41 protein-coding genes and 1 other RNA gene are annotated in these 50683 nt (G+C 40.4%); 15 read left to right on the forward strand and 27 right to left on the reverse strand.

Features of this window, described 5'->3' with window-relative positions:
• Positions 1-697 precede the first annotated feature (697 nt).
• From GQR54_RS16670 to GQR54_RS16690, 5 genes are all read left to right on the forward strand, one after another.
• A complete protein-coding gene (locus tag GQR54_RS16670; protein ID WP_166379107.1) occupies positions 698-2122 on the forward strand; it encodes a sugar porter family MFS transporter in 1425 nt (474 codons plus the stop codon).
• A 241-nt stretch (positions 2123-2363) separates the two neighbouring features.
• On the forward strand, positions 2364-3623 hold the full coding sequence (locus tag GQR54_RS16675) for an outer membrane protein transport protein (protein ID WP_166379109.1): 1260 nt from the start codon (positions 2364-2366) through the stop codon (positions 3621-3623).
• A 3-nt stretch (positions 3624-3626) separates the two neighbouring features.
• A complete protein-coding gene (locus tag GQR54_RS16680) occupies positions 3627-4040 on the forward strand; it encodes a YeeE/YedE thiosulfate transporter family protein (protein ID WP_166379111.1) in 414 nt (137 codons plus the stop codon).
• Between the two features lie 3 nt (positions 4041-4043).
• Complete coding sequence (locus tag GQR54_RS16685; RefSeq protein WP_165740904.1) at positions 4044-4445, forward strand: DUF6691 family protein; 402 nt, start codon at positions 4044-4046, stop codon at positions 4443-4445.
• 96 nt (positions 4446-4541) lie between these two features.
• Positions 4542-5636, forward strand: a complete 1095-nt coding sequence (locus GQR54_RS16690; RefSeq protein WP_165740905.1) for a mechanosensitive ion channel family protein — start codon at positions 4542-4544, stop codon at positions 5634-5636.
• A 33-nt stretch (positions 5637-5669) separates the two neighbouring features.
• Here GQR54_RS16690 and GQR54_RS16695 read toward each other — a convergent pair whose 3' ends face one another.
• The 5 genes from GQR54_RS16695 to GQR54_RS16715 form a co-directional block, all read right to left on the reverse strand.
• Positions 5670-7805, reverse strand: coding sequence for a TonB-dependent receptor (locus GQR54_RS16695; protein WP_166379113.1), 2136 nt, complete (start codon positions 7803-7805; stop codon positions 5670-5672).
• A 219-nt stretch (positions 7806-8024) separates the two neighbouring features.
• Positions 8025-8336, reverse strand: coding sequence for an EthD family reductase (locus GQR54_RS16700; RefSeq protein WP_007584064.1), 312 nt, complete (start codon positions 8334-8336; stop codon positions 8025-8027).
• Positions 8337-8929: 593 nt separating this feature from the next.
• Positions 8930-10456, reverse strand: coding sequence for an acetyl-CoA hydrolase/transferase family protein (locus GQR54_RS16705; protein ID WP_166379115.1), 1527 nt, complete (start codon positions 10454-10456; stop codon positions 8930-8932).
• Positions 10457-10755: 299 nt separating this feature from the next.
• Positions 10756-10852, reverse strand: an RNA gene (gene ffs / locus GQR54_RS16710) — signal recognition particle sRNA small type.
• 139 nt (positions 10853-10991) lie between these two features.
• Positions 10992-11867 carry a DUF3014 domain-containing protein gene (locus tag GQR54_RS16715; RefSeq protein ID WP_166379117.1) on the reverse strand — a complete coding sequence of 292 codons (876 nt, stop codon included), beginning with the start codon at positions 11865-11867 and terminating at the stop codon, positions 10992-10994.
• A gap of 239 nt (positions 11868-12106) precedes the next feature.
• Here GQR54_RS16715 and GQR54_RS16720 point away from each other — a divergent pair, with 239 nt between their 5' ends.
• Positions 12107-13252, forward strand: coding sequence for a patatin-like phospholipase family protein (locus GQR54_RS16720; protein WP_166379119.1), 1146 nt, complete (start codon positions 12107-12109; stop codon positions 13250-13252).
• Between the two features lie 28 nt (positions 13253-13280).
• On the opposite strand, the gene GQR54_RS16725 is transcribed toward GQR54_RS16720, so the two are convergent.
• Positions 13281-15254: a monovalent cation:proton antiporter-2 (CPA2) family protein gene (locus tag GQR54_RS16725; RefSeq protein ID WP_166379121.1), complete on the reverse strand. Its 1974-nt coding sequence runs from the start codon at positions 15252-15254 to the stop codon at positions 13281-13283.
• A 132-nt stretch (positions 15255-15386) separates the two neighbouring features.
• Between GQR54_RS16725 and GQR54_RS16730 the strand changes: the two genes are divergently transcribed.
• On the forward strand, positions 15387-16283 hold the full coding sequence (locus GQR54_RS16730; protein WP_166379123.1) for a GGDEF domain-containing protein: 897 nt from the start codon (positions 15387-15389) through the stop codon (positions 16281-16283).
• Between the two features lie 233 nt (positions 16284-16516).
• Here the strand turns inward: GQR54_RS16730 and GQR54_RS16735 are convergent, their stop codons facing one another.
• From GQR54_RS16735 to lpxB, 6 genes are all read right to left on the reverse strand, one after another.
• Positions 16517-16858, reverse strand: coding sequence for a hypothetical protein (locus GQR54_RS16735; RefSeq protein WP_166379125.1), 342 nt, complete (start codon positions 16856-16858; stop codon positions 16517-16519).
• Positions 16859-18163: a tRNA lysidine(34) synthetase TilS gene (gene tilS, locus GQR54_RS16740; RefSeq protein WP_166379127.1), complete on the reverse strand. Its 1305-nt coding sequence runs from the start codon at positions 18161-18163 to the stop codon at positions 16859-16861. It abuts the gene before it with no gap.
• Between the two features lie 83 nt (positions 18164-18246).
• Entirely contained in the window at positions 18247-19203 is a 957-nt protein-coding gene (accA, locus tag GQR54_RS16745) for an acetyl-CoA carboxylase carboxyl transferase subunit alpha (protein WP_166379129.1), read from the reverse strand.
• A 16-nt stretch (positions 19204-19219) separates the two neighbouring features.
• The gene (gene dnaE, locus GQR54_RS16750) at positions 19220-22711 is read right to left on the reverse strand and encodes a DNA polymerase III subunit alpha (RefSeq protein ID WP_166379131.1); all 3492 of its coding nucleotides are present in this window, start codon (positions 22709-22711) and stop codon (positions 19220-19222) included.
• A 2-nt stretch (positions 22712-22713) separates the two neighbouring features.
• Positions 22714-23316, reverse strand: a complete 603-nt coding sequence (rnhB, locus tag GQR54_RS16755; RefSeq protein ID WP_166379133.1) for a ribonuclease HII — start codon at positions 23314-23316, stop codon at positions 22714-22716.
• Positions 23306-24463, reverse strand: a complete 1158-nt coding sequence (lpxB, locus tag GQR54_RS16760; protein ID WP_166379135.1) for a lipid-A-disaccharide synthase — start codon at positions 24461-24463, stop codon at positions 23306-23308. The genes rnhB and lpxB overlap by 11 nt, the downstream gene beginning before the upstream one ends.
• A gap of 301 nt (positions 24464-24764) precedes the next feature.
• Between lpxB and GQR54_RS16765 the strand changes: the two genes are divergently transcribed.
• The 5 genes from GQR54_RS16765 to cydC are packed head-to-tail and all read left to right on the forward strand — an operon-like array spanning position 24765 to position 31182.
• Positions 24765-26348 (forward strand): cytochrome ubiquinol oxidase subunit I, encoded by a 1584-nt coding sequence (locus GQR54_RS16765; RefSeq protein WP_010553739.1) that lies wholly within the window; start codon positions 24765-24767, stop codon positions 26346-26348.
• Positions 26345-27484, forward strand: coding sequence for a cytochrome d ubiquinol oxidase subunit II (gene cydB / locus GQR54_RS16770; protein WP_166379137.1), 1140 nt, complete (start codon positions 26345-26347; stop codon positions 27482-27484). Before GQR54_RS16765 ends, cydB begins: the two co-directional genes overlap by 4 nt.
• Positions 27485-27496: 12 nt before the next feature.
• Entirely contained in the window at positions 27497-27661 is a 165-nt protein-coding gene (cydX, locus tag GQR54_RS16775) for a cytochrome bd-I oxidase subunit CydX (RefSeq protein WP_002958303.1), read from the forward strand.
• Positions 27651-29444, forward strand: a complete 1794-nt coding sequence (gene cydD / locus GQR54_RS16780; protein ID WP_166379139.1) for a thiol reductant ABC exporter subunit CydD — start codon at positions 27651-27653, stop codon at positions 29442-29444. The genes cydX and cydD overlap by 11 nt, the downstream gene beginning before the upstream one ends.
• Positions 29437-31182: a thiol reductant ABC exporter subunit CydC gene (cydC, locus tag GQR54_RS16785; protein WP_166379141.1), complete on the forward strand. Its 1746-nt coding sequence runs from the start codon at positions 29437-29439 to the stop codon at positions 31180-31182. The genes cydD and cydC overlap by 8 nt, the downstream gene beginning before the upstream one ends.
• Here the strand turns inward: cydC and GQR54_RS16790 are convergent.
• From GQR54_RS16790 to rpsB, 14 genes are all read right to left on the reverse strand, one after another.
• Positions 31165-31557, reverse strand: a complete 393-nt coding sequence (locus GQR54_RS16790; protein WP_010553743.1) for a septal ring lytic transglycosylase RlpA family protein — start codon at positions 31555-31557, stop codon at positions 31165-31167. The genes cydC and GQR54_RS16790 overlap by 18 nt on opposite strands.
• A gap of 146 nt (positions 31558-31703) precedes the next feature.
• Positions 31704-32474 carry an acyl-ACP--UDP-N-acetylglucosamine O-acyltransferase gene (gene lpxA / locus GQR54_RS16795; RefSeq protein WP_166379143.1) on the reverse strand — a complete coding sequence of 257 codons (771 nt, stop codon included), beginning with the start codon at positions 32472-32474 and terminating at the stop codon, positions 31704-31706.
• A 2-nt stretch (positions 32475-32476) separates the two neighbouring features.
• Positions 32477-32929: a 3-hydroxyacyl-ACP dehydratase FabZ gene (gene fabZ, locus GQR54_RS16800; RefSeq protein ID WP_007580997.1), complete on the reverse strand. Its 453-nt coding sequence runs from the start codon at positions 32927-32929 to the stop codon at positions 32477-32479.
• A 26-nt stretch (positions 32930-32955) separates the two neighbouring features.
• The gene (gene lpxD, locus GQR54_RS16805; protein WP_007580995.1) at positions 32956-33978 is read right to left on the reverse strand and encodes a UDP-3-O-(3-hydroxymyristoyl)glucosamine N-acyltransferase; all 1023 of its coding nucleotides are present in this window, start codon (positions 33976-33978) and stop codon (positions 32956-32958) included.
• Positions 33979-33985: 7 nt separating this feature from the next.
• On the reverse strand, positions 33986-34504 hold the full coding sequence (locus GQR54_RS16810) for an OmpH family outer membrane protein (protein ID WP_007580993.1): 519 nt from the start codon (positions 34502-34504) through the stop codon (positions 33986-33988).
• A gap of 11 nt (positions 34505-34515) precedes the next feature.
• The gene (bamA, locus tag GQR54_RS16815) at positions 34516-36987 is read right to left on the reverse strand and encodes an outer membrane protein assembly factor BamA (protein WP_166379145.1); all 2472 of its coding nucleotides are present in this window, start codon (positions 36985-36987) and stop codon (positions 34516-34518) included.
• A gap of 96 nt (positions 36988-37083) precedes the next feature.
• A complete protein-coding gene (rseP, locus tag GQR54_RS16820; RefSeq protein ID WP_166379147.1) occupies positions 37084-38436 on the reverse strand; it encodes a sigma E protease regulator RseP in 1353 nt (450 codons plus the stop codon).
• 1 nt (position 38437) lies between these two features.
• Complete coding sequence (ispC, locus tag GQR54_RS16825) at positions 38438-39643, reverse strand: 1-deoxy-D-xylulose-5-phosphate reductoisomerase (RefSeq protein ID WP_166379149.1); 1206 nt, start codon at positions 39641-39643, stop codon at positions 38438-38440.
• Entirely contained in the window at positions 39640-40506 is an 867-nt protein-coding gene (locus tag GQR54_RS16830; protein WP_101217235.1) for a phosphatidate cytidylyltransferase, read from the reverse strand. The genes ispC and GQR54_RS16830 overlap by 4 nt, the downstream gene beginning before the upstream one ends.
• A gap of 19 nt (positions 40507-40525) precedes the next feature.
• Positions 40526-41305 carry an isoprenyl transferase gene (locus GQR54_RS16835; protein ID WP_007580985.1) on the reverse strand — a complete coding sequence of 260 codons (780 nt, stop codon included), beginning with the start codon at positions 41303-41305 and terminating at the stop codon, positions 40526-40528.
• 324 nt (positions 41306-41629) lie between these two features.
• Positions 41630-42187, reverse strand: a complete 558-nt coding sequence (frr, locus tag GQR54_RS16840; RefSeq protein WP_024599058.1) for a ribosome recycling factor — start codon at positions 42185-42187, stop codon at positions 41630-41632.
• Positions 42188-42200: 13 nt separating this feature from the next.
• A complete protein-coding gene (gene pyrH / locus GQR54_RS16845) occupies positions 42201-42950 on the reverse strand; it encodes a UMP kinase (protein WP_007580982.1) in 750 nt (249 codons plus the stop codon).
• A gap of 157 nt (positions 42951-43107) precedes the next feature.
• Positions 43108-43959: a translation elongation factor Ts gene (tsf, locus tag GQR54_RS16850; RefSeq protein ID WP_166379151.1), complete on the reverse strand. Its 852-nt coding sequence runs from the start codon at positions 43957-43959 to the stop codon at positions 43108-43110.
• 103 nt (positions 43960-44062) lie between these two features.
• On the reverse strand, positions 44063-44791 hold the full coding sequence (gene rpsB, locus GQR54_RS16855; protein ID WP_007580978.1) for a 30S ribosomal protein S2: 729 nt from the start codon (positions 44789-44791) through the stop codon (positions 44063-44065).
• A gap of 271 nt (positions 44792-45062) precedes the next feature.
• Between rpsB and map the strand changes: the two genes are divergently transcribed.
• The 3 genes from map to dapD all read left to right on the forward strand — a co-directional run bounded on the left by map (position 45063) and on the right by dapD (position 49370).
• On the forward strand, positions 45063-45848 hold the full coding sequence (gene map, locus GQR54_RS16860) for a type I methionyl aminopeptidase (protein ID WP_007580976.1): 786 nt from the start codon (positions 45063-45065) through the stop codon (positions 45846-45848).
• Between the two features lie 66 nt (positions 45849-45914).
• Complete coding sequence (glnD, locus tag GQR54_RS16865; RefSeq protein ID WP_007580974.1) at positions 45915-48533, forward strand: [protein-PII] uridylyltransferase; 2619 nt, start codon at positions 45915-45917, stop codon at positions 48531-48533.
• Between the two features lie 9 nt (positions 48534-48542).
• Positions 48543-49370 carry a 2,3,4,5-tetrahydropyridine-2,6-dicarboxylate N-succinyltransferase gene (gene dapD, locus GQR54_RS16870; RefSeq protein ID WP_002958324.1) on the forward strand — a complete coding sequence of 276 codons (828 nt, stop codon included), beginning with the start codon at positions 48543-48545 and terminating at the stop codon, positions 49368-49370.
• A 110-nt stretch (positions 49371-49480) separates the two neighbouring features.
• On the opposite strand, the gene GQR54_RS16875 is transcribed toward dapD, so the two are convergent.
• Positions 49481-50506: a DUF2971 domain-containing protein gene (locus GQR54_RS16875; protein WP_166379153.1), complete on the reverse strand. Its 1026-nt coding sequence runs from the start codon at positions 50504-50506 to the stop codon at positions 49481-49483.
• Positions 50507-50683: the final 177 nt, after the last annotated feature.

Here is a 50683-nt window from a genome sequence, read left to right on the forward strand (position 1 = left end):
ATCATTATAATGCCGGTTTAGCGCCAAATGAATCTGAGGTTAGATATCAAGATTCCAAAACTGTGGCCAAATTTTATTGACCACTACATTCCTTACGCGCGTTCGAGACGGTGTTCTAAACTCGACTCTCGAATCAAAAAGATCATTGAAGTTATTTCTCCGTGAAAATGTTACTTGATCATTAAACAAGTTAATCAGGGAGTATTCTTTATCTAATTCATCATGAGAATTGATTGGGCAATACTTAAAATAATTGTTCAAATTCCACACACCCTGAATAGAATTGGCATAACAACTTAATCGACGACATTTTCGCTTTATAAACCGACAATGTTCCTATATTCAATGCATTTACCTTATCCACCAAATAGCCAACTGTAAACAATTACTTAATTTCGAACAGATTATGTAATTGCAGAAACACACCAAAATGGGTGAGAACAGTGATATTGATCTAACAGATACTTCCCATACAAAGCACATTGTTTATTAAAATTCAGCATGTGTTATTTAAAAGGCGCTACTTAATTTCAAAGTATTGAATCTAACGCCTTTAAGCTAATACCTTTAAATTAAACCTTCAAAACACTGCTCAATTTATACCGGCCAAACCCTTTGTACCTGCACAAATGTATTCAACCATAACGCTTTACGATATTATGCTCTTTTATATTTAATTTAACTTTCAGGGCATATAATGACAACGCACACATCGCCTACTCACTCAGCCAACACAGCTGAAAACACCTCCCTTTTTTACGTAATTTTTATATCGGCCGTGGCTGCTATTGGTGGCTTTTTATTTGGTTTTGACTCGGGCGTTATTAACGGCACGGTGTCGGCACTCGGTAATGCATTTAATTCAAGCAGTGTGGCTACCGGCTTTAACGTAGCGTCTGTGTTACTTGGTTGTGCCTTAGGTGCGCTTGCTGCGGGGCCGCTGGCTGATAAGTTTGGCCGCCGTGCAATTATGATCATCACTGCGATTATTTTTGCCATTAGTGCGTTTGGGTCGGGCATTAGCGAAAGCTCTGCGGAGTTTATTTTTTATCGTTTATTTGGTGGTTTAGGGATTGGTGCAGCATCGGTATTAGCGCCAGCTTACATTGCTGAAGTTGCGCCACCCGCACTACGTGGTCGATTAGCTACATTGCAACAACTCGCTATTGTACTGGGTTTGTTTGCTGCTTTTTTAAGTAACTATTTAATTGCTGATGCAGCAGGCAGCGCGCAAAATATTTTAATGCTTGATATAGCCGCTTGGCGCTGGATGTTTTGGGCTGAGCTTGTACCTGCTGTACTGTTTTTAGTCGGTGTGTTGTTTATTCCGGAGTCGCCTCGTTATTTAGTGGCGCAAGGTAAAGTAAACGCTGCAAAAGCGGTATTTAGCAAAATTTCAAACGACAATGCAGATAAGCAAATAAGCGATGTTAAACGCTCCTTGCATAGCGATACAAAACCAAGTATTCGCGATTTATTTATTGATGGCAGTAAAAAAGTACACCCAATTGTTTGGGTAGGTGTGGCGCTGAGTGTATTTCAGCAATTTGTAGGTATTAACGTGGTGTTTTATTACGGCTCTGAGCTTTGGCAAGCCGCTGGGTTTGATGAGTCACAATCGTTATTTATAAATGTATTAGCGGGCACTACTAATATTGTATCGACCTTTATTGCCATTGCGTTAGTTGACAAAGTTGGCCGTAAACCACTGCTGCTTGTAGGCAGTATTGGTATGTTTATTAGCTTAAGCGCGCTTACTTATATATTTGGCAGCGCAGGCCTTGATGAAGCAGGCAAACTTGCGCTTAGCGATAACATGGGTACGTTTGCACTTATTATGGCAAATTTATTTGTGGTATTTTTTGGTTTAAGTTGGGGCCCTATTGTATGGGTATTATTAGGCGAAATGTTTAATAACCGTATTCGTGGTGCAGCGCTTGCTGTTGCTGCCAGTGCGCAGTGGATTGCTAACTTTGCAATCACCATGACCTTCCCTATTATGCTTGCCAATATAGGCCTTGCCGGTGCATACGGCTTTTATGCGTTATCAGCACTTATAAGCATCTTTTTTGTTGTTAAATACATTAAAGAAACGCGCGGTAAAACGCTCGAATCTATGTGATTTTTTAAAAGCGGTGATATTAGTCGCCGCTTTGCCTTTTTATAAAGCAGCGTTATCTAGGGTCTTATATGGACTCCCTGTATAAATAACCTAAAAGTTAAATAGCAATCTTTGCTCATTTATTTTAACTTTATAGCCATTGCTCTATTACCTTTTATTATAACTAATCTATTTAAATTCCTTTTTAGAATATCAATAATTAGCTATTGTCCGCCCATTCCAACTTTATGTGTCTACTAAAATGAAAAAACAGTTAATATCAGGCTTAGCTTTAACGTGTGCGTTAGGTTCGTTCAGTGCATTTGCTACTAATGGGTATTTTACACACGGCTACGGCATGACCCACAAAGGCATGGCTGGCGCAGGTGTAGCGCTGTCAGAAGAGTTAATGTCTGGCGCTAATAATCCTGCTACTTTTTTGCCAAACGGAACACAGCTATCTCTGGGCTTAGAGCTTTTTTCACCTGAGCGAAAATACACTGCATCGAAAGTAGATACTTTTTACCCTGACGCTTTTTATCTTGAAGCAAAAACACAAAAAAGCGATAACTCCGTATTCGCAATTCCAGAATTTGCTATTGGCCACCAATTAAATGAAAAAGTAAATATTGGCTTATTAGTGTATGGCAATGGCGGTATGAATTCTGAGTACGGCGCAGAGTCCGCTCCTGAAGGAACCTTTTATGGTGGTACGGCAGGCGTTGATTTAAAGCAGCTCTTTATTAGCCCAACAGTAAGCTATAAGTTGAATGAACAAACACGCCTTGGTGTATCCCCTATTTACGTGGTGCAGCAGTTTGAAGCACAAGGGCTTGAAAACTTTGCTCCTTTTTCGCAATCACCAGAAGCGCTTACAAATAATGGCACCGATACAAGCACAGGCCTAGGCATTCAACTAGGTATTAGCCAAGATATAAATTCGTCATTAAGCTGGGGGGCAAGTTACCGCTCATCAGTGTCTATGCAAGAGTTTGATAGCTATAAAGGTTTGTTTGCAGAGCAAGGCGGATTTGATCTGCCAAGTTCGTTTCAAATTGGTGCAGCTTATAAACTTACACCTAGTAATCAGGTGGTATTTGATTGGCAAAAAATAAATTACAGCGAAGTAAAAAGTATTTCAAACCCAGTCGATAACTTGATGTCAGCGCCTTTAGGAGCTAACGCCGGCGCTGGATTTGGCTGGAACGATATGACTATTTATAAGCTTGGCTATCAGTGGCAGCGTACATCGCAACAAAAAATTCGTTTTGGGGTGTCTTACACCGAGCAGCCTATTCCTTCTTCTCAAGTTATATTAAATATTTTAGCGCCGGGTGTTCAAGAGTGGCATTTTACTACTGGCTTTAGCCATTCTTTTACCAACAAGGTACAATTAAACGCTATGACTTTTTATTCGCCAGCAAAAAAAGTAACGGGTGCTAACTACTTAGCGCCTAATCAACAATTATCAATCGAAATGAAACAAACCGGTTTAGGCGTTTCTATTGTTTGGGAAATTTAAAAAATGATAACAGAATTCACCCCAGTATCGGCTGCAATAGGCGGGGCATTAATAGGTATAGCGTGTACGTTATTACTGGTTTTATACGGAAAAATTGCGGGCATATCAGGCATTGTTAAATCTGTATTTGCTAAAGCAAATTCGGGCTCGCGTTGGCAGTTATACTTTATTTTAGGATTGTTGTTGGCAGGTGTAGCTGTAAGAGTATTTGCTCCTTCTTTATTAGAAGGCGAATTACAGTTGCCGCCTTGGCTTATTATTGTTGCGGGGCTTTTAGTTGGCGCTGGTACAACTTTAGCTAATGGGTGCACAAGTGGCCATGGTGTGTGCGGCATGTCGCGCTTTTCTACTCGCTCTTGGGTTGCAACATGCACATTTATGCTTGTCGCCTTCATTACAGCAAACCTTGTAGGATAAATAATGAAAGCAATTATGATGGTTGTTATAGGCTTTATATTTGGCTTAGGACTTATTATTAGCGGGATGACAAACCCCGCTAAAGTGATTAACTTTCTTACCTACGGGAACCAATGGGACGCAAGCTTAATTATAGTGATGGCTGTTGCCATGCTAATAATGATGCTTACATGGTTATGGGTTGCAAAAAAAGAGAAGCCACTTATTTCAGGCACATTTAATTTAAGTGATTTAAAAAAAGTTGATTCGCGCTTAATTATTGGCTCAGTACTTTTTGGTTTAGGATGGGGTTTAAGTGGCATATGCCCAGGCCCGGGCTTGGTTCAATTGGTATCTCTTAAAATGGAGTTTTTATTGTTTTTTGCAGCCGTGCTAGGCGGTATGTGGTTAGCCAAAAAAGTATAATATTTGCTGCCGACTAAACTCGGCAGCTACTTTACCCAAACAAAGGTACATAACTTGCTGCAATATATATAAAACTATATTGAACAGGTTTAAGTTATGCTAAATAAAGCGCTGGAATTTTCTAACAGCGCACCTTGGTTAAGCGCAGCGTCCTCCCTTTTACTTATAGCTATACTACTGTTTTTAATTCGTTTTTTTGTAATGTACTGGCTAAAAAAATGGACTTCAAAAACCAAATTTATATTCGATACTTTACTAATAGAGTCAATATCTAAGCCGCTAACACTGTGCACAATTATTGTGCTACTCACCATTTTAGAGCACGACACCTTCATTATTAGTACTTCTATTTCTCAACAGATCCCTTTTAATAGCATTAATATTGTATTAGCGCTGCTTGCACTTATTATGTTTTTAGACCGCTTTATTATTGGCACTATTAATTACTATGGCGAACAATCTGCCGTGGTTTTTAATTCCAAAAGCATAATTAAAGGCGTGATACGCGTTACATTATCGTCAGTAGGATTACTGGTGTTAATGGGCACGTTAGGTATTTCTATTACGCCTATTATTGCCTCGTTAGGAATTACATCACTGGCTGTTGCCCTTGCTTTGCAACCTACCCTCGAAAACTTTTTTTCTGGCGTGCAGCTAGTAATAGATAAACCTATAAGGGTGGGTGATTTTATTGAGCTTGAATCTAAGGAGCAAGGCTTTGTTGATCATATAGGCTGGCGATCTACATGGGTTAAAATGCTACCCAACAATATGATTATTATACCTAATAGCCAATTATCTAAGTCGCGTATTATTAATTACTTTTACCCTGAAAAAGAGCTAAGCGTGCCTGTTGATATAAGCGTGCATTACGATTCAGATTTAGAATTTGTTGAGCAAGTAACACTTGAAGTGGCTCGTGAAATACTTATTTCACACGAATGGGGTGTTGATGATTACAATACCTTTGTGGTTTTTCATACCTTTGACAGATCAAGTATTAACTTTACGGTTATGCTGCGCGCAAAAGAATACTTTAATCGCTTTTGGGTTAAATCTGCTTTTATAAAAGCCCTGCATAAACGCTATAAAAAAGAAGGTATTGTAATCCCCTTCCCTATTACGGCTATTAACACGACTCAAGAAGCAGCTAAATTTAATAGTGATAAAAAGGTGCAAGGCAACACTTAAAAAAAGCGCGAGTAACTCTCGCGCTAATAAGTATTAAAACTTGTAAGTTATTTGCCCAATAATTTCACGAGGGCTGCCAGGAAAGTGGCCGTTCCGCTCACTAAACCCACTTACAGCATATTCTTTATCAAACAGATTATTAATATTTACACTCAATAACACGTTATCAAAGCGACTCGTCCAGCTCATATCAAATACGGTAAATGGTTTTACTTTTTGACCACTTGTACTAAGTTGCTCACTTACGTAATTTGCACCAAAGGCAATTGATGAATCAATCGAATCCAGTGCGTAGCGAGTCCATAAACCTGCCTGGTGGCGTGGTGCATTAGCAAAGCGCGAACCATCTCCAAATGTATTTGAAAGCGTATCACCCGTTACGCCGTCTACCACTTGCGTATCGTTGTACGCGTAGTTAGCCGTTACGGTCCAGTGCTGCGACAAATCGCCAACTAAAGTTGTTTCAAATCCTCGGCTTTCTACTTCACCTATATTTAAAAGTGCAGCAATGCCATCCCCCGCGCCAGTATCGTCAGGGTTGCTCATTACCACGTTTTCTTTATTAATTTGGTAAATTGCAAAGGTGCTCATTATTTTGCCGTCAAGCCATTGGTTTTTCATACCCAGTTCGGTTTGCTTGCCGGTTTCTGGTTCTAAATTACCTTCGCCCTCTACATCTTCTTGGTCGGCTGACGATGTAGGGTTAAAGCTCTCTGAGTAGTTAATATATACCGATGTGTTTTCTACTGGCTGATAAGTAACAGCAACGCGCGGCGTTATGTCGTTATCTGAGTAACTAAAACCAGTTTCTTGATTAAACTCTTTAAAATGGTCATAGCGCAAACCTGCAATAATTGTCCACTGCTCGCCTACGCTAATTACGTCTTGTGCATACACACCAAATCGGTCGGTATCAACGCCATCGCGGTTCATGTCGGTAAGGTTATAAGTGCTTGGGTCGGTTTCACCGTAGTTTAAATTAAAAATATTTAAATTAGCGACGCCATCGGCCTCATATCGGGCACGTAAGTAGTCATATTCGGTATCAACGGTGTGGTAATCACCACCAAATAAAAACTGATGGGTTAATTGTCCTTGTCCAAAGTTATAAACAAAGTCGGTGGTTAAGCTTGCTTCTTTATTGGCACGAAATTGCTTACGGTATTCTCGTTTGATGGTTTCGTCATCAATGTTTGCTTCGCCATCACCATTTACATCTACCCAGCTTTGCGACTCATGGTAGGCTTGGTCTCGCTCGTTATCCATGTAGCGAAACGTAGTACTTAAAGAAAAATCATCATTAAAATAATGGCTAAGTTCTGCTTGAAGCACCAACGCTTCCATATCTTGATAATCAACCGCTTCATTAGCGTTATAACTTGGGTCAACTAAAAAATTGCCGTTGTCATCTACCGGTACGCCACGTAGGCGGTTTCCGCCTAGGTCTTGTTTAATGTAGTCAACACTTGTGGTTAGGGTTGTTGAATCACTTAAATCAAATAACAATCCACCCGTCAGCTCGGTGTTTTTTGAGTCAGCATTGTTACGAAAGCTATCTTGCTCTTCATAATAACCACCCAATCTATAAGCCATTGTATCGCTTAAACCACCCGTCATATCGAGTGATGCACCACGGGTGTTGTAGTTACCTAGAGTGAGTTTTAATTCACGTTTTTGTGTGTAGCTTGGCTTTTTAGTTACGTAATTAATCATCCCACCAGGTTCGCCACCGCCATACAAAGCAGAGGCAGGCCCCTTTAATACTTCAACACGTTCTACATTAAATAACTGCGGTACACCAAAGCCCGAATATGGGTCGCCACGCACACCATCGTAAAATACATTTGCGTCATCTCTAAAACCACGAAAAGTTACGCCTGAGTAGCTATATTCGCTCACTCCCGCAATAGATCGGTACAAATCGGTAATGTCACGAGCTGCTTGGTCAATTATAAGTTGCTCTGTTAAAACCTGAGCCGATTGCGGAAGCTTAATAAGATCTAAATTAGTTTTAGTCCCAATTTTACTTTCGGTCTCTAAGTAAAATTGCTGGGCACGGCCAATTACTTCAATAGTTTCAATGTCGTCGTTTTGTTGTGAAAAAGCTATATTAGAAAAAACAGATAAAGACGCAGCAATACTTAATGCCAAATAATTAGGGTTAAACATGATAATTCCTGGAAGAAGTGTAGATAGCCAACAAGCTAAATGATAACTCTTATCATTTTCATAATCAACACAAGGGCGGGTTTAATACATCTAAATATTAGAACTAATATTACTTAAAACAGAGCGCTAGCCCTTTTATTGCAGTTAAAATAAAACCCCTACTGCACTAAATGCGGTAGGGGTTATTAAGTAGTTCTTAAATTAGTTTTAGCGTGTAATTTACCCAGCAATATTGCTAATTTGAATTACTGGAGACACGTTAGTAAAGTTAACTAAATCAGCCGCTATTGCCTCTTGATGAGGTGCAAAGGCTTGCTGAAAAGATTCTACCGATTCAAACACTAAATGCCCCATAGCAATATAAGTTGGCGCTTCGCCCGGTGCGCCACCTGCTAAACCTGCATCTGCACTACTTGATATAAGCGCTTTACCAACTAACTCTGCAACTAGGGGTAAATGTGTTTTACAGTAGTAGTCCATATCGAAAGTAGCACTTTCATTATTTGGGTATAATACGCTTACTTTAATCATTACATTCTCTCTTTTATTTACTAAAAAATTTAAAGCGTCTTTTGAAACAGTATGAATCATACATAAGTAAAAAGCGCATAAGTGAGCAGTCGCTCAATTATGTAGTATTCATGCTCATAGCGCCAGTAATTTGATTGCAGTGCTTATTTTAATTAAGGTGATACTTCGCTAATTTACTTAAGTGCGGGTCGTTTTTTTAAAAGGTTTGGGCGGCAAAGACTCTACAAAGTTAACGCACGTATTTACCCAATATGCTAAATCAGAATCAGACTCAAAACCTTCAGGCAAAATATAAACCAAGCCCTTAACTGGTTTTACTGTAAGGTCGCTCTTCTAATCCTCTGTCAAACGCCATTTTAGTATCTCTTTTTTTAATAAACACATTACACACTTAATAACGGTAATAGCACTTAAACCTAAGTGAATAAAATAATAAAAGGTGGTTGGGAAAGGTATGCAAAGAGTAGGTATAAAATTATTTTGGGCTTAAAGTTTTTATTAAACCGCACTAATCAAAGCTGATTGAGCTGACACTAGTGCGGTTCAAAAGTAAGTATAAAACTAACTAATTCAATTTTAATAAACCAAAATGCTTATGCAGACAGTTGCACTGGAGCATCTGTTGCGGATACTTTTTTCATGCTGCCTTGTTGTTCAAGGCGAATATGCCAGCTAAACGCTTCTTCAAGTAAATGAGGCGTATGCCCACCACGCTCACAAGCGCGCTCATAATAGTCTAACATCGCTTCGCGATATTCTGGGTGCACACAATGCTTAATAACTTGTACAGCACGCTCACGCGGTGCTAAACCGCGTAAATCAGCTAAGCCTTGCTCGGTTACTAATATATCAACATCATGCTCGTTGTGATCAACATGGCTCGCCATAGGCACTACGCTTGATATTGCGCCATCTTTAGCAATCGACTTAGTCACAAATATAGCTAAATGAGCATTACGAGCAAAATCACCAGAGCCGCCAATACCATTCATCATTCGTGTGCCACAAACATGCGTTGAATTTACGTTGCCATACATATCAAACTCAAGCGCGGTGTTTATTGCAATAATACCTAAACGGCGCACTATTTCAGGATGGTTCGAAATTTCTTGAGGGCGTAACACTAGTTTATCTTTGTATTGTTCTAAATTATTAAATACCTGCGCATTACAACGCTCAGACAAAACAATTGAGCTGCCCGATGCAAAACTAAGCTTACCTGCGTCAATTAGGTCAAACGTCGAATCTTGTAGTACTTCAGAGTACATTGTTAGGTCTTTAAAGTCAGAGTCGAGTAATCCCATCATTACAGCATTTGCAATGTTACCAATGCCTGCTTGTAGCGGTCCTAAATTAGCTGGCAATTTATTTTGAGCCACTTCGTCTTTAAAAAAGTTAACTAAATGGCGCGCAATAGCGGCGGTGTCTTCATCAGGGTCGGTAACGGTAGAAAACGAGTCGCTTTGGTTAGTAAAAACAATACCAACAATTTTTGCAGGATCGATAGGAATAGCAGTACTACCAATTCTATCATCTACTTTAACTAACGGCATTGGTTGGCGAGTAGGACGATAAGATGGAATGTATATATCATGCAAACCTTCAAGATTCGGGTTATGCAGCATATTAATTTCAACGATGACTTCTTTGGCAAAAATAGCAAAACTCGCTGAATTACCAACCGATGTAGTTGGCACAATATGCCCTTCTTCGGTAATGGCAACGGCTTCAATAACAGCCACATCAGGCATGGTTAATTGATGGTTACGTAAATGCTCAACCGTTTCAGATAAATGCTGATCAATAAACATAACTTCGCCGTTATTAATCGCTTTACGTAAAGTGCTATCTACTTGAAAAGGCATACGACGCGCTAAAATGCCCGCTTCTGTTAATAGCTTGTCTAGATCATTACCTAATGACGCACCCGTCATTAAATTTATTTTGATTGGATTTTTTTTGACTTGCTCAATTAATGCTCTGGGTACTGCTTTAGCTTCTCCGGCGCGAGTGAAACCACTCATCCCTACAGTCATTCCATCTTTAATAAATTGGCTTGCTTGTTCTGCCGGCATTACCTTGTCATGCAGGTTACTATTGCGAATACGTTCCAAGTGCATACTGAGCTCCTCTCTAAATTTGACATTATTCTAATCCTAACTTCGTACTACACAATATAGACTTAAGTCGTATTTACGAATCGAGGATGAGCAATATATTAAAAAGGGAGTTAATATTACTATTTGCTAATATCACCACATACCTTTTGGCAACTACTTTAACAAAAATGACACATATTTCTATAAAGTAATCTGTAAATTAATCTATAAAACAAATGGGATTTATTAAAAGGATGTAATATTTTTTGAAGAATAATATTTATTAATTTAAACACCCAAATGAGGAATTTGGGTGGCAGTCTTACCAGCCACATCTCGGCACACACGTCACAAACTGTGGCTGCTCCCTTCCGGGCCTGACCAGGTTCGCCTGCTAGTGTTGCGAGAGGACCAATAAGACTACCATTGAGGGCCTTGGTTGGCGCGGGAGGGATTATCTCTACTTTTGCTCTGTTATTCAAGGGATAATCTAAAAAGAAAGTGCGATTGCATACTTCATATACAATCGCGGCGTATTTAGCTATTTTAGTGCGTATTAATTGTTCTCTAACTGCGCTTTTATATTACGTAATGCTGCTTTTACTTTTTTCATGTTTTCTGGACCCATACGTAAAAGCTGTTTTTGTGCATCTGGTAATTGCTCCCACTCCGAAAACGCATACTGGTACGTTACTGAATCACGAAGTAACGGCAAGTCCCCTTCAGGCTCAGGCGTATCAAGTAATAAATCGATTGCATCCGTTAGCGTTTGATTAAATTCGTCATCGCCGTAACCAATTTCACTATATGCATTATTAATAAGTGGCTTGTACTCTTCGTACATGCGAACGGCTTGCGCTGCACTCATACTGGTAAATATTTTTACATACGGTGTATAACGCTCGTAGCTGTTAGGGTTAATAGTTAAGATATCACCTTCATTCACGCTAAATTTTTCTTCTGGCTGTACAACAGGCATGTGTTTTTTAGCTATTTTTCCTTTTGCTAGGTTATCTACATATACCACACCACGACGAATAACATCGTCAGTCACCATTAAGCTCATTACTGAGTCGCTTAGGTACTCGTCCATTTTAGCAACAACAACTGCATCACTTTCGTTAAGCGTTGGTAATGGTTTTACCTCAGGCAGAGGCTCACTTGAGCTTTGTACTGGCACTTCAAGCTCTGCTGGCTTTTCTGGCATAACTGATGGTGCGTCAACTACGGGATCGTTTTCAGGTTTAAGCTCCATCATAGGTTGCTCTTTAACTGCGGGCTCTACCTCTGTACGTGTTTGTGGCTCATCACTTGGCTTTAATAGTACAAACGCGGCTGCGCACACAACTATTATTAAAACAATAACGGCGAAAAGAAAATTATTATTAGGCGGACGTTTTTGAACATCTGACGCTTCTGGTTTATCTGACATACAAACTCCATAAAAATTAAAATGCGATATCACTTAGAGTACGCTAAGTGGATTAAATTCATTCTTACACAAATACTATGACATTTTATAATACGGCAATTATAGCAAAGTAAGTTACGTACTAAATTGGGTGATTAAACAATGTAATAAGTATTAGGGCAGTTATCCTTTGATTCTTCTAGCTTAAAGACTTACAGTTAATAAATAAAGTAAAGACGTAGAACAGTTTAACCACCAATATGAAAATCAAGCAAGTTGATCCACAAAAACCTAAAATTGCCTTATTACTCACAGGTGGTGGCGCACGAGCTGCTTATCAAGTGGGTGTCCTTAAAGCGCTAGCTCATAGTATGCCTCGTACTGCTCCATTGCCATTTAGAGTAATAAATGGCACCTCTGCTGGGGCTATTAACTCAGCTGCCTTAGCATGTTACGCCTCCTGTGCGCATCTAGCTGTACGAAAGCTTGAATCAGTTTGGAAAAACTTTTCAACCTCTATGGTCTATAAAAGTGATTTTTTAAGCGTATTTGGTCATATTGCGCGTAATATTTTAACGAGCTTTCAGTCAGAACATATTAACCATCCACCAGCGAGCTTGCTAAACAACCGCCCTCTGCGTGGTTTATTAAACGAAATTTTAGATTTACACCGCATTGAGCGCAATTTACATCGTAATTATTTAGATGCGCTGTCTATTACGGCCTCAAGTTATACAACGGGCGACTCTGTTGCATTTTTTCAATCTAATACGCAAACATCATGGCAGCGTGCTAAACGCGAAGGCCAAGCTACGCGCATTAATGTTGAGCACTTAATGGCATCGAGTGCCATCCCTATGGTGTTTCCAAGTGTAAATATTTATAACCATTACTTTGGGGATGGCTCTATACATCAACTTTCTCCGCTGAGTCCGTCGATTCATTTAGGTGCTGAAAAAATATTTATTATTGGGGTCGACCAACCTAAAGAATTACATCCACCGGGTTACTCGCCACATTATCCGGGTCTATCTGCTGTTGCAGGGCATTTACTCGACAGTGTATTTACCGACACCATGCAATCGGATTTGGAGCGTTTAGCTCGTATTAACCGGACATTAGGGCTGTTACCCGCTCGTGATAAACATCAAGAACTTAAACAAATCGATACCTTTGTCATTAACCCTTCGCAAAACTTTAACGCAATTGCAGCGCAGTATTACGACGATATGCCATGGGCCATTAAAGTATTGCTACGTACCATAGGTGTAAAAAAGCATTCGCAATCGAGCTTAACCAGTTACCTATTGTTTGAAAAACGCTACACCCAACATTTAATGCAAATTGGCTATGAAGACGGTATGGCGCAGTTGCCTAAGATGCGTGAATTTTTAGAGCTAGATTAATCTTTCAGAGTTAGATTAATCTAAGTCACTATTCGATTCCGTCGAGCAGGTAGTGCTCTACCCGCTCAACACGCCTTGGTTTACCTTGTAATACTAAAACGTCATTAGCCAATAATGTTGTTTGCGCTGATGGCGTATCTATTTCGGCTCCTTCTCTGCGTAGTGCTTTTACCAGTACTCGCCGCTTTTCTAAATTAAGATCTTCAATTGTTTTACCCACGGCATAAGCTTGCTGAGGTAGCGCTACAACATGTAAGTACTCTAGCCTATCACTTGAGGCATCTTCGCTATCTTTAAAATACCCTGCGTAAAAGCTTTGCATTAATGGATAACGATTACGACGTTCTTTACTTACTCTACGCACAATACGCGTCATCGGTACGCCCGACATAGACAACACATGCGACACGAGCATTAAGCTCGCCTCTAACGACTCTGGCACTACTTCGGTTACGCCTAGCCCTTTTAAATAATCTAACTGGCTATCGTCACGAGTACGAATAAGTATTTTAACATTGGGTGCTATTTGCTTTATGGCATCAATAACAACTTGTGCGTGATCAAGCTCTGTAAAAGTAATAATAACCAAGCGAGCTCGCTCTACTCCTGCGCACTTTAAAATATCTTTTTGTTTAACATAGCCAAATATAACAGGCTCACCTGCCGCTTTGCCTTCTTGTACTAAAATTGGGTTACTTTCAATGGCAACGTAGTCTATTGCTTCGGGCTTTAAAAAACGCGCTATAGTTTGCCCAACACGCGAAAAACCACAAATAACAACATGATCACTATAAAGTGTACTACTTTGTGGCTCACTCTCCAGCGCTAAACTAGGGCGATCGAGTATACCCAAACGCTTTAAAATAAATGGCGTTTTATCAATCAAAAATGGTGTAAATGCCATTGATAACACACCAAGGGCAATTAAAAATGATGCCTGCTCTGAATTTAATAACTCATGCTGCCCAGCAAGTGCGATAAGTACGAAGCCAAACTCCCCCATTTGCCATAGCATGATGCCACAGGCAAGCGAGTCTTGATTTCGCTCATGCATCAGCCGTGCACTTATTGTAACCACGGCTATTTTTAATATGAGTAAACCAAGTAATGCACCAATAATAATTAAGCCATGATCCAACACAAATAAAATATCGAGCTGCATGCCTACAGTTACAAAAAACAGCCCCATTAAAATATCGCGAAATGGACGTATATCGGCCTCTAACTGATGCCTGTAATTGCTCTCACCTAACATCATTCCCGCTAAAAAAGCGCCCAATGCCATAGACAAGCCAAACATATACGTTAAAAAGCCCGCAAATAAGGCTACTAATATAGTGGTAAGCACAAACAACTCATCGGTTCGTACTTGCGCTATTTCTTTAAACACAATGGGCAATACCCATTTACCAATTGCCCAAAGAAGCACGCATACAAATGCGCCCTTACTTAGGGCAAACGCTAAAGCCCAGCCAATACTTTGAGAGTCGCTTGATGCAAATAAAGGAAGTATTATTAATAGAGGAACAACAGCAATATCTTGAAAAAGCAGTACACCAACGGCCAATTGCCCACGGCGCTGATTAAGCTCACCCGTTTCTTTTAATAGCTTAACCACTACAGCCGTAGAAGAAAGCGCCATAATTGTGCCAATGGTAAAACTAGTAAGTAAAGAAAAGTCTAAACAATATAAAATAATAATGAAGAATAAACTGGTTATACCCACCTGTAACGAGCCCAGCCCAAATACTAGGCTTCGCATTGCCATTAGCCGCGAAATAGAAAATTCTAACCCCAAACTAAATAACAAAAAAACGATACCAAGCTCTGCTACAAACTCTATTTCGTGAGATTGCGCTAACCAACCAATACCATGGCTACCGGCTAAAACCCCGGTTACTAGGTACGCTAAAATAGGCGGCAAGCCAATACGTTTAAAAAACCACACAAAAAGAACGGCTGCCACTAGCAAGCCAAAAATTTGAACATTAATACTCTGCAAATTCGGCCTCACGCGTCAATTAAACCAAGGGACTTATTTTAAATATAACAACCATCTTTTTTTCATGCAATTTTAAATGTGGCACAAAAATCGCTTAGGTATTGCAAAGTAATACCCACGGGGGAGAATTTAATGGAAAACGTCCATATTTTGACGCAGCGTGTGTCTGGTCGCGGTGATTTTTTGCCGTTTTCGGCTGAACACTCACCAACCAATGAGATAACAGAAGCGCATAAACTCGTCGCAGAGCTACAAACTAGCTTAGTAATTGAGGATGTTTTAGCTATATATGCAAAATTTACAAAACAATTGTTAAATTTCTCTGGTTTACAGTTTCAGTCAACACTGGGAACTATACAAACATCACAGAGCGAAACAAGCAGTACACCCTATATTTTTGACTTGGCGATTGGTAAAGAACATTTAGGGCAGCTAATTTATTTTAGTAAATTTCCGCTTGGTCAAGCAATTGAGAAAAAGCTACATACTTTACATACTGCGCTGGTTTATCCACTTCGTAATGCGATGATGTATAGCCGAGTATTAAAGCTTGCCACAAAGGATGCATTAACTGGCTTAAATAATCGCAGTCAATTTAATGACTTTTTACTTCAAAAGCTTGAAAACTGTCGTCGTTACCAACGTCCATTCAGTTTAATGCTGCTTGATTTAGATAACTTTAAACAAGTTAACGACAACTTCGGCCATAAAATTGGTGACGATACACTTAAAGAGTTTTCAAAAGTACTGTGTAGCAGCATACGCGGCACTGATTCTGTATTTAGATTTGGTGGTGATGAGTTTGCTTTACTTATTGAAGACCCTGAGTTTACAACGAATAAAGTGATTGCTGAGCGGATAATGTGCCTAGTAAGAAAGTCACCCCTAATGTCTAAATACAAAGTAACAACCAGCATTGGCTTTACTTTAGCTAGCAGCAAAGATTGCGAAACAGAAATATTTGCTCGCGCCGATAAAGGTTTATACAAAGCAAAAGCATCTGGCAGAAACTGCGCAAAAGCCTACTAACATTTGCTCACACTAATTGAATGAAAAAGCCTAGCTTCCCCCGCTAGGTTTTTTTATTGCTAAAGCTTCCAGCTTCAAGACTTGGTACTTACCAACCGACTTATATATGGGGTCTCTTTAACGACAAGGGAATTGCGCTATAACTAGGCACAAGTTTTTATATCTAGTTGTTCTAAATGAAAAATTTTTAACAACGTTATAGAGTTATTTAATTCGTTAAATTGTTCAAATATTTATGCCGGTTGGTATATCAATTTATAAATAAACAAAGCAGCACAAAAGCCAAAAAAGAATCCGCTAATTAAATTAAGTAATGCGGTAATAGTAGCAAGCGGTGTAAATAATACTAAAAGCAGTGGCAGGCTCACGCCTAAAATAAAAAACAATCCACCTTTACCTAACCAATAAGCTAATAAAAGCACTGCAGATACAATTCCACCCGCAACTGCATAACCTAGCGTAACTATATTTAGCTCAAGTAAAATATTAGCAATAATAGCTATAACGGCCGTTATTAGCATACCCATTGGCGCTTTTGTTACTAACGACAAACCAACATGCGGCTGTTTACTCATTTATTTACACTCCCAAAAAATACCATTTTCATCAATATGCTTAGCACTTATAAAATAACCAACTACCTGCACTAATTCATCATTATAAAAAATAAGCGGCACACTGGCGCGAAGCCAAGGTGCTATTTTTGCATCTTTAAACCAATGCTTAACTGTATTACTACCAGGCTTTTTAAGTGGTTTAATGCGTGCGCTATTGCAATTAAAGCGCACTATTACTTGCTCATTAGCGTGTGGAGGTCTTACTCCGTAACCGGTGCTTTTAATTAATAAGCGCCCGTCTGCCAGTTTTAGCTGTGAATGATTCAGCTCAATATCTGTTAATACTTCACTTGGTGTTACAAAATACAAATAACCTTGATGACGACGTATTTGCCCATCGAGCAAATCAATACGCATTTGTGCATCGTTTTTTGCGCACATTGCTTGATTAATTATTTGCTCGAGCTGCTTTTGCGATGGCATCACTTGTGTAAATAGTGCAAGCCACGCACGTACTATATTTGCAATGCGCGCTGCGCTGTACTCGCTTATTTTGCTAATGCACAGTGCTTGATGCTCGTTAATACACTTATTTAAATCAAGCTGGGTATATTCATCAAGTAGAGTTTGCTGTTGCTGTAGTAGTTCAATGCTTCGTGCAGTGCATTGTTCAAACCCATTAAAGCGCTCAGCTAACACGGGTACTATTTTTGAACGTAAAAAATTACGGTCAAAGCTTTCATCTGTATTAGAGTCATCGGTTATGTGGTTAATATTAAACTGCGCTGCAAACGCTTCTATATCGCTGCGCGTTACACTTAACAATGGCCTAAAACATATACGCCCACTTTGCAGCAAGCGCTCTTTATACATAGAACCAAGCCCTTTTAAACCTGAGCCACGCTTTAAGCGCAATAAAAACGTTTCTACTTGGTCGCTTAAGTGTTGGCCCAGTAAAATAATGCTGCCTTGTGGGCTTAGTTCATCAAGTGCTTTATAACGGGCGTCGCGTGCTTGGGCTTCAAGACTTGTGCGCGACTGCGGCTCAATAACAACTTTCGCAGTTTCAAAAGGCACATTAAGCTCAATGCATACGTTTTTGCAAAAGTGTTGCCAGTCATCAGCATACTGGCTCAAGCCATGGTGGACATAAATAGCCGATACATTAATTGCAGGGTTATCTACTTTTAAAGTGCGCATTAAATGCAACAACACCACAGAATCAACGCCACCAGAAAGCGCCACTGTAAAAGCGGTGTTACCTTGCTCAATATAGCTATTTAATGATTTTTTTAATTGCTGATAAATTGCTGATGTATGCATATGGGCGCACTTTTATATAAAAACTCTGAACATTTTAAAGCAAAAAAGCCGCATAAGCGGCTTTTTTTTAACATTTAATGTGTTTAGCAATAACCAAACGACATTAAACGTTTGTAACGTTGATCAAGCATTTCTTCAAGCGTAAGCGCTTGTAGGTCTGCTAAGTCACGTTTAAGGCGAACTTTTAAGTTACGTGCCATAGCATCGTAATTGCGGTGCGCGCCACCTAGAGGTTCATCAATTAAGTTACTGATTAAATCTAGTTCTTTAACTCGCTCTGCGGTTACACCCATTGCTTCTGCTGCAAGTGGTGCTTTGTCGGCGCTTTTCCAAAGAATAGACGCACAACCTTCAGGCGAAATTACAGAGTAAGTGCTGTATTGCAACATGTTAACTCTGTCGCCAACACCAATAGCTAATGCACCACCTGAACCGCCTTCACCAATAACCGTACATATTGTCGGCACTTTAAGTGTCGCCATTACTTTTAAGTTACGCGCGATTGCTTCAGATTGACCACGTTCTTCAGCGCCAACACCTGGGTATGCACCCGGCGTGTCGATAAAAGTCATGATTGGCATTTTAAAACGCTCAGCCATTTCCATTAAGCGTAATGCTTTACGGTAACCTTCTGGCTTTGGCATACCAAAGTTGCGTTTAATTTTTTCAGCAGTGTCACGGCCTTTTTGTTGGCCAATAACCATTACTGGTTCGCCATCTAAACGCGCAACGCCTCCTAAAATAGCCGGATCGTTAGCAAAAGTACGATCGCCAGCAAACTCGTCAAATTCCGTGAAAATGCGCTCGATATAATCTCGAGTGTAAGGACGCAACGGATGACGTGCTAACTGTGATACTTGCCAAGCGCCTAAATTAGAAAAAATCTCCTGTTTTTGTTTGGCACTTTTTTCTTTTAATTTGCTGACTTCCTCTTCTAACTCAAGGTCTAATTCGCCAGCGCGGCTTATATTTTGTAATTCTTCAATTTTTACTTCTAATTCTGCAATTGGAAGCTCAAAATCAAGATAATTGAGGCTCATGCTCTAAACTACCTAATCAGTTAAATTCTAGTTCTACATCTTGCGCAGCCATTAGTGATAACTTATGAATTAAGTCGTCACTTGGCGTAACACACCATTCGATCCCAAGAGTTAATTGCGCCAACGCATCTGGACGTTGGTAATAAACCTTGATCGGACACGTTCCCATTTTATAGGGTTCGAGTACTTTTTGTAATTTATCGAAGAAACCTGCCTCGACTTGCACCATGTTCAGCGTCATTTTAATCGCTTTAATACGCTTTTCACGCGCTTGAGCAATGGTGTTTATTTCTCTGGCGGTCATTGTAATACCACCGGAGAAGTTATCAAAGCTGACCTGTCCAGATATTACCAAGATATTGTTAACTTGGAGCATATCTTGGTACTTTTCAAACTCGTCTGAATACAAGCGTACATCAATCCGTGCACTCTTGTCATCTAAAGTTACTAAGGCCCAACGATTTCCTTTTTTATTAATTAATACCCTAGAAGCAATCACCAAACCTGCGGCTGTTGCAAATACATCGCGGTTCGTTGGCTGTAAATCAACTATTTTCCCGCTGGTATAATGCCTAAGCTCACGGCGGTACTGATTTATCGGATGCCCAGTTAAATAAAGGCCTAGGGTTTCTTTTTCACCATCTAACCATTCGTTATCAGTTAGGCCTGTGCCTTTAATAAAGGCTTGTTCAACTTCGTCAGGCTCAGTGGCTAATAAACCAAACAAATCACTTTGCCCTAATAGCTCAGCTTTATTGTGTTGGTCGGCCGCACGCATTGCACTTTTTAAACTAGCTAGTAATGTAGCACGGCCAGATTGCGTTTTTTCTGGCCCTAAATTATCGAGTGCACCTGAATAAATTAATTTTTCAGTGACGCGTTTATTTAAGCGTTTTAAATCAACTCGGGCACAAAAATCAAATAAATCTTTAAATGGGCCCCCTTTTGCACGCGCTTCTAATATTGCATCAACCGGTGCTTCACCTACGCCTTTTATCGCGCCAATGCCGTAAACAATCTCGCCTTGCAAGTTTACTGTAAACTTAAACTCACCTGCATTCACATCTGGCGGCAATAAGGTGAGCTTCATGTTTTCACATTCATCCACCAAAATAACGATTTTGTCGGTGTTATCCATATCAGCCGACATTACCGCAGCCATAAACTCTGCAGGATGATGCGTTTTCATCCACAGCGTTTGATACGAAACAAGTGCATACGCCGCCGAGTGAGATTTATTAAAGCCGTAACCTGCGAACTTTTCTACCAAGTCGAAGATTTTTATTGCGAGTTCGCCGTCAATGCCGTTATTTCTTGCGCCATCTTCAAACGTTGAACGCTGCTTTGCCATTTCTTCGGGTTTTTTCTTACCCATTGCACGACGCAGCATGTCGGCGCCACCTAGCGTGTAACCTGCTAGTACTTGCGCAATTTGCATTACTTGTTCTTGATACAAGATAATGCCGTACGTTGGATCAAGTATTGGTTTTAAGCTTTCGTGCTGATACTGCGCATCTGGGTATGAGATTTCTTCGCGGCCCAGTTTTCGGTCGATAAAGTTATCTACCATGCCTGATTGCAGCGGACCTGGTCGGAACAAGGCCACGAGTGCAATCATATCTTCAAAGCAGTCGGGCTTAAGTCGACGTACTAAGTCTTTCATACCGCGCGACTCTAGCTGGAATACAGCGGTCGTTTCGGCGCGAAGTAGTAACTCGATACTTTTTTTATCATCCAGTGGGATGGTATTTATATCAACGAGGTCTTTACCTTGGCGCTCCATGCGCACATTGGTCATTTCGACCGCCCACTGCAATATAGTCAGTGTACGTAAACCCAAGAAATCGAACTTAACTAAGCCTGCAGTTTCTACGTCGTTTTTATCAAATTGCGTTACCGGAAACTTACCTTCGTCATCGCAATAAAGCGCGGCAAAGTCGGTAATAGTGGTTGGCGATATTACTACGCCACCCGCATGTTTACCGGCGTTACGTGTACACCCTTCTAGGATGCGACACATGTCGATTAAATCTTTTACTTCGTTATCGCCATCGTAGGCTTCTTGCAAGCGCGGTTCTATATCAAACGCTTTAGCAAGTGTCATACCGGGGTCACCTGGAATCATTTTTGAGATACGATCAACAAACCCGTAAGGGTGCCCAAGCACTCGCCCTACATCGCGTATTACCGCTTTTGCAGCCATGGTGCCAAAGGTAATAATTTGCGATACCGCATTACGCCCATACAAAGCCGATACGTGATCAATTACTTCGTCTCGTCTATCCATACAAAAATCGACGTCGAAATCGGGCATTGATACACGTTCTGGATTCAAAAATCGCTCAAAAAGCAAGTCGAATTCAAGTGGATCCAAATCGGTAATTTTAAGTGCGTATGCAACTAACGAACCCGCACCTGAACCACGACCAGGCCCAACCGGAATATTGTTATCTTTACTCCACTGAATAAACTCCATTACGATTAAGAAGTAACCTGGGAATCCCATTTGGTTAATTACGCCAAGCTCTATATCAAGTCGTTCATCGTATTCAACGCGTTTTACTTTTCGCTCTTCGTCGTCGGGGAATAAAAACTGTAATCGCTCTTCAAGACCATCTTCTGACACTTTAACTAAAAACTCATCAATCTTAAGTGAGCCAGTTGGGTAATCAGGTAAAAAGTAAGTCCCTAGCTGAACAGTAACATTACAACGTTTAGCTATTTCTACTGTGTTTTGTAGAGCTTCTGGAATGTCGCTAAACAGCTCAGCCATTTGCTCTGATGTTTTTAGGTATTGTTCTTCAGAGAATCGCTTAGGCCTGCGTTTATCATCAAGCGTGTAGCCGTCAAAGATAGCAACGCGAATTTCGTGCGCTTCAAAGTTTTCAGGCTTTAAAAACACTACTTCGTTGGTCGCTACAACAGGTAACTGCTCTTTGGTAGCAAGCTCTACCGCCATGTGTAAGTAGTCTTCTTCAAGCGGTCGGTTAGTGCGAACAAGCTCAAGGTAGTAGTTATCGCTGAAATGCTGCTTATAAAAGCTAACTACCGATTCAATAACACTTGGATTATTTTTTAGTAACGCTTTACCTAAGTCACCATCTTTAGCGCCCGAGAGAATAATTAGGCCCGTTTTATGCTCCACCAGCCATTCTCGGTCAATCACTGGGCGATGAAACACATGCCCACGTTGATACGCTTTAGATATTAATAAGGTAATATTTTTATAGCCGTCGTTGTCTTTGGCTAATATGGTTAAGCGGCTTGGCTCGTCAGGAAATTCTGGGCTACGAACCCAAAAGTCAGCACCCACAATAGGCTTAATACCGGCGTTATGTGTTGCGCCGTAAAAACGCACTAAGCCACAAAAGTTCATTTGATCGGTAATCGCAATAGCGGGCATTTGCAGCTCTTGCGCTTTAGCAACTATTGGCTTTGTTTTAGCAAGGCCGTCAACCATCGAAAAATCTGAATGAACTCTTAAATGAACAAAATCAGGAGCAGCCATGCTTAACCCTCACCATTGGCTTGCGCCAATACACGCTGCACAGGTTTAAAGCTTTTACGATGCTCATCAATCGCGCCGTACTGCTCAAGCGCTGCAAAATGTGCTTTTGTTGGATACCCTTTGTGCCCTGCAAAACCATATTTAGGGTGGCGTTTATCAAGTTCAATCATTTCGTCATCACGTGCTACTTTAGCTAAAATAGACGCCGCTGAAATTTCTGCCACTAAGCTATCGCCTTTAACAATAGCTTGCGCTGGCATAGTGAGTTTTGGTAAGCGGTTTCCATCTATAAATACAAATTCAGGTTGCGTACTTAATGCCTCTACTGCACGGGTCATGGCAAGCATAGTCGCGTGCAGAATATTTAACTCATCAATTTCTGTTGGGCTGCAGCGCCCATAGGCATAACACAATGCTTTTTCTTTTATTTCAATCGCAAGCGCTTGGCGTTTTTTATCTGTTAATTTTTTAGAATCCGCTAAGCCAGCAATTGGTTTAGTGGGATCTAAAATGACGGCGGCAGTAACTACATCACCAACAAGCGGGCCGCGCCCTACTTCATCTACACCGGCAATTAAGGATACATTAGGTCTATCAATTTGCATTTATTAACTCCGCCACAGCATTAGCTGCTTGTTCGCTGGCATTTAATCTAATTTTTTCGTGAATAGCTAAAAAGCGTGCTTTTAGCTCTTTGTTATCAGTGTTGAGCATAGGAGTAAGCGCATTTGTTAAATTAGCCACATTACACTCACTTTGTAAAAACTCAGGCACTAGCTCTTCGTCTGCTAATAAGTTAGGCAACGAAAAATACTTAATATTAAACGTAAATAAAGTCTTAAATATCCAATAGCTCAACGGCTTTATTTTATAACCGACTACCATTGGCTTTTTATAAAGCATACCTTCAAGTGTTGCAGTGCCCGACGCTAATAAAATAGCATCGGCGGCTTGCATCGCTAATTTTGATTGTCCATCAAGCAGGTTAACATTAAGGTTTGGCGCGGTAGCGTTTAATATATCAGTAAACTGCGCTTTGCGTTTTTCGTTAACCAGTGGCACCACAACTTTAAGATTGGGGTTTTTAGCTTGCAGCTCTGCGGCTGTTTTAATGTAAGTTTCGCTTAGTAAACCAACTTCTGAGCCTCGGCTACCAGGAAGTAACGCCAGTACTTTGTCATCAAGGCTTAAGCCGAGTTCTGCACGTGCTTTGCTGTCGTCGTGTTCAAGTGCGATATCGTCTGCCAAAGTATGACCCACAAATGTACATGGCACTTGGTGTTTATCGTAAAACTCTTTTTCAAATGGCAGTAACGCAAGCACTAAGTTAGTGGCTGCACTTATTGTATGTATACGCTTTTCGCGCCACGCCCAAACAGATGGACTTACATACTGTACTGTTTTAATGCCCGCACCTTTAAGTGGCTTTTCAACGCGTAAGTTAAAATCGGGTGCATCAATACCAATAAATACATCAGGTGGGTTATCTACAAAATGCTGCACGAGTTGTTTACGTATTTTAAGCAAACGCGGCAAACGCCCTAGCACCTCAACAAGCCCCATCACCGAAAGCTCATCCATGTCGTAAAGTGTTTTACAGCCCTGCGCTTGCATTTTAGGTCCTGCTATTCCTTCAAAAATAGCGTCCGGAAAATGTTTTTTAAGGGCTTTAATTAAACCTTCACCTAAAATATCGCCCGACAGTTCACCTGCCACAATACCAATTCGTAGTTGTTTTTTATCTTTATTCATTTGATTTTATTTCACAAGTAAACCAGGCGTTCATGCTTGTTAGTTTACCGTGTTTTACTGTTTGGTTAAACGCTTTAAATAACTGGTTTTTTATCACGTAAGTTAAGGCTTTATGTTGTTTGTTTTTAATACTGATGTAGCATAGGAAATATATATTAAGTTTTACTAATATGTATGTTGACAAAAATTGCACAAAAGTAAATACTATTACAAACTTTCAGTAATTACTGAAAGTTCATTAAACCTTAACTTTGCCAATTAAATGTTGCCCTGTTAATCCGTCACTCTCAAGGAGCCAATAATGATAGATGAAACCTTTGTGGATCTATCGCGATTACAGTTTGCTGTTACCGCTCTCTTTCATTTCTTATTCGTACCGTTAACGATAGGTATGACCTGGATTTTAGTTATTATGGAATCGGTTTATGTTATGACCGGTCGCGAAATTTATCGTGATATGACTAAGTTTTGGGGAAAATTGTTTGGTATTAACTTTGCAATTGGTGTGGCAACAGGCCTTACCATGGAATTTGAGTTTGGTACTAACTGGTCTTATTACTCCCATTACGTAGGTGATGTTTTTGGGGCTCCCCTGGCTATTGAAGGTTTAATGGCATTCTTTTTAGAATCGACCTTTGTAGGTATGTTCTTTTTAGGCTGGGACAGACTCTCTAAACGCCAACATTTAGGTGCAACCTTTTTAATGGCCATTGGTACTAACATGTCGGCGCTGTGGATTTTGATTGCCAACGGTTGGATGCAAAACCCAGTCGGTGCTGAATTTAACTATCAAACCATGCGCATGGAAATGACCAGCTTTGCTGAGCTTGTGTTTAATCCTGTAGCACAAGTTAAGTTTATTCATACCGTATCGGCAGGTTATGTAGCTGCATCTATGTTTGTACTGGGCATAAGTAGTTGGTACATATTAAAAGGCCGTGATTTAGCGTTTGCTAAACGTTCTTTTTCGGTCGCATCGGGCTTTGGTTTAGCATCAATTCTATGTGTAATTTTACTCGGTGACGAATCAGGTTACGAAGTAGGCGAAGTTCAAAAAGTAAAACTTGCCACGATTGAAGCTGAGTGGCATACAGAAGAGGCTCCAGCTGCGTTTACCGCATTTGGTTTTCCTGATTCGGAAGAGCAAGTAACACATGCTGCGGTTAAAATACCTTACGCACTTGGGTTAATTGCTACGCGTTCACTTGATGAGCAAGTAACGGGTATTAACGACCTAGAAAAACAACACGAAGTACGTATTCGCAACGGTATGATTGCTTATGAATACCTTACAAAACTCAGAAACGGTGAAGATACGCCAGAAAATGTTGCTAAGTTTAATACCCTAAAAGATGATTTAGGTTATGGCTTGCTACTTAAGCGCTACACACCTGATGTTGTAGATGCTACCGAAGAGCACATTCAAAAAGCCGTTAAAGACTCTTTCCCTAAAGTAGGCCCTATGTTTTGGTCATTTAGGATTATGGTTGCCTGTGGTGTAGCCATGTTGGGTGTATTTATATTGGCATTTTACTACAACGCACATCGCGTTATTGAGCAAAAACGCTGGTTGTTATGGGCTGCCGTATTGAGCATTCCACTACCGTGGATAGCTATTGAATTTGGCTGGATAGTTGCTGAGTATGGACGTCAACCTTGGGCTATATCTGAAATACTGCCGACCTTTTTAGCCACGTCGTCACTAACAGTAAACGATATTTTAATTAGCTTAACTGGATTTATTGTTTTCTATACTGGTTTAGCCATTGTTGAAGGTTGGTTGATGATCCGCTTTGTTAAGCAAGGACCAAGCTCGCTACATACTGGTAAATATCATTTTGAATTGCCAAATAAAACTGATCAAACTGAAGGAGAGCAATCATGATTTTTGATTATGAAACATTAAAAATGCTTTGGTGGTTGATCATTGGTGTGCTGCTTATTGGCTTTGCTATTACCGATGGCATGGATATGGGCGTTGCTATGTTGCTTCGCCTAGTTGGTAGAACAGATTCAGAGCGCCGTACAGTAATAAACACTATTGGCCCGCATTGGGATGGTAACCAAGTATGGTTTATAACTGCGGGCGGCGCGTTATTTGCAGCGTGGCCTATGGTTTATGCTGCCGCATTTTCGGGCTTTTACTTTGCCATGATGCTAGTACTCTTTGCTTTGTTTTTTAGACCACTAGGGTTTGATTACCGCAGTAAAGTAGACTCAAAACGCTGGCGTAATAACTGGGATTGGGGCTTGCTTGCAGGCAGCGCAATTCCAGCATTAGTTTTTGGTGTTGCTTTTGGTAACTTATTTTTAGGCGTACCATTTAATATTGATAACTTAATGCGTGTTAGCTACCAAGGTTCATTTTTTGGTTTACTTAACCCGTTTGGTTTGCTTGCTGGTTTAGTGAGTATCACTATGCTAATTGCTCATGCTGGTATGTGGTTACAGCTTCGTACAGCTGATGCAGTAGCAGCTCGCTCAGGGCAATATGGTCGTTATTCACTGATTGTGTTTATTATACTGTTTGCAGGCGCTGGTTTTTGGGTTGCTAATTTAACGGGTTACCAAATTGTATCTATGCCTGATACACAAAGTCATGCAGATCCATTAGCTAAAGTAGTAACAACAGCCCAAGGCGCGTGGCTTAGCAATTACAGTGAACGCCCATGGACTATGACCTTTCCTATTTTAGCGTTTGTAATGGCACTAAGTGCGCTATTGTTTTCTAAATTGAACAAACCAGCACTTGGACTTATTTCAACAAGCTTAATGTTAATTGGCGTGATTATGACGGCCGGTGTTTCACTGTTCCCATTTATTATGCCATCAAGCAACAATCCAAATATTAGCTTAACAATTTGGGATGCGGTATCGAGCCATAAAACGCTCAATGTAATGTTTGTTGCAGTGTGTATTTTTGTTCCACTTATTTTAACTTACACCACCTGGTGTTATGTAAAAATGTGGCGCAGAGTAACGGTTGAAGAAATTGAAAACAACACTCACGGTAGCTACTAAGGAGACTAAACTATGTGGTATTTCGCTTGGATTTTAGGTGTACTTTTGGCCTGTACCTTAGGTGTAATAAATGTAATGTGGTACGAATTTCATCAAAATAAAAACAGCATTGCTGATGATGAACAAGCCATGCACGATTTATTAAACGATGCTAACAACACAAAAGATGACGACTAACCCCCGACCAGATCGCGCGCAGCAGCAATCACTGCGCGCTTTTTTAAAGCGTCAAAGTAAACCCGCTGCAGTGTGGTTAAAGTTAAGCATTGCACTGGGTACTTTTAACGCATTACTGATGATTGCAGGTGCTTATCTACTTGCGCAAACTATTCACAACGTTATGTTTGAAGGTAATAATTTAGCCCAAGTTACTCATTTATTATGGCCCTTAGCAGGCATTATTTTATTGCGCGCGGTGTTTTTAGCATTAAGCGAACGCTTGAGTGCATATGCTGCACTTAAAATAAAATCGGCTATGCGCCAAACACTTCTAAATAAGCTCAGCTTACTTGGCCCAAGCTATATAGAACAACACGGCCAAGGCGCTACATTAAATACCCTACATAATGGCGTAGAAGCACTCCACGACTATTATGCTAAATACCTACCTGGTGCTGCTTACAGCGCGCTTATTCCGCTGGCAATATTGGTTGTTATTTTTCCGACAGATTATAAAGCTGGGCTGATATTTTTATTAACCGCCCCGCTCATTCCTTTTTTCATGATTTTGGTAGGCTCAAAAGCCGAAGCTTTAAACCAAAAACGCTGGAAGCAACTTGCTGTACTGGGCAATTACTTTTTTGACCGCGTACAAGGTTTAACTCAACTCAAGCTATTTAATGCAACACGTACCGAGCTTAAACAAATAGCTAAAATTTCAGATGATTTTAGGCACGCTACACTCGATGTTTTAAAAATCGCGTTTTTATCATCATTTGCACTTGAATTTTTAGCCACCATTAGCGTGGCATTAGTCGCAATAATTATTGGTTTTAGACTGTTTTTTGGCACTCTTGATTTTGCTACTGGCTTTGTGGTGCTACTTTTAGCGCCTGAATTTTATTTACCACTGCGCCAGCTAGGTAGTCATTACCATGCACGCTTACAAGGCATTAGTGCCGCTGCCGATATGGTTGCGATTTTAAATGCACCACTACCAAGTGACGAAAGTGAGCCCGTGACTACCAGCACGCCTGAAAACAATTTAACTTTAAATACAATTAACTCCATAAGTATTACCGACCTTAATTTTATATACCCAGATAGTAACGAAGGGATTAAAAATATAAATTTAACACTGCCAAATAAAGGTTTAATTGCCGTTGTGGGCAGTAGTGGCTCAGGTAAAAGTACGTTGTTTGATTGCTTATTAGGGTTTCACCCTGAGGTGATAAACCACCTATCTATTAATGATCAGAGTTTAAGCACAACCGATATTACTTACCTGCAAAATAACATTGCATGGATACCACAAAAAGCGACGCTGTTTTACGACACCATTGCTGCCAACATTAAATTGGCCAAACCAACTGCCACACAGCAAGAGCTTGAACATGCAGCAAAGCAAGCTGGTGTGCTTGAATTTATAAATACCCTACCCGATGGTTTTAACACACTGATAGGTGAGCAAGGGGAAGGGCTTTCTGGCGGACAAAAGCAACGCATCGCACTCGCACGTGCATTCATAAAACAAGCACCAGTTTTAGTGCTTGATGAGCCTACAGCGCACCTTGATAGCCAAACAGAGCTGCTTATTCAAGATGCTATTAATGAATACGCTAAAAATAACTTAGTATTAGTCATTGCTCATCGATTAAATACCGTTAAACATGCCAGCAATATCATTGTTATGCACGATGGGAAAATAGCTGAGCAAGGTCACTTTGAAACACTTGCAGCGCAAAATGGTGCATTTGCTAACTTACTAAAAACGGCCAAACAAGGGGTTGCGCATGCATAATTTTATTCGCTTATTAAAGCTTTGTGCTCCTCATTATAAAGCTATGCTATTGGGTACATTTTTAGCAACGATTACGGTATTAGCTAATGTGGGCCTGTTGGCTATATCTGGTTGGTTTTTAGCATCAATGGCCGCTGCTGGTATTGCGGGCGTACAAATGAATTATTTTACCCCTGCCGGCACGATTCGTTTTTTAGCAATTGTGCGAACAGCATCGCGCTATGGCGAACGCCTAGTTACTCATAACGCCACGTTTTTATTACTAAGTGAAATACGTACCAATGTATTTGCAACGTTAAGCAAGCTTAACAATGTTGATTTAGCAATGAGCCGCAGCGCTGATCTAGTTAACCGATTACAAAACGATGTAGACGCACTCGACAAGTTTTATTTAAACGTTTTACTTCCTATGCTGGTCGCTCTTTTAAGTGTGCCAATCATCATGCTGTTTATGTCGGCCTATAATGGCAACGTCGCCCTTATTTGCTTTACTGGCATTATACTTATTGGTGTGGTTATACCTGCCCTACTCAGCGCAAAGCTCACTAAAAACAGCCATAAAGAAACACAACTTAGTGCACAACTTCGCTCTGAGCTTTCAGATACACTCACAGGACTTAGAGAGCTTAGTATTTATCAAGCCCGTTCGCAGCAGCTTAATAAGTGCGACGAATTAAGCGAGCAGTACAATCAGCAATTATTTATTCGCCACAAAGCACTAGCAAACTCAGATGGGTTAAGCTTGTTGGTTGTTCAATTAGCCATGCTTGCTAGCATAGTAACCATAGTCCCACTGGTTTACACCAACAGTATGGTAAATGTAGAACTTGCTATGTTAAGTTTATTTGTACTGGCAAGCTTTGAAAGTGTATTGCTACTACCCAATGCGTTTATAGAGCTTCCTAGTGTATTAAAAGCAGCAGAGCGGTTGTTTACACTTGAAGATAAAGCCGCTAACTCACAAGTTAAAGATACACATGTAGACGTTGATGAAAACTTTAACTCGCAAAACCACACGCTAGCACTTAACAATATTAGCTACCAATATGGTGAGCAAACAGCACTAACTGATATCAGTTTTGAACTAAAGCCCCAGCAAAAAGTAGCAATTGTAGGTAGAAGCGGCAGCGGTAAAACGACGCTTGTAAATTTACTTACTGGTTTATGGCCTTTACAACAAGGCAGCATAACGCTAAATAATCAAAATAGCGTTGTTGACTTACATTCGTTAAATAATGATATACGCGCAAACGTTATAAATATATTAGCTCAGCAGCACCATATTTTTGATGGCACACTGAGTGAAAATTTACGTTATGCCGCGCCAAATGCAACTAAAGAGCAAATGATTGAAGCGCTCTCATTAGCGCAATTAAGCCCATGGTTTAATGAACTAAAAGAAGGTTTAAAAACACGATTAGGCACTGGCGGGCGTAATGTGTCGCAAGGTCAGTCTAGACGTATAGCCATTGCACAAGCATTACTTAAAAGCCCAGCTATTTTAGTTCTTGATGAACCAACAGAAGGTCTTGATAATCAGTCTAAGCAAGGGGTAATGCAAGCAATAATGCATGTTATGAATAACGCGAGCGTGCTCACAATTACGCACGATCCCGCTCTACTTGCTCAAATGGATAATGTTGTATGGTTGGAAGGCGGTAAAGTAGTCGCACAAGGCTCTCATAAAGAGCTCAGTGGGGCTTATCCTGGTTATGTTGCGCTAACTACCCGGTTTTAAAACCTTTACTGATACATCAATAACGCCGACCTTAGGGTCGGCTATCTTTTTAAACATACTTTTTGATAAATCAATAATACGACCTCGCACATACGGGCCTCTATCGTTAATTCTTACCGTGACTGATTTGTTATTGGCTAGATTAGTAACAACCACCGTAGTACCAAAATCGAATTCTAAATGGGCTGCCGTGGCGGCTTGTTGACTAAAGCGCTCTCCGTTGGCGGTTGTTCTTCCGTGGTATTTATCAGCATAAAAAGATGCTTTCCCAACTTGAGTGATTTCTCCAGCAGATGATTTAACAATAGGCTGGCTACTACAAGCGGCTAAAACTGAAGTAATAAAAAGAGTGACTACTAACTTAGGTAAACGCATAGGACGGCTTTTATTATATAAATTACCCGCATACTAACTCAATTACCCTGAGTATTAACTGAATTAGCTTAAAGCAGGGCAATAAAAAACCACCTTCGATTTATCATCTAGGGTGGTTTTTTTAATGCTTAAAGCAAAGCCTGTAATTATCTTACGATGCCGCGCTCTGAGTTTTTAACAAAGTCGACCATCAATTTCACAGCAGAATACTTTGCGGCATCTTCACTAAGCGACTCAATAGCTTCTTCAGCACCTAAGCTTTTACGATAAAATGCTTTGTATGCACGGCGTACAGCCATAATTTCATCACTTTCGAAACCACGACGCTTCATGCCTTCTTTATTGATAGCTGCAGGACCTGCAGGCATACCAATGGTAGTAACAAATGGTGGTACATCTTTGTTAACACCCGAATACATACCAATAAAGGCATGTGCACCAATTTTACAAAACTGATGAACACCCGAATTACCACCAAGGATAACCCAATCACCAACATGTACATGGCCGGCCACACTTGCGTTGTTAGCAAAAATTACGTTATCGCCAATTACCGCGTCATGTGCAACGTGGGTATAAGCCATAAATAAATTATTACTACCAATTTTAGTAACGCCTTGGTCTTGAATCGTACCACGGTGAATAGTGGCACATTCACGGATAACGTTGTTATCACCCATTATTAAAGTGGTTGGCTCGTTGTTGTATTTTTTGTCTTGGCAGGCTTCACCCACAGACGCGAACTGAAAAATATGATTGCCAGAGCCAATAGTTGACGGCCCTTTAACAACAACGTGAGACTCAATAATACAGTTATCACCGATAACAACATCATTGCCAATATAACTATACGGACCAACTGAGACATTGTTGCCTAGTTTAGCGCCAGGTTCGATTATTGCTGTAGAATGGATCACTATTAAAACTCTCTTCTCGCACACATAATTTCGGCACTACACACTATTTTGCCGTCGACTCTAGCTTCTGCAGCAAACTTCCAAATGTTGCGACGTTCTTTTAAAAACTCAACATGAAGATGCATTGTATCACCAGGAATTACAGGTTGTTTAAAACGTGCGTTATCAACAGCAGCAAACAAATACAATTCGTTTTCGCTACGGTTTTCTACTGTTTTAAAACCTAATAAACCCGTTGCTTGCGCCATTGATTCTAATATTAGCACACCAGGAAAAATTGGCTGATTTGGAAAGTGCCCAGTAAAAATCGGTTCATTTATAGAAACATTTTTAATAGCATGTAAAGACTTGCCAGGTGTAAAATCAATAACACGATCAATTAATAGCATCGGGTAACGGTGCGGTAATAAACTTAAAATTTCTTGAATATCAAGGCTATTTAATTCGTTTGCCAAAATAGCATCCTTATTAGTGTTCAACGTTATGACTTAGCCAATGCTTCAAGCGCTTTAAGACGAGATTTCATGTCTGAAAGGTTACGCAAGTGAGCTATTGATTTACGCCATTCTTTGTTTGTTGTATGGGGCATACCAGATGAGTAAATACCTGGTTCGGTGATTGATTTTGTCACCATACTCATGCCGGTAATTATAACACCATCACATACAGACATGTGACCATTAATTGCAACCATGCCACCAATTTGACAGTTCTTGCCAATGGTAACGCTTCCTGCAAGTACAGTGCAGCCCGCTATTGCGGTGCCTGAATTAACTTCAACGTTGTGCGCTATTTGACACTGATTATCGATAATAACGTTGCTATGAATGATGGTATTGTCCAGTGCACCACGATCAATTGTCGTACTTGCACCAATTTCAACTTTGTTGCCTATGATCACTGAACCAAGCTGAGGTATCTTAACCCACTGCCCGCGCTCATTTGCATAGCCAAACCCATCACTACCTACAACACTATTTGCTTGAAACAAACAATCTGAACCAATTTCAACATCGTGATAAATAGTCACACTAGGCCAAAGCTTAGTGCCAGAACCTATTTTAACACGTTCCCCGATAAAACTGTTCGGACCAATTTGCGCATTGTCACCTATCACTGCATGAGCTTCAATGACTGCGTTAGCACCAATAGCGGCGCTATCACTAACAATCGCTGTTGAATGAACAGTTGCACTTGGATGAATACCCGTCGAGGCTGAGCGTGGTGTTGTATCCATAAATTGCGCTAATTTTGCGTAACTTACATACGGATTAGCAACAATAATTTTGCTGCCACTAAAGTACTCTGCATCAGCTTGGCTTACTATTACAGCACTAGCTTGGGTAGTTTCAAGTTGCGATCGATATTTTGAGTTCGCTAAAAATGCAATATGCCCAGAATGGGCATTTGCAAGTGTCGCTATTTTTTTTATTTCTAAAGCGCCATCACCCTGAAGTTCGGCGCCTAGAAGTTCCGCAATTTGCGAAAGCGTATAATTTTGCATAGAGTGATTATTTCTTACTAACAGCGGCTACAACTTTAGATGAAAGATCAGTCACTTCTTTAGGGTTAAAGTAAATAGTAGTGTCTTTTACTTTAACTTCGTCGAAGTCGCCGTCTTTAGCAATCTCTTCAATTGTTTTGATGATTACACCTTGAACTTTAGCAAGCTCTTGGTTTTGACGCGCTTTAATCTCTTGCTCTAAAGGGCGACCTTGTTCAGCAAGATTTTTTTGCATGCCCTGAATTTTTTCACGCAGAGTATCTTTTTGAGCTTGACTCATAGTTGTACTTTCACGTTTAAATTTTTCAGCTTCAAAACGAATATCGCCTTGTAACTTTTCAAGCTCTTGACGACGTTCAGCAAACTCAGTTTGTAAAGACTGTTCAATTTTAGCCATTTGAGGAATTTGCTTGTAGATTTCCTGCATATCAACAATACCTACTTTGTGTGCAAATGCATTCACAGAAGTACCCATCATTAACGTTGCTAAAACTGCTACAGCTGTTGATTTAAATAATTTTTTCACAAAAAACTCCTTTAGAAAGTGTTACTAATGTTAAAGCTGATGGTTTTCGTATCGTCATCTTCTTCTTTTTGCAATGGATACGCAAAACTGATCAGCATTGGACCCATTGGAGAGATCCATTGTAATGAAAGACCGGTTGAAACCCTAAAACGCATTGGGTCTGAATAGTCATCTAATTTAGCACGTTCATCAACGCCTAAGTTTTGATAGCGGTCTACGTTAAACTCAGTATCCCATACGTTTGCAGCATCAACAAAGAAGCTAGTACGTACAGAGCTGGTATTTTCTTCATCTAAGAATGGTGTAGGAACAATTAGCTCCATACCTGCCACTGCTTTAGCATTACCACCAATACGACCTTGTGGCACTAGAATATCAAATTCTGATGCACCACCAATGCTACCGGTTGTAGTACCGTCTGCACCTGGCGTACCCGGAATAGACTGCGGTATACGCGACACAGCACGTGGTAATATTGTATTACGGTCAAAGCCACGTAGTTCCATTTCCGTTATACGGAAGTACTCTTGGAATGGAAGTGTTTGCTCATACCCGTTTGTAGAACCATAACCATTACCATAACCAAGTGCTGCACGCGTTGAGAATACCCAACGGTGGTCATTTGATATAGGCCAGTAAAAACGCGAATCGTAATTCAGTTTAAAGTACTGAAGATCTGAGTTAGGCGTTGTTGCTGTTAAGTTCAGAGTTTGACGCGAACCCGCTGTTGGGAATAAACCACGGTTAACGGTGATACGCGACCAGCCAACACTCAGCTCATACTTAGTAAAGTCAAAGCCTGCATCTGGGTTATCTGGATCTAAGAATGTTTCACGAAGTACACGCGTTTGCTCGTACTCTGCAATATCCGAAAGCTCTTCTTTAATCCAACGGGCGCCAAAGTTAACACGATTTACAGCATCAATTGGAAAACCAATATTTGTGCCTAAACCATAACTTTTCGATTTATATTCAACAAGACTGAATTTACTTGCATCGTAGTTTCTGTAAAAGATGCTACTGCCTTGCGATACACCATCTGGCGTAAAGTATGGGTCTGTGTACGATAAGCTTAAGCTTTCAGAACCTGTAGACGTATTCAGGTTTAAACCAATTTGGTTACCTGTGCCTAAAAAGTTAGATTCTGTTACACCAATATTAAACTGCAGACCTAAGTAAGAACCATAAGCAAGACCAGCATTAAAGCTACCTGCGGATTGCTCTTTTACAGTGAAGTCTACATCTACTTGGTCATCCACACCGGGTACAGGGACTACATTAAAATCAACTTTTTCCATGTAAGGTAGGCGTTGAATTTGCAGTTTTGAACGCTCGAGGTTTTGATTAGATAACCATGCGCCTTCAAGTTGTGTCATTTCACGACGAAGTACTTCATCTGCCGTATTTTGGTTACCGCCAACAATAATACGACGAACGTATACACGCTTACCTGGATTAACCGATAGTGTTAATTGTACTTCTTGCTTTTCGTCGTCAATTTCTGGAATTGTACGCACTTCAGCATTAGCGTAACCAAAACGTGCTAAGTAGCTTTTAATAAACTCTTCAGATGAAGTAACTACAGAACCGTTATAAAGCTCACCTGCTCTAAGTGGGATAACACTTTTAATTAAGTCTTCACGGCCAAGCAAGTCACCAATAAAGTCAAAACCTTTAACTTTATATTTTACGCCTTCAGTTAAGTTAGCTGTAACGTAAACTGATTCACGTTCAGGGCTCACTGAAACTTGCGTTGAGTCGATATTAAAACGTAGGTAACCACGGTCTAAATAATAGCTACGAATTTTTTCTAAATCGCCTTCAATGGTTTGCTTTTGGTAACGGTCGCTACCCATAAACTGCCACCAAGGTAAATCTTGCTGCGATTCAGCAAGTTTAAGAAGCTCTTCATTAGAAAAAAGTTCATTACCCACTAAGTTAATTTGGCGGATAGAAGCAGCATCACCTTCATCAAACTCTAACTTAAGTTTAACGCGGTTACGTGGCAGCTTAGTAATACTGATGTCTACTTTAGCGTTGTATTTACCAATGCTGTGGAAAAACTCAACTAAGCCTTTTTCGATACTATCGATAACGGTTTTATCAAGTGGTTCACCTTGGCGAATATCTTGCTGATCAAGAGACTCATTAAGCTGCTCGTCTTTAATGTCTTTATTGCCTTCAAACTCAATAAAGCTGATGGTAGGACGTTCCGTTACTTTAAAAATAACGTTGTTGCCATCACGAAGTGCTTTTATGTTATCAAAGTGCCCAGAACGATAAAGTGACTTTATTGTTTTTGAAATCGTATAGTCATCAACATTATCGCCTACGTTAATAGGAATATGTGTTAGCGCTGCACCAAGTGCTACGCGCTGCAAACCTTCAACTTTCAGGTCTTCAACAATAAAGGAGTTTTGGCCTAGGGCTGCAAAACTTGCACCCAATAAACTTGTTATTGCCAAATGTTTTTTTATAGCCATTTTATTATCTTTATCCTTTACAACTGTATTACCGCATAACACCTTACTAGTGGTGCTTTACAATCGTGTTCTAATTAGTAATTTGCCACGCTGTAACTACAAACGCGATACATCATTGAACAAAGCGAAACATGTTAGAAAAATGAGCAACAAGGCACCCACTTTAAAACCAAACTCTTGTGTCTTTTCAGAGACCGGCTTTTTACGAAAAAGTTCAATTATGTAATACATTAAGTGTCCGCCATCAAGCACTGGTAGGGGTAATAAATTAAATACACCCAAGTTAACGCTAATTAAGGCTAAAAAGCTTAAAAAGGCCACTAACCCATAGCTTACGCTAGTTCCAGCGCCTACTGCAATGCCCACAGGACCACTTAAATTTTTAACCGAAACCTGGCCTGTAATTAAATTACCAATCATGTCAAAACTGAGTGTAATTAAGCGCCACGTTTCTTTTGTGCCTCGCACGATACTATCGAGCGGGCCGTAATGCCTTGTCTCTACATAGCCATCAGGCCATTGCTGTACAACAGGAGCAACACCTAAAAAGCCTTGCTCAATACCGTTATTATCAATGCGCCCTTTAGGGGTAACTGTAATGGCTTGTATAGTATCTTGTCTTTTTACACTAAATTGTAAAGATTTGTTAGCTGATTGCGTAATAAGATTAACTAATTGCTGCCAATCGCTTATTGTTTCACCGTTTACTGCCAAAATTGTGTCGTTAACTTGTAAATTAGCGTGCTCTGCGGCTGAGTCTTTAGTTACGGCGGCAATTGTTAAAGTTGCTTGAGGTCTAAATGGCACAATACCTAACGAACTCAGTGGTGGTACGTCTCGCTGGTCAAGCTTCCAACCCTCTAAATTAAGCGTTTTAACGCGTGGTTGAAGGTTTTTATCACGAACAATAACTTCAACGCTTTCTTCGCCTAAGCTAGACATAAGCGCAAACGTGGCATTTTGCCATGTCGTTATGTCATCATCACCAATTTTTATAATATGTTGAGAAGGCATAATGCCCGCCTGCTCTGCGCGACTGCCTTCGGTTATGCTGCCAACAACTGGCTTAACCGATTGCACACCTACCATATACATCACCGCAAGAGCAAAAATGGCAAACAAAAAGTTAGCCATTGGTCCCGCAGCAACAATAGCAATACGCGCTTGTACAGATTTAGAGTTAAACGACAAGTGGCGTTGATTTGCTGGTACGTCATCAACTCGCTCATCAAGCATTTTTACATAACCACCTAATGGAATAGCGGCAATCACGTATTCGGTATTATATTTGTCATGCCATTTTAACAGTGGCTTACCAAAACCAATTGAAAAACGCAGCACTTTAACGCCCATTTTTCGTGCAACCCAAAAATGGCCATATTCATGTATGGCCACTAAAATACCAAGCGCTAAAATAAATGAGCCAAGATTCCAAAAAAAATCAAACATATTAATGCGCCACTTTTGTTATAAATTCTGAAGCGCTAATACGCGCTAATTTATCACACTCTAAAATTTCATCTAGGCTTTGCACATTGGTGTAAGTTGCAGCTTCTAGCGTCTGTGCATTTATTTTGTATATATCGGTAAAACCAATTTTACCGTTTAAGAATGCGCCCACAGCTATTTCATTTGCTGCGTTAACCGTTGTTGTCGCGCCCTGCCCTGCACTACACGCATCAATCGCTAATTGTAAATTTGGATAACGAGAAAAATCAGGTTTAGTAAACGAAAAATCACAAATGTCAGAGAAGTTTAACGGTTTAACACCCGCATTAATTCGCTCAGGATACGCAAGTGCATGGGCAATTGGCGTGCGCATATCGGGGTTACCCATTTGCGCTAAAATAGAACCATCGTGGTACTGCACCATTGAATGAATAATACTTTGCGGATGAATAACTACATCAATATCACTAGCATCACAATTGAATAACCACTTAGCTTCAATAAACTCTAAGCCTTTGTTCATCATAGTTGCGGAATCTACTGATATTTTTTGTCCCATCGACCAGTTAGGGTGTGCAACGGCTTCACTTACGGTTACATCTTTTAACGTATTTATATCACGCTTTAAAAATGGGCCACCAGAGCCGGTAAGCAAAATTTTACTTACGCCATGTTGCTGTAGTTTTTGATCGCCTTTGGCATTTTGTAACGAAGAAGGTAGACATTGAAAAATTGCATTATGTTCACTATCTATTGGCAGCAAAGTGGCTTTATGTTGTTTAACTTTATCAATAAACAACTGACCTGACATAACTAAAGATTCTTTATTAGCTAGTAGTACTTTTTTACCCGCTTCAACAGCACTTAATGTGGGTAGTAAACCAGCTGCACCTACAATTGCCGACATTACAATGTCAACATCAGGATGAGCACATAAGTCACTCATTGCTTGCTCACCGTGCATAACAAGAGTTTGGCACTGAGTATTAGCTAAATACGCAGATAATTGCTCTGCGGCCTGCTGGTTAGCCATAATCGCATAAAGCGGTTCATGTTCAATACACAACTCCGCCATTTTCTTTGCATTTTGTCCTGCAGCCAAAACAAAAACATCAAATAACTCTTTATTGCGCGACACAACATCAAGTGTACTTAAACCAATTGAGCCCGTTGCGCCTAAAATAACCAGCAATTGCTTTTGGCTCATAAACTAAGAGTCCACGCATAGCACATAACAAACATTGGAGCAGCAGCCGTTAAGCTGTCAATTCTATCTAAAATACCGCCGTGTCCTGGTAAACATCGACCGCTATCTTTTAAACCAGCTTCACGTTTAAACATGCTTTCCAGTAAATCACCTACCGCAGAAAACAACGCAATAAATGCTGTCATTATCGCGTACACAGGCCATACAACTAAATCAACATCGGTAAAGTGACAAAATGCTAATACAAAAATAATAGAAGCGACTACACCGCCTGCTAACCCTTCAATTGTTTTATTAGGGCTTACTTTAGGCATTAACTTATGTTTACCAAAACTTTTACCCGTAAAGTAAGCACCCACATCTGCGCTCCATACAATACCGAGTACCACTAAAATTAGCACCGAACCAAAATGAGTTGATTCAGCATATTGCGCGCTACGTAGTGTATTTAGAGCAAGCCATAGCGGTACAAGCGTGAGTAGCCCTGCAATGCCGCGCATAACTAGGCCTTCATTCCACGCTTTAGCCATCTCTGGGTAGCGCCAAATTAAATAGCTAGCAACAATCCACCAAGCAAACGAAAGCGTAAATACGTAATTTGCATCACCGACTAGCTTGCCATTTTCCCATAATGATTCAATAGGCCAATGTAAATTAAGCAAGGCAAGTAAAGCTGCAATAAACACAACAAAGGCAGCACGTTTAAGCTTGTCGCAAAGGCCCATAAATGCAGACCATTCCCATGCGCCTAATAATACAATTGCACCAGCAAAGTAGCTAAATAACGTAAGCGGTGTATAAAAAACCAAAGCCAATGCTAATGGAGCTAGCACTAGAGAGGTTAAAATTCGTTGTTTTAACAAAATGTGACCCTTATTCTATTTAGGTTTGAGCGAGTAATTGTTTTATTTGTTCGCCCGTACAACCAAAACGTCGCTCTCTGGCAACGTAACACGCAATGGCCTCAGCAAATGCTGCTTCATTAAAATCTGGCCAAAGTGTCTCGGTAAAGTAAAGTTCTGCATAAGCAACTTGCCATAGTAAAAAATTACTAATACGAACATCGCCACCAGTGCGAATAAGTAAATCAGGTTCTGCCTGATCTGCCATGCTCATATGCTGTGCTAAGCGCTCTTCTGTAATATCTTCTGCGTTTAGTGTGCCCTGCGCAACTTGCAAAGCAAGTTGTTTTGCCGCATTGGCAACATCCCAACGACCACCGTAATTAGCTGCAACATTTAAACGCAACCCGGTGTTATTTTCAGTCAGCTTATGCGCAGCGTCTACCTTGCTACGTAATCCTTCAGAAAATCGTGATAAGTCTCCAATAATGGTCAGTTTTACATTGTTTTTATGAAGCTTTTTAACTTCCTTTGTTAAAACAAATAAGAAAAGCTCCATTAAAGTGTTTACTTCGTCTTCAGGGCGGCGCCAGTTTTCACTACTAAAAGCAAATAAGGTTAACGATTGTATCCCTAATTTAGTACAAAACTGAACAGATTGACGAACTGCGTCTACGCCTTTTTTATGCCCATACACACGAGGTCTATTTCTAGCTTGCGCCCAACGTCCGTTCCCATCCATGATGATAGCAACATGTTTGGGTAAACATTGCTGTGAAATTGTGTCAGCATCTAGAACCATAAATATCGAGTATTCCATAAAAAAACGCCGCCTAGTATACCCTAGACGGCGTTTCAAAACTAATAATTTTAATAGGTCCTGTCGACCTTTCAGGATTGTAATTTGTTCAATCTAGGAGCGACTTAATCGCGGCGCGAGATTTGTAACCTAGTGGACTAAGTAAAAATCGAGTAACAAAGAGTTAATCGCCCCTAGGCAGAACCCTTTGGGCAGCGCGTGTTTGGATTTTATGCATCGTTATCGCCTAATTATGGGGAATAACCACACTATATAGGCTCTGCCTTGCCTAAAAACCAAACACACTGCTGCAAATTCAACCTCGAAAGATAAACAGGACCTTACTTAGATTTCCATCAATTCTGTTTCTTTGGCAGCTAATAAAGTATCCATTTCTTTAATAAACTTATCAGTAAGCTTTTGAATCGCATCATCTGATTGACGCGCTTCATCTTCAGATATGTCTTTATCTTTTAATAAACCCTTTACATCGCCATTAGCATCACGACGAATGTTACGAATAGCAACACGACCGCCTTCAACTTCAGCACGTACAATTTTGATTAGGTCTTTACGACGCTCTTCTGTAAGTGGAGGAAGTGGTACGCGAATAACAGTACCTGCCGACATAGGGTTTAAACCTAAGTCAGATGCCATAATTGCTTTTTCAACAGCTTGCGCTAAAGACTTATCAAATACACCAATAGCAAGTGTACGAGAATCTTCAATTGTTACGTTAGCAACTTGGTTTAAAGGCGTTGGTGCACCGTAGTACGACACCATAATGCCATCTAGGATTGCAGGATGTGCACGGCCAGTACGAATTTTAGATAATTGGCTACCTAGTGCAGTTACACTTTTTTGCATGCGCGCTTGCGCGTCTTTTTGAATATCGTTAATCACGGTTTAATCCTAATTATTTGATTATTTCATCTGAGGCTTGTGAAGAAATAAGTGTACCTTCTTCTTCACCCATAATTACGCGTTTTAGCGCGCCTGATTTATTCATGTTAAATACGCTCAATGGCATATTGTGATCGCGGGCTAGAGTAAATGCCGCTAAATCCATAACTTTTAATTCTTTTTCAATGATTTCATTGTAGCTTAAGTGGGTATAAAGCGTCGCATCTGGGTTTTTAACAGGGTCATCACTGTATACGCCATCAACCTTAGTCGCTTTAATTACTGTATCCGCTTCAATTTCGATACCGCGTAAACATGCTGCAGAATCAGTAGTAAAAAATGGGTTACCAGTACCCGCTGCAAAAATAACTACGCGGCCAGTTTTCAATAAACTAATTGCTTCAGCCCAGTTATAAGCGTCACATACACCATTAAGTGGAATAGCCGACATAAGACGACAATTTACAAATGCACGGTGTAGCGCATCACGCATTGCAAGGCCGTTCATAACCGTTGCAAGCATACCCATGTGATCGCCTACTACGCGATTCATACCTGCTTCTGCAAGTGATCCACCGCGTAAAAAGTTACCTCCACCAATAACTAAACCCACTTCTACGTCGAGCTCTACTAGCTCTTTAATTTCTTGTGCCATACGGTCTAAAACTTTAGGATCGATGCCGAAGCCTTCGTCTCCCATTAAAGCTTCACCACTTAATTTGAGAAGAACACGTCTAAAAATAGGTTTGCGATTGATAGTCATAGTATTGGGGCCAACTTTTATTGAATTATGGATAAAAAATAACCGCGCTTATGTTAAACATAAAAGCGCGGTTATTTTAAAGAATTTCTAGCTGCGAAGCAAAACCAAATAGTACTTTAATTGCATCTAATTTCATTATCCTTCACAAATAGTAATCTTACTTAGCTTTAGCAGCAGCAATTTGAGCAGCAACTTCAGCAGCAAAATCTTCTTCTTTCTTCTCGATACCTTCACCAACTTCTACACGTACGAAGCTAGTAACTGTTGCGTTTTTCTCTTTAAGAATATCGCCAACAGTTTTCTTAGGCTCCATGATGAAAGCTTGACCAGTAAGAGAAACATCACCAGTGAATTTTTTCATGCGGCCAACAACCATCTTCTCAGCGATTTCAGCAGGCTTGCCTTCATTCATCGCGATTTCGATTTGTACTTGCTTTTCTTTAGCAACAACGTCAGCTGGTACATCTGAAGGTGTTAAGTATTCAGGGCTAGATGCAGCAACGTGCATTGCAACGTGCTTAAGTGTTTCTTCATCAGCAACACCCGCAACAACAACACCGATACGATCGCCATGACGGTACTCAACTAGGTTTTCACCAGTTACGTACTGTAAACGACGTACATTGATGTTTTCGCCAATTTTAGTAACTAGCTCAACACGGTCTTCTTCAAACTTAGCTTGTAAGTCTTCGATAGAGATAGTGTCAGCAATTGCAGCGTCAGCAACTTTGTTAGCAAATGCTAAGAAGCTTACGTCTTTTGCAACGAAATCTGTTTGACAGTTAACTTCTACTAGTACTGCAACACCCGCGTTTTGCTTGATGATGATAGTACCTTCAGCAGCAATGTTACCTGCTTTTTTAGCAGCTTTAGCAGCGCCACTTTTACGCATGTTTTCAATCGCTAACTCGATGTCGCCATCAGTCTCAGTTAACGCTTTTTTACAATCCATCATGCCAGCGCCTGTGCGCTCGCGTAATTCTTTAACTAGGGCAGTAGTTACAGCCATTAGTAAATCCTCAAATCTGAAATCAGGTTAGATAAGCGGGTTACCCGCTCGACAAGAATAGCAAGTCTTCACCTTAAAAAGATGAAGACTTGATGACAGCTAATTACTCAGCTTCAACGAAATCGTCTTTCTCAGCTTGAGCAACGATGTTATTCTCGCGACCTTCAGTAATAGCAGCTGCAACAGCGCTAGTGTAAAGGCTTACAGCACGGATAGCATCATCGTTACCAGGTACGATGTAATCAACACCGTCTGGGTTAGAGTTAGTATCTACGATTGCAACAACTGGAATACCTAGGTTGTTTGCTTCACGGATAGCAATGTGCTCGTGGTCAGCATCGATAACGAAAAGCGCATCTGGAAGACCGCCCATGTTTTTGATACCACCAAGGCTCTTTTCAAGCTTTTCCATTTCGCGGTTAAGCGTTAACGTTTCTTTCTTAGTTAATTTCTCGAAAGTTCCGTCTTGGCTTTGTGCTTCAAGGTCTTTAAGACGCTTGATTGATTGACGTACAGTTTTCCAGTTAGTCAACATACCACCTAACCAACGGTGATTTACGAAGAACTGGTCGCTTTCTAAAGCAGCTGATTTAACTGCGTCGCTTGCTGCGCGCTTAGTACCAACGAAAAGAACTTTACCTTTGTTTGCTGCAGCACTTGATAAAAACTTAAGTGCGTCGTTGAACATTGGTACAGTTTGCTCAAGGTTGATGATATGTACACGGTTACGTGTGCCGAAGATGAAAGGCTTCATCTTAGGGTTCCAGTAACGTGCTTGGTGACCAAAGTGAACACCAGCTTGAAGCATATCGCGCATTGAAACGTTTGCCATTTTATAGATCCTCTATAGTTGTTTAGGGTTAGGCCTCCACATATCCCATAGCACCAACACCGAAGTAATTAAACTTCAAATGCACCCAAGTGTATGTGACGATACGTGTGTGTGTTAAAATAAAATTGTGTTTGCCTTAAATACAAAAAATCATTTAAGAATTTATTTGTAAAAAGACGGCGCGCTTTATACCATATTAAAATTAAATACTCAACGTCGCGTGCAAAATTTGTTCGACGATAAATGTTAAAAACTCAACTTTGGAGCCTCAATGAGCGCTATTATCAAGACCCCTGAAGAAATAGAGAAAATGCGCGTAGCTGGGCGCTTAGCGGCCGATGTACTTGAAATGATCGGCCCTCATGTAGTGCCAGGTGTTACCACCGATGAGCTAAATACACTTTGTCATGATTATATTGTTAATGTGCAACAAGCAATCCCTGCTCCGTTAAATTATCATGGCTTTCCAAAATCAGTTTGTACGTCAGTTAATCATGTTATTTGTCACGGAATTCCAAATGACAAAGCATTAAAAGAAGGCGACAGTGTAAATATCGACGTAACTGTCATTAAAGATGGTTACCACGGCGACACATCTAAAATGTTCCACGTTGGTACACCAAACATTCAAGCTAAGCGTCTTGCAGAAGTAACACAAGAAAGCTTATACCTTGCTATTAAAATGGTAAAACCAGGTGTGCGCTTGGGTGATATTGGCTCAGCAATTCAAAAATATGCAGAGAGCTTTAACTACTCAATTGTACGTGAATATTGCGGCCACGGTATCGGCGCAGGATTTCATGAAGAACCACAAATAATGCATTACGGTAAAGCCGGTACCGGCGAGGCCTTAAAAGCAGGTATGTGTTTAACTATTGAACCTATGGTTAATGCGGGTAAACGCCAATGTAAGCTTCTTAAAGATGATTGGACAGTAGTAACACGCGACCGTAGTTTGTCTGCGCAGTGGGAACATACTTTATTAGTGACTGAAAATGGTGTTGAAATTTTAACGCTACGATCAGATGATACTATCGAGCGGATCATAGAACACTAATAAAACCGAAACACTTGATAAGAAAATTCTTATCCGTGTGAAAGGTTCAACAAGGAGCCAGCCCACGTGGCATTACCCAACAAAGTAAAAAAGTTGCTTAGCGATGCAGAGCAACTTAGTGATTATCGCGATTGTTCTAGCTATTTTTATAAATGGTTACATAACGAATTTTCTAAACAACCGGTTGGGAATTTAATTAATGCCCGGGCTGAGTTTATTGACCGCCTACTCATTAAGCTTTTTCATGTTTACGACTTAGCGCGCGAACCTGATTTAGCATTAATAGCGGTAGGCGGATACGGACGTGGTGAGCTACATCCCTACTCCGACATCGACTTTTTATTGCTTGTAACTAAACCGCCAAGCGAAGAAATATGCGAAAAAATAGGCCAGTTTGTCACCATGCTATGGGATCTCAACTTAGAGATTGGTCACAGCGTGCGTACGATAGAACAAGCCATTGAGCAAAAACGTGAAGACGTTACTTTTGCCACCAGCTTGCTCGAAAGCCGCCTTATTTTTGGTAACCACATTGAGTTTGAAAAACTCAAAATGCATATTCTTGAAACGCCAGTATGGCGCTCAGGTGAATTTTTTACTGCCAAAGTTCAAGAACAAAACTTACGCCACAGAAAGTGCCACGGCACAGCGTATAATCTTGAGCCAAACATTAAAGAAAACCCCGGTGGTCTGCGCGACTTACAAACCATTATTTGGGTGGCAAAAAAGCATTTTAGAACCGAAACCCTGCAAGAGTTAATAAGCCACGGATACTTAACTCACGAAGAGTTTCAAGAGCTTTCTGAGTGCCTAGAAAACCTATGGAACATTCGCTTTGCACTGCATTTAGCTGCAGGTCGAGCTGAAAACCGCTTATTGTTTGATCATCAACCGCAAGCCGCCGAAATTTTAGGTTTTGGTAGCGACGGTAAAGCCTCTGTTGAGCGTATGATGAAACGCTTATTTAGAATAATGAGCCGCGTGCGCGAACTTAACCAAATGCTACTTTCATACTTTGAACAAAGTATAATGCCCGAAAGTAGTGCTGTGGCAGCAATAGAACTCGACAGAAACTTTGAGCAAGTAGGTCATCAAATACGCGTAAAAGATCCGTCGGTATTTTTTAGACGCGACCAACTCTTTGTATTGTTTGAGCACATAGCCGATAACCCAGCAATAACGCATATTTACCCAAGTACTATTCGTACTATTCGCCAAGTGCGCCGTCGTTTATTGGGCGATTTGCAAGATTACGCAGCCTGTCGCGAAGCCTTTTTGCGCTTAGTTAAACACCCTAACGGCATGGGCCGCGCATTTACGCTCATGCACAAGCACGGCATGCTTGCCGCCTACTTACCGCAGTGGCGTAATATATTTGGGCAAATGCAGTTTGATTTGTTTCACGCGTACACCGTAGATGAGCACACTCACAAATTAATCAAAAACATTTACGAATATTTTGATAAAACAGGCATTAGCGAGTTTCCTATTTGTAGTGAAATAGTCACTCGAATGGACAAACCAGAGCTACTTTATTTAGCCGGTATATTTCACGACATTGCTAAAGGCCGAGGTGGCGACCACTCAGAACTTGGCGCTGTTGACGCAATAGCATTTGCTAAATTACATGGTTTTTCATCGGTGGATGCAAAGCTCGTTGCATGGCTTGTAAGTAATCATTTACTTATGTCGGTTACCGCACAGCGTAAAGACATTAACGATCCTGCTGTAATAAAAGACTTCGCTACACGCGTTAAAACAGAGCGCCAACTCGACTACTTATATTGTTTAACCGTTGCCGACATACGTGCAACCAACGACAACTTATGGAACGATTGGAAAAACACCCTACTGCGTGAGCTATACTTACACACGCAACGCGCTTTGCGTCTAGGGCTCGAAAACCCAATGGATCAACGCGACCAAATTCGCGACAAAAAGCACCAAGCTAAACAACGCTTAATAAATCTGGGTTATCAAGAGGAAAAAATTGATTTAATTTGGAGCCGCTTTAAAGCCAACTACTTTACCGCCTTTAGCGAACAGCAAATATCATGGCAAAGTGAGCATTTATTAAGTAGCACAGACTTAAGCCAGCCAAGTGTTGTTGTATCTAACAAAGCTATGCATGGTGGCACACAAGTATTTGTATACAGCCCCTACTCTGGCCCACTGTTTGCCCGATTAGTAAGTGTGATTGGCTCTAAAAAAGCGCAAATACAACACGCGCAAGTACTGACCACAAAAGACGGCTACGTCTTGTTTAGCTTTGTAATACTTGAAGTAAGTGGCGACCCTATTGCAAGTGGTCGAGCGCAATCAATTAAACGTGGGCTTGAGCAAGCACTAAGCGATCCGCGTAAAAAGATTCGCTTTAAAAAAAGCCGCTCTCAACGCTTTAAAGATTTTAATATTAAACCTAAAATTGTGTTGCGCCCACATGCACGCAAAGACCGTAGCTTAATAGAAATTCAAGCCGTCGATATACAAGGTTTACTAACCAAAATAGCCGAAGTTTTCCAAGCGCATTTACTACACATTCACGCTGCCCGTATTACAACGGTAGGTGAACGTGCCGAGGATTTCTTTGTCGTATCTAATAACGAATACCAAGCGCTGACTGATGAAGAGCAAGCAAAAATTCATCAGGCATTACGTAAAAAATTCAACGCCGAAACAGAATAGAGGACACACATGTCAGATTTAAAAACGATGATCGAAAACGCATGGGACAACCGCGATAGTATTAGCCCAAGCACAGTATCAAGCGACGTAAAACAAGCTATTATCGACGCACTTGATTTACTTGATAGCGGCGCAGCACGCGTTGCCGAAAAAATATCAGGTGAATGGGTTGTACACCAGTGGCTTAAAAAAGCAGTTTTACTGTCGTTTCGTATTCGCGACAACCAACCAATGAACGACGGCGTAAACCAGTTTTACGACAAAGTACCACTTAAATTTAGCGACTACACGCCAGAGCAATTTCAGCAAGGCGGTATGCGCGTAGTGCCAAACGCAGTAGCGCGTAAAGGCAGCTTTGTAGGTAAAAACGTAGTACTTATGCCATCGTACGTAAATATTGGCGCATACGTTGATGACGGCACCATGGTTGATACATGGGCAACTGTAGGCTCGTGTGCACAAATTGGTAAGAACGTACATTTATCAGGTGGCGTAGGCATAGGCGGCGTTTTAGAGCCTCTACAAGCTAACCCAACTATCATTGAAGACAACTGCTTTATTGGCGCACGTTCTGAAATTGTTGAAGGCGTAATTGTTGAAGAAGGCGCGGTAATTTCAATGGGCGTTTACATCAGCCAAAGCACCCGTATTTATGACCGCGAAACTGGCGAAATTCACTACGGCCGCGTACCAGCAGGCGCAGTAGTTGTACCGGGCGCACTACCGTCAAAAGATGGCACCCACAGCCTTTACGCTGCAATCATCGTAAAAAAAGTAGATAAACAAACACGTGAAAAAGTAGGCATAAACGCCCTACTACGCTCAATTGATGAGTAGCACGTAGGTTGGGTTGAGTGAAACGAAACCCAACGATACTTTGAAGTTAAGTGTTTTAGCTAAACTTTAATTGTATAGAAAGCTCTAAGCTCTTTAAGTTTAGAGCTTTTTTAAATTCTTCTAAATGAAGTTTTAGTGCTAGATACTTCTACATCAAAATTTAATGAACTCAAAAGGGACTTTAAGCCTTTAACAGCCAACTCATTATTTTCTGATGGTCCTATTATAATTTCTTCAATTGAATTTTTAGGAAAAGGTATCGCTCTATATGGGGCTATAATGCCAGATTTAAGAGTGCGATAGCATAAAGGAAAGTGCTTTCCACCTTGCTCTCCTTGCTCTCCTTGCTCTAAAAAGTCGATATCAGAAGAATCTATGAAATCAAAGTAATCAATTTGGTCATCGTCATTTAGCATTACCGAACCAGGATGAAATAGGGTAAAACGATACTCTTCTTCATACTTAAATGCTCTATCTTTAATACTGGCAATCTTAAAAATAACTTCATTAAAAATTTCAATTGCAGCTATAGCACATTTTTTATCAAGTTCTTTCTTATCTAAATCTAAATCTAAATCTAAATTTGAATTTAAGATGTAACCTAAAACCTCTGGAAGGTAATGTTCCTCGAGCAAAGAGTGAAAAATATTCGTAGCCGGTTCGTAGTCAACATTATCATAGCCACTCAAAAATTTTCGTTGCCTGAAATACATATCATCAAATAGCTTTTCTTTGTTAAACTTTATACAGTATGAGGTTTGCTCTGACCCGTAGGTAAGCCAATGATTTAAACTATCATGCTTAGTTGTAAATGAAGTCGTGTAAATTTCATCAATGCTATTATTATCAATTATATCCCACAGAAACTTTAAAAAATGATTTGCGAGATGCACTTTTTTATTTTGCATTGCTTCTTGGATAATCTCTAAAGGCATATTTTTATGCTTGGCATAGATTTTTTCGAGTTTTCTTTGTGAAAATTCATACAAGTTCTGTCTAAGCGATTTTATCGTATCAATACCTTCCTTAATTTCTCTAAAATCATTTAAATACTCTGTATTAGTAGCCCATAAACTTTTACTCTCTAAAATTCCCTTTAAACCATCTGCAGAAGTGTAGTGATAAACATATTCCATATTTAAAGCCTTAAATGATTAACCTTCTTCATTCTGAGTCTAACTCTTTAGAGAAAATAATAAAATTGAATATTCTAAGACGTAAAAAGTTGGGTTTCGTTTCACTCTACCCAACCTTGTATCTCTTCTTGATGAGTGTTTAGCTAGCACTTGTCACATCGGGAAGACAGTGAGCTC

The organism is Pseudoalteromonas sp. Z9A4, assembly GCF_011378845.1.
GTDB classification, from domain to species: domain Bacteria; phylum Pseudomonadota; class Gammaproteobacteria; order Enterobacterales; family Alteromonadaceae; genus Pseudoalteromonas; species Pseudoalteromonas arctica.

Bases quoted from the DNA above. Each gene is read 5' to 3' on its own strand.
- GQR54_RS16790 (WP_010553743.1), bottom strand. From the start codon at position 31,557: ATGCGTTTACCTAAGTTAGTAGTCACTCTTTTTATTACTTCAGTTTTA.
- GQR54_RS16765 (WP_010553739.1), top strand. From the start codon at position 24,765: ATGATAGATGAAACCTTTGTGGATCTATCGCGATTACAGTTTGCTGTT.
- GQR54_RS16675 (WP_166379109.1), top strand. From the start codon at position 2,364: ATGAAAAAACAGTTAATATCAGGCTTAGCTTTAACGTGTGCGTTAGGT.
- map (WP_007580976.1), top strand. From the start codon at position 45,063: ATGAGCGCTATTATCAAGACCCCTGAAGAAATAGAGAAAATGCGCGTA.
- GQR54_RS16705 (WP_166379115.1), bottom strand. From the start codon at position 10,456: ATGCACTTGGAACGTATTCGCAATAGTAACCTGCATGACAAGGTAATG.
- dapD (WP_002958324.1), top strand. From the start codon at position 48,543: ATGTCAGATTTAAAAACGATGATCGAAAACGCATGGGACAACCGCGAT.
- GQR54_RS16835 (WP_007580985.1), bottom strand. From the start codon at position 41,305: ATGGAATACTCGATATTTATGGTTCTAGATGCTGACACAATTTCACAG.
- GQR54_RS16715 (WP_166379117.1), bottom strand. From the start codon at position 11,867: ATGTCAGATAAACCAGAAGCGTCAGATGTTCAAAAACGTCCGCCTAAT.
- cydB (WP_166379137.1), top strand. From the start codon at position 26,345: ATGATTTTTGATTATGAAACATTAAAAATGCTTTGGTGGTTGATCATT.
- GQR54_RS16720 (WP_166379119.1), top strand. From the start codon at position 12,107: ATGAAAATCAAGCAAGTTGATCCACAAAAACCTAAAATTGCCTTATTA.
- GQR54_RS16680 (WP_166379111.1), top strand. From the start codon at position 3,627: ATGATAACAGAATTCACCCCAGTATCGGCTGCAATAGGCGGGGCATTA.
- bamA (WP_166379145.1), bottom strand. From the start codon at position 36,987: ATGGCTATAAAAAAACATTTGGCAATAACAAGTTTATTGGGTGCAAGT.
- GQR54_RS16875 (WP_166379153.1), bottom strand. From the start codon at position 50,506: ATGGAATATGTTTATCACTACACTTCTGCAGATGGTTTAAAGGGAATT.
- rseP (WP_166379147.1), bottom strand. From the start codon at position 38,436: ATGTTTGATTTTTTTTGGAATCTTGGCTCATTTATTTTAGCGCTTGGT.
- lpxD (WP_007580995.1), bottom strand. From the start codon at position 33,978: ATGCAAAATTATACGCTTTCGCAAATTGCGGAACTTCTAGGCGCCGAA.
- accA (WP_166379129.1), bottom strand. From the start codon at position 19,203: ATGAGCCTCAATTATCTTGATTTTGAGCTTCCAATTGCAGAATTAGAA.
- GQR54_RS16685 (WP_165740904.1), top strand. From the start codon at position 4,044: ATGAAAGCAATTATGATGGTTGTTATAGGCTTTATATTTGGCTTAGGA.
- cydC (WP_166379141.1), top strand. From the start codon at position 29,437: ATGCATAATTTTATTCGCTTATTAAAGCTTTGTGCTCCTCATTATAAA.
- dnaE (WP_166379131.1), bottom strand. From the start codon at position 22,711: ATGGCTGCTCCTGATTTTGTTCATTTAAGAGTTCATTCAGATTTTTCG.
- cydX (WP_002958303.1), top strand. From the start codon at position 27,497: ATGTGGTATTTCGCTTGGATTTTAGGTGTACTTTTGGCCTGTACCTTA.
- GQR54_RS16730 (WP_166379123.1), top strand. From the start codon at position 15,387: ATGGAAAACGTCCATATTTTGACGCAGCGTGTGTCTGGTCGCGGTGAT.
- tilS (WP_166379127.1), bottom strand. From the start codon at position 18,163: ATGCATACATCAGCAATTTATCAGCAATTAAAAAAATCATTAAATAGC.
- rnhB (WP_166379133.1), bottom strand. From the start codon at position 23,316: ATGCAAATTGATAGACCTAATGTATCCTTAATTGCCGGTGTAGATGAA.
- ispC (WP_166379149.1), bottom strand. From the start codon at position 39,643: ATGAGCCAAAAGCAATTGCTGGTTATTTTAGGCGCAACGGGCTCAATT.
- GQR54_RS16700 (WP_007584064.1), bottom strand. From the start codon at position 8,336: ATGATTAAAGTAAGCGTATTATACCCAAATAATGAAAGTGCTACTTTC.
- lpxB (WP_166379135.1), bottom strand. From the start codon at position 24,463: ATGAATAAAGATAAAAAACAACTACGAATTGGTATTGTGGCAGGTGAA.
- GQR54_RS16735 (WP_166379125.1), bottom strand. From the start codon at position 16,858: ATGAGTAAACAGCCGCATGTTGGTTTGTCGTTAGTAACAAAAGCGCCA.
- cydD (WP_166379139.1), top strand. From the start codon at position 27,651: ATGACGACTAACCCCCGACCAGATCGCGCGCAGCAGCAATCACTGCGC.
- pyrH (WP_007580982.1), bottom strand. From the start codon at position 42,950: ATGACTATCAATCGCAAACCTATTTTTAGACGTGTTCTTCTCAAATTA.
- tsf (WP_166379151.1), bottom strand. From the start codon at position 43,959: ATGGCTGTAACTACTGCCCTAGTTAAAGAATTACGCGAGCGCACAGGC.
- rpsB (WP_007580978.1), bottom strand. From the start codon at position 44,791: ATGGCAAACGTTTCAATGCGCGATATGCTTCAAGCTGGTGTTCACTTT.
- GQR54_RS16670 (WP_166379107.1), top strand. From the start codon at position 698: ATGACAACGCACACATCGCCTACTCACTCAGCCAACACAGCTGAAAAC.
- GQR54_RS16695 (WP_166379113.1), bottom strand. From the start codon at position 7,805: ATGTTTAACCCTAATTATTTGGCATTAAGTATTGCTGCGTCTTTATCT.
- GQR54_RS16690 (WP_165740905.1), top strand. From the start codon at position 4,542: ATGCTAAATAAAGCGCTGGAATTTTCTAACAGCGCACCTTGGTTAAGC.